The organism is Rhizobium sp. Leaf453, from assembly GCF_001425605.1.
Lineage (GTDB): Bacteria > Pseudomonadota > Alphaproteobacteria > Rhizobiales > Rhizobiaceae > Pararhizobium.
Genome location: NZ_LMRG01000013.1, coordinates 1 through 45,481 on the forward strand (window position 1 = coordinate 1; position 45,481 = coordinate 45,481).

The 45,481-nt window shown below is 56.6% G+C and carries 48 protein-coding genes and 4 pseudogenes; 22 read left to right on the forward strand and 30 right to left on the reverse strand.

Going from position 1 to position 45,481, the window contains the following annotated elements:
- Together ASG68_RS32055 and ASG68_RS17080 are read left to right on the forward strand one after the other, a co-directional pair.
- Positions 1 to 201, forward strand: a pseudogene (locus ASG68_RS32055) (hypothetical protein); the annotation flags it as partial.
- A 263-nt stretch (positions 202 to 464) separates the two neighbouring features.
- Positions 465 to 2,930, forward strand: a complete 2,466-nt coding sequence (locus tag ASG68_RS17080; protein ID WP_162243543.1) for a PAS domain-containing protein — start codon at positions 465 to 467, stop codon at positions 2,928 to 2,930.
- A gap of 334 nt (positions 2,931 to 3,264) precedes the next feature.
- Here ASG68_RS17080 and ASG68_RS17085 read toward each other — a convergent pair whose 3' ends face one another.
- From ASG68_RS17085 to ASG68_RS17095, 3 genes are all read right to left on the reverse strand, one after another.
- A complete protein-coding gene (locus ASG68_RS17085) occupies positions 3,265 to 3,690 on the reverse strand; it encodes a response regulator (protein WP_062581651.1) in 426 nt (141 codons plus the stop codon).
- Positions 3,687 to 4,814 carry a PAS domain-containing protein gene (locus ASG68_RS17090; RefSeq protein ID WP_062581653.1) on the reverse strand — a complete coding sequence of 376 codons (1,128 nt, stop codon included), beginning with the start codon at positions 4,812 to 4,814 and terminating at the stop codon, positions 3,687 to 3,689. The genes ASG68_RS17085 and ASG68_RS17090 overlap by 4 nt, the downstream gene beginning before the upstream one ends.
- A gap of 62 nt (positions 4,815 to 4,876) precedes the next feature.
- Positions 4,877 to 6,688 carry a PAS domain S-box protein gene (locus ASG68_RS17095; protein WP_062601929.1) on the reverse strand — a complete coding sequence of 604 codons (1,812 nt, stop codon included), beginning with the start codon at positions 6,686 to 6,688 and terminating at the stop codon, positions 4,877 to 4,879.
- 204 nt (positions 6,689 to 6,892) lie between these two features.
- On the opposite strand from ASG68_RS17095, the gene ASG68_RS17100 reads away from it, so the two are divergent.
- Positions 6,893 to 7,129, forward strand: coding sequence for a hypothetical protein (locus ASG68_RS17100; protein WP_062581657.1), 237 nt, complete (start codon positions 6,893 to 6,895; stop codon positions 7,127 to 7,129).
- Positions 7,130 to 7,368: 239 nt separating this feature from the next.
- Here ASG68_RS17100 and ASG68_RS17105 read toward each other — a convergent pair whose 3' ends face one another.
- From ASG68_RS17105 to ASG68_RS17130, 6 genes are all read right to left on the reverse strand, one after another.
- The gene (locus ASG68_RS17105; RefSeq protein ID WP_062581659.1) at positions 7,369 to 8,967 is read right to left on the reverse strand and encodes an MFS transporter; all 1,599 of its coding nucleotides are present in this window, start codon (positions 8,965 to 8,967) and stop codon (positions 7,369 to 7,371) included.
- The gene (locus ASG68_RS17110; RefSeq protein ID WP_062581661.1) at positions 8,964 to 9,404 is read right to left on the reverse strand and encodes a DoxX family protein; all 441 of its coding nucleotides are present in this window, start codon (positions 9,402 to 9,404) and stop codon (positions 8,964 to 8,966) included. Before ASG68_RS17110 ends, ASG68_RS17105 begins: the two co-directional genes overlap by 4 nt.
- A 214-nt stretch (positions 9,405 to 9,618) precedes the next feature.
- Positions 9,619 to 11,601 carry an amidohydrolase gene (locus ASG68_RS17115; RefSeq protein ID WP_062601932.1) on the reverse strand — a complete coding sequence of 661 codons (1,983 nt, stop codon included), beginning with the start codon at positions 11,599 to 11,601 and terminating at the stop codon, positions 9,619 to 9,621.
- Complete coding sequence (locus ASG68_RS17120; protein WP_062581664.1) at positions 11,601 to 11,888, reverse strand: XapX domain-containing protein; 288 nt, start codon at positions 11,886 to 11,888, stop codon at positions 11,601 to 11,603. Before ASG68_RS17120 ends, ASG68_RS17115 begins: the two co-directional genes overlap by 1 nt.
- Positions 11,889 to 11,959: 71 nt before the next feature.
- Positions 11,960 to 12,649 carry a hydrolase gene (locus ASG68_RS17125; RefSeq protein ID WP_062601934.1) on the reverse strand — a complete coding sequence of 230 codons (690 nt, stop codon included), beginning with the start codon at positions 12,647 to 12,649 and terminating at the stop codon, positions 11,960 to 11,962.
- 141 nt (positions 12,650 to 12,790) lie between these two features.
- Positions 12,791 to 13,723: a VOC family protein gene (locus tag ASG68_RS17130; RefSeq protein ID WP_062581667.1), complete on the reverse strand. Its 933-nt coding sequence runs from the start codon at positions 13,721 to 13,723 to the stop codon at positions 12,791 to 12,793.
- Positions 13,724 to 13,843: 120 nt separating this feature from the next.
- On the opposite strand from ASG68_RS17130, the gene ASG68_RS17135 reads away from it, so the two are divergent.
- Positions 13,844 to 14,743: a LysR family transcriptional regulator gene (locus tag ASG68_RS17135; protein ID WP_062581669.1), complete on the forward strand. Its 900-nt coding sequence runs from the start codon at positions 13,844 to 13,846 to the stop codon at positions 14,741 to 14,743.
- 206 nt (positions 14,744 to 14,949) lie between these two features.
- Here ASG68_RS17135 and ASG68_RS17140 read toward each other — a convergent pair whose 3' ends face one another.
- The 4 genes from ASG68_RS17140 to ASG68_RS17155 form a co-directional block, all read right to left on the reverse strand.
- Positions 14,950 to 15,423 carry a DUF1348 family protein gene (locus ASG68_RS17140; RefSeq protein ID WP_062601938.1) on the reverse strand — a complete coding sequence of 158 codons (474 nt, stop codon included), beginning with the start codon at positions 15,421 to 15,423 and terminating at the stop codon, positions 14,950 to 14,952.
- Positions 15,420 to 16,043 (reverse strand): pyridoxamine 5'-phosphate oxidase family protein, encoded by a 624-nt coding sequence (locus ASG68_RS17145; RefSeq protein WP_062601939.1) that lies wholly within the window; start codon positions 16,041 to 16,043, stop codon positions 15,420 to 15,422. Before ASG68_RS17145 ends, ASG68_RS17140 begins: the two co-directional genes overlap by 4 nt.
- A gap of 88 nt (positions 16,044 to 16,131) precedes the next feature.
- On the reverse strand, positions 16,132 to 17,118 hold the full coding sequence (locus tag ASG68_RS17150; protein ID WP_062581674.1) for an MBL fold metallo-hydrolase: 987 nt from the start codon (positions 17,116 to 17,118) through the stop codon (positions 16,132 to 16,134).
- A gap of 120 nt (positions 17,119 to 17,238) precedes the next feature.
- Positions 17,239 to 17,958: an alpha/beta hydrolase gene (locus ASG68_RS17155; protein ID WP_062581675.1), complete on the reverse strand. Its 720-nt coding sequence runs from the start codon at positions 17,956 to 17,958 to the stop codon at positions 17,239 to 17,241.
- A gap of 299 nt (positions 17,959 to 18,257) precedes the next feature.
- Here ASG68_RS17155 and ASG68_RS17160 point away from each other — a divergent pair, with 299 nt between their 5' ends.
- Together ASG68_RS17160 and ASG68_RS17165 are read left to right on the forward strand one after the other, a co-directional pair.
- Entirely contained in the window at positions 18,258 to 20,156 is a 1,899-nt protein-coding gene (locus ASG68_RS17160; protein WP_082477956.1) for a PAS domain-containing sensor histidine kinase, read from the forward strand.
- On the forward strand, positions 20,149 to 20,769 hold the full coding sequence (locus ASG68_RS17165; protein WP_062581679.1) for a response regulator transcription factor: 621 nt from the start codon (positions 20,149 to 20,151) through the stop codon (positions 20,767 to 20,769). The genes ASG68_RS17160 and ASG68_RS17165 overlap by 8 nt, the downstream gene beginning before the upstream one ends.
- Positions 20,770 to 21,032: 263 nt before the next feature.
- Here the strand turns inward: ASG68_RS17165 and ASG68_RS32780 are convergent, their stop codons facing one another.
- From ASG68_RS32780 to ASG68_RS17205, 8 genes and pseudogenes are all read right to left on the reverse strand, one after another.
- The gene (locus ASG68_RS32780) at positions 21,033 to 21,569 is read right to left on the reverse strand and encodes an integrase core domain-containing protein (protein ID WP_274534224.1); all 537 of its coding nucleotides are present in this window, start codon (positions 21,567 to 21,569) and stop codon (positions 21,033 to 21,035) included.
- Between the two features lie 174 nt (positions 21,570 to 21,743).
- Complete coding sequence (locus ASG68_RS32785; RefSeq protein ID WP_274534225.1) at positions 21,744 to 22,271, reverse strand: transposase; 528 nt, start codon at positions 22,269 to 22,271, stop codon at positions 21,744 to 21,746.
- Positions 22,272 to 22,318: 47 nt separating this feature from the next.
- On the reverse strand, positions 22,319 to 24,517 hold the full coding sequence (gene paoC / locus ASG68_RS17180) for an aldehyde oxidoreductase molybdenum-binding subunit PaoC (RefSeq protein ID WP_062581680.1): 2,199 nt from the start codon (positions 24,515 to 24,517) through the stop codon (positions 22,319 to 22,321).
- A gap of 3 nt (positions 24,518 to 24,520) precedes the next feature.
- Positions 24,521 to 25,471: an FAD binding domain-containing protein gene (locus tag ASG68_RS17185; protein ID WP_062601941.1), complete on the reverse strand. Its 951-nt coding sequence runs from the start codon at positions 25,469 to 25,471 to the stop codon at positions 24,521 to 24,523.
- Entirely contained in the window at positions 25,468 to 26,106 is a 639-nt protein-coding gene (paoA, locus tag ASG68_RS17190; RefSeq protein WP_062609926.1) for an aldehyde dehydrogenase iron-sulfur subunit PaoA, read from the reverse strand. The genes ASG68_RS17185 and paoA overlap by 4 nt, the downstream gene beginning before the upstream one ends.
- A gap of 352 nt (positions 26,107 to 26,458) precedes the next feature.
- Positions 26,459 to 26,602 (reverse strand): hypothetical protein, encoded by a 144-nt coding sequence (locus ASG68_RS31455; RefSeq protein ID WP_156373642.1) that lies wholly within the window; start codon positions 26,600 to 26,602, stop codon positions 26,459 to 26,461.
- A gap of 601 nt (positions 26,603 to 27,203) precedes the next feature.
- Positions 27,204 to 27,608: pseudogene (locus tag ASG68_RS17200) on the reverse strand (transaldolase family protein); the annotation flags it as partial.
- An 86-nt stretch (positions 27,609 to 27,694) separates the two neighbouring features.
- The gene (locus ASG68_RS17205; RefSeq protein ID WP_062581688.1) at positions 27,695 to 29,074 is read right to left on the reverse strand and encodes an enoyl-acyl carrier protein reductase FabMG; all 1,380 of its coding nucleotides are present in this window, start codon (positions 29,072 to 29,074) and stop codon (positions 27,695 to 27,697) included.
- A gap of 820 nt (positions 29,075 to 29,894) precedes the next feature.
- Here ASG68_RS17205 and ASG68_RS17210 point away from each other — a divergent pair.
- Positions 29,895 to 30,119 (forward strand): hypothetical protein, encoded by a 225-nt coding sequence (locus tag ASG68_RS17210; protein WP_062581689.1) that lies wholly within the window; start codon positions 29,895 to 29,897, stop codon positions 30,117 to 30,119.
- Between the two features lie 113 nt (positions 30,120 to 30,232).
- On the opposite strand, the gene ASG68_RS17215 is transcribed toward ASG68_RS17210, so the two are convergent.
- The 7 genes from ASG68_RS17215 to ASG68_RS17245 all read right to left on the reverse strand — a co-directional run bounded on the left by ASG68_RS17215 (position 30,233) and on the right by ASG68_RS17245 (position 34,086).
- Positions 30,233 to 30,712: a hypothetical protein gene (locus ASG68_RS17215; RefSeq protein WP_062581690.1), complete on the reverse strand. Its 480-nt coding sequence runs from the start codon at positions 30,710 to 30,712 to the stop codon at positions 30,233 to 30,235.
- Positions 30,713 to 30,805: 93 nt separating this feature from the next.
- Complete coding sequence (locus ASG68_RS17220) at positions 30,806 to 31,156, reverse strand: hypothetical protein (RefSeq protein ID WP_244484265.1); 351 nt, start codon at positions 31,154 to 31,156, stop codon at positions 30,806 to 30,808.
- A gap of 597 nt (positions 31,157 to 31,753) precedes the next feature.
- Positions 31,754 to 32,044, reverse strand: a complete 291-nt coding sequence (locus tag ASG68_RS31750; RefSeq protein WP_062581692.1) for a GcrA family cell cycle regulator — start codon at positions 32,042 to 32,044, stop codon at positions 31,754 to 31,756.
- 323 nt (positions 32,045 to 32,367) lie between these two features.
- Complete coding sequence (locus ASG68_RS30715) at positions 32,368 to 32,595, reverse strand: hypothetical protein (protein ID WP_082477959.1); 228 nt, start codon at positions 32,593 to 32,595, stop codon at positions 32,368 to 32,370.
- Positions 32,596 to 32,633: 38 nt separating this feature from the next.
- Positions 32,634 to 33,074 carry a hypothetical protein gene (locus tag ASG68_RS17235; protein ID WP_320416522.1) on the reverse strand — a complete coding sequence of 147 codons (441 nt, stop codon included), beginning with the start codon at positions 33,072 to 33,074 and terminating at the stop codon, positions 32,634 to 32,636.
- A gap of 485 nt (positions 33,075 to 33,559) precedes the next feature.
- On the reverse strand, positions 33,560 to 33,781 hold the full coding sequence (locus ASG68_RS17240) for a hypothetical protein (protein ID WP_062581698.1): 222 nt from the start codon (positions 33,779 to 33,781) through the stop codon (positions 33,560 to 33,562).
- A gap of 41 nt (positions 33,782 to 33,822) precedes the next feature.
- Complete coding sequence (locus ASG68_RS17245) at positions 33,823 to 34,086, reverse strand: DUF1488 domain-containing protein (RefSeq protein ID WP_062581700.1); 264 nt, start codon at positions 34,084 to 34,086, stop codon at positions 33,823 to 33,825.
- Positions 34,087 to 36,019: 1,933 nt separating this feature from the next.
- Between ASG68_RS17245 and ASG68_RS32885 the strand changes: the two are divergent.
- The 4 genes and pseudogenes from ASG68_RS32885 to ASG68_RS31460 form a co-directional block, all read left to right on the forward strand.
- A pseudogene (locus ASG68_RS32885) lies at positions 36,020 to 36,301 on the forward strand (SOS response-associated peptidase family protein); the annotation flags it as partial.
- A gap of 345 nt (positions 36,302 to 36,646) precedes the next feature.
- Entirely contained in the window at positions 36,647 to 37,345 is a 699-nt protein-coding gene (locus ASG68_RS32475) for a M10 family metallopeptidase C-terminal domain-containing protein (RefSeq protein ID WP_244484266.1), read from the forward strand.
- 99 nt (positions 37,346 to 37,444) lie between these two features.
- Positions 37,445 to 37,705 carry a DUF982 domain-containing protein gene (locus ASG68_RS17275; RefSeq protein ID WP_062577127.1) on the forward strand — a complete coding sequence of 87 codons (261 nt, stop codon included), beginning with the start codon at positions 37,445 to 37,447 and terminating at the stop codon, positions 37,703 to 37,705.
- 146 nt (positions 37,706 to 37,851) lie between these two features.
- The gene (locus ASG68_RS31460; RefSeq protein ID WP_156373643.1) at positions 37,852 to 38,382 is read left to right on the forward strand and encodes a hypothetical protein; all 531 of its coding nucleotides are present in this window, start codon (positions 37,852 to 37,854) and stop codon (positions 38,380 to 38,382) included.
- Positions 38,383 to 38,495: 113 nt separating this feature from the next.
- Here ASG68_RS31460 and ASG68_RS17290 read toward each other — a convergent pair whose 3' ends face one another.
- The gene (locus ASG68_RS17290; protein ID WP_062577134.1) at positions 38,496 to 38,720 is read right to left on the reverse strand and encodes a hypothetical protein; all 225 of its coding nucleotides are present in this window, start codon (positions 38,718 to 38,720) and stop codon (positions 38,496 to 38,498) included.
- 531 nt (positions 38,721 to 39,251) lie between these two features.
- Here ASG68_RS17290 and ASG68_RS17300 point away from each other — a divergent pair.
- The 7 genes from ASG68_RS17300 (at position 39,252) to ASG68_RS17335 (ending at position 43,201) form a co-directional block, all read left to right on the forward strand.
- The gene (locus tag ASG68_RS17300; RefSeq protein ID WP_062601945.1) at positions 39,252 to 39,575 is read left to right on the forward strand and encodes a hypothetical protein; all 324 of its coding nucleotides are present in this window, start codon (positions 39,252 to 39,254) and stop codon (positions 39,573 to 39,575) included.
- 1,132 nt (positions 39,576 to 40,707) lie between these two features.
- On the forward strand, positions 40,708 to 40,935 hold the full coding sequence (locus ASG68_RS17310; RefSeq protein WP_062577142.1) for a DUF6894 family protein: 228 nt from the start codon (positions 40,708 to 40,710) through the stop codon (positions 40,933 to 40,935).
- Between the two features lie 175 nt (positions 40,936 to 41,110).
- Positions 41,111 to 41,527 carry a response regulator gene (locus tag ASG68_RS17315; protein ID WP_062577143.1) on the forward strand — a complete coding sequence of 139 codons (417 nt, stop codon included), beginning with the start codon at positions 41,111 to 41,113 and terminating at the stop codon, positions 41,525 to 41,527.
- Positions 41,524 to 41,703: a hypothetical protein gene (locus tag ASG68_RS31465; RefSeq protein ID WP_062577145.1), complete on the forward strand. Its 180-nt coding sequence runs from the start codon at positions 41,524 to 41,526 to the stop codon at positions 41,701 to 41,703. The genes ASG68_RS17315 and ASG68_RS31465 overlap by 4 nt, the downstream gene beginning before the upstream one ends.
- A 521-nt stretch (positions 41,704 to 42,224) precedes the next feature.
- Positions 42,225 to 42,524, forward strand: a complete 300-nt coding sequence (locus tag ASG68_RS17325; protein WP_062577149.1) for a hypothetical protein — start codon at positions 42,225 to 42,227, stop codon at positions 42,522 to 42,524.
- Positions 42,525 to 42,658: 134 nt separating this feature from the next.
- Complete coding sequence (locus ASG68_RS17330) at positions 42,659 to 42,901, forward strand: hypothetical protein (RefSeq protein ID WP_062577151.1); 243 nt, start codon at positions 42,659 to 42,661, stop codon at positions 42,899 to 42,901.
- A 39-nt stretch (positions 42,902 to 42,940) separates the two neighbouring features.
- Entirely contained in the window at positions 42,941 to 43,201 is a 261-nt protein-coding gene (locus ASG68_RS17335; protein ID WP_062577153.1) for a hypothetical protein, read from the forward strand.
- Positions 43,202 to 43,397: 196 nt separating this feature from the next.
- On the opposite strand, the gene ASG68_RS31930 is transcribed toward ASG68_RS17335, so the two are convergent.
- Entirely contained in the window at positions 43,398 to 43,553 is a 156-nt protein-coding gene (locus ASG68_RS31930) for a hypothetical protein (RefSeq protein WP_164491889.1), read from the reverse strand.
- 247 nt (positions 43,554 to 43,800) lie between these two features.
- On the opposite strand from ASG68_RS31930, the gene ASG68_RS17340 reads away from it, so the two are divergent.
- The 4 genes and pseudogenes from ASG68_RS17340 to ASG68_RS30725 all read left to right on the forward strand — a co-directional run.
- Complete coding sequence (locus ASG68_RS17340) at positions 43,801 to 44,100, forward strand: hypothetical protein (protein WP_062577154.1); 300 nt, start codon at positions 43,801 to 43,803, stop codon at positions 44,098 to 44,100.
- Between the two features lie 138 nt (positions 44,101 to 44,238).
- On the forward strand, positions 44,239 to 44,541 hold the full coding sequence (locus tag ASG68_RS17345; protein ID WP_062577444.1) for a DUF982 domain-containing protein: 303 nt from the start codon (positions 44,239 to 44,241) through the stop codon (positions 44,539 to 44,541).
- Positions 44,542 to 44,614: 73 nt separating this feature from the next.
- Positions 44,615 to 44,839: a hypothetical protein gene (locus ASG68_RS17350; RefSeq protein ID WP_156373644.1), complete on the forward strand. Its 225-nt coding sequence runs from the start codon at positions 44,615 to 44,617 to the stop codon at positions 44,837 to 44,839.
- Between the two features lie 315 nt (positions 44,840 to 45,154).
- Positions 45,155 to 45,481 (forward strand): annotated as a pseudogene (locus ASG68_RS30725) (ATP-dependent DNA ligase); the annotation flags it as partial.

The following is a 45,481-nucleotide window of genomic DNA, read 5'->3' on the forward strand; positions in this document are numbered from 1 at the left end:
CGCAGGAAGATGCGCGTCTGTGTGCTGGCGCAGGAAGATGCGCGTCTGTGTGCTGGCGTCGTCAAGGAGATCGCTCGAGCAAAAGGTCTCGTGAACGACCCGGGCGCGATCGGAAGCCTGACAGCATTAGTCGCCAGGCTTTACAACAGAGGCATGCGCGATCGCGACCAACTCCTGACGGAAAGTCTCACCTCGGACTAGGCTTATCCATTCCTGCCTCTTAGCACCAAACAGGAGGCTCCGCTGGAATGCGGGAGCAATATACTCAAGGATTAGTGACGACACCATTGCAGCAGTGGTATGCAGAGGTGGAACAGACGCGCCCTTTTTTCGCTTTATAATTTCCTGATTTTACGGCTATCCTCGTCAAATGTGGTCGAGCGCCGCTGGTGCCCCTATCACCAAAAGCCTGCATTATTTATAGAAGAATGCGCTATTGCGCGAACGATATTAGAGGCCCTTACATGATGCACGCGCTTTCGGCCGCAGATGGAGAAATGGCCGAGCGAATTCGTATGTTCGACTGGCGGGGATCAAATCTTGATCCGATCGCCGATTGGCCACTCGAGTTGCAGACAACACTTGCGCTTTGCCTGAGCACCGACCTTCCCACCGCAATTTATTGGGGCAAAGATTTCCGGCTGCTTTATAACGACGCTTGGGCACCGATCGCCGGAGAGAAGCATCCTTGGGCTCTCGGACGGCCTGCCTCGGAAGTGTGGTCGGATATCTGGCACATCATTGAGCCTCAGCTGAACTCGGTGATCGAGCGTCGCAAAGGCTTTCGGGTGGCTGACCAGATGTTGCCGATGCTCCGCGGAGGACGGGTTCAGAATACGCACTGGGATTACAGCTTTGCTCCTATCTTCGCAGCAGGCGGGCGCGTTGTCGGGATTTTCAATCAGGGCACCGAGACGACCGCGCGGCTTTCCGCGGAGCGGGCTCTCCGAGCAAGTGAGGAGCGGCTGGAATATGCGCTCGGCGCCTCCGAGACGGTCGGCACCTGGGATTGGGACATCCCGAATGATCGCTTGGTTGCGGATGCTCGCTTCGCAAGGATTTACGGCGTTGAGAGAGAAGTGGCAGCCGGCGGCGCCCCGATCGCGCAGTACTTTACTTTGGTTCATCCTGATGATTTGGCTCGATTGAAAGCTACTATTGCTGAAGCGCTCGAAACTGGAGCCCCATTTTCCCAGGAATACCGTCTGATTAACCGCGATGGATCGATCCGTTGGGTTTCGGCGCAAGGGCGGGTGACGCGTGCACCGGACGCGACGCCACTCCGATTCCCTGGTGTTTCGTTTGACGTGACCGACAGGCGTGTGGCGGAAAATGCGTTGCGCGAAAGCGAAGAACGTTTCCGCGCGATTACAAATTCGATCGACCAGATGATCTGGTCAACGCGTCCCGATGGACATCACGATTACTACAATCAGCGCTGGTACGATTTTACCGGTGTACCGCCTGGGTCCACGGATGGAGAAGCGTGGAATGGCATGTTCCATCCAGAGGATCAGGATCGCGCTTGGACAACCTGGCTGCACTGCCTCTCGACGGGCGACACTTACCATATCGAATACCGCCTCCGTCATCGCAGTGGCGACTACCGCTGGGTTCTTGGACGGGCTCAGCCGGTCAGGAATGAAGCTGGCGAAATCACCCGTTGGTTCGGCACCTGTACCGACATCCAGGAAATCGTAGACGCACGCGAGGTCCTAGCAAAATCGCGCGAGGAGCTGACAAGAGAGATCGAAAAACGTACGGCCAAGCTCGTCGAGGCTCAGGATCAGCTAAGGCAGGCACAGAAGATGGAAGCAGTCGGACAGCTGACCGGAGGTATCGCCCACGACTTCAACAATATGCTCGCAGTGATCATTGGTTCGGTCAACCTTCTGGAAAAGAGGTTGGCTCGCGGCGAAACAGATCTGGCGCGCTTTATCGAGGCAGCGAAGGATGGCGCCAATCGCGCCGCTTCTCTGACACAACGCCTGCTTGCTTTTTCAAGACGGCAGCCACTCCAGCCGGAGGTGATTGACGCAAATCGGATGATTGCCGGAATGTCGGAGCTGCTGACGCGCACACTCGGCGAGCTCGTTTCCGTGGAAACGGTTCTCGCCACCGGCCTTTGGAAAGTCCATGCCGATAACAGTCAGCTTGAAAATGCCATCCTCAACCTCGCGGTAAACGGCCGCGACGCCATGCCGGTCGGCGGTAAGCTGACTGTAGAGACTGCCAACTCGTACCTGTCGGAGGAATACGCCTACGACAATGCGGTTGCGGCCGGCCAGTATGTGATGATCGCGGTATCCGACACTGGCACAGGTATGACCCCAGAGGTTATGGCGAAGGCGTTCGATCCCTTCTTCACGACAAAGGAGGTTGGCAAGGGGTCGGGCCTCGGACTCAGCCAGATTTTCGGTTTTGTTCGTCAGTCTAACGGACACGTCAAGATTTATTCGGAGGAAGGAGTTGGATCTTCCGTCAGAATTTATCTTCCACGATATGATGGCGAAATCGGACCCAAAGATAATCATGTGGTCTTAGTGTCGTCAGGTCGTGGCAGCCTTTCCGAAACCATACTCGTCGTCGAAGATGACCAGAGAGTTCGCGCTTTCTCAACAGAAGCGCTTCGAGAATTGGGGTACACCGTCGTTGAAGCCGGCTCCGGTGCCCAAGCGCTCGCTTTGGTAAATGCAGGGCTTAAGCCAGACCTTTTGTTCACCGATATCGTTATGCCTGGAATGACGGGCCGTGAGCTTGCCGATGCCGTAACGGGGCTGTTACCTACTGTGAAGGTCCTATATACGACCGGCTATACCCGAAATGCCGTCGTCCACAACGGAGTTCTCGGCAGAGAGACACAGCTTCTTCAAAAGCCGTTCAGCCTTGATCAGCTTGGTGAGAAGGTGCGGAGAGTATTGGACCTCTGATCAGCACCAATCTAAACCCCCGCTACGACGTCGCCTGTCGCTTCTATTCCACCAACCGAAAAAGCCCATCTGTTTCGCACTAGACATTACATTCATGCGAGAAGCTGCGGATTTTTAAAAGCACGTGCTCTTGCTGATACCGCGTTGGCCCATACGACGACGGAAAATGCAACTTAGGTGGGACCTACCGGGCTTTGGTCGCCGGCGGCCGATCGTTCAAGGGCTCGTCGATCAACGCGTGCAGCCTCGGTTTGACCTCTTTCAGAACATTTTGGTTGTCACTCATCGATTCCTGCATTTCTGCTGAAGTTAGGCCGACGCTCCTCCTTGCGTCTTAGCCAAACCGCTTCGCGACATGCGCATCTTCCGCCAGAACCAGACTTGCGGGCGGCGACCCACTCTCGTCGCCTTCGACGATTGCGCAAATGTAAGTCAGGGCATTTTTCATTCCATTCATCGTGTAAGGCTTTTCAATTGCACCAAGGGCGCCGGCAAAGCCTTCGGGGATCCTTTTAATATTACCGCTCACGAAGATATAGGGAATGCCCGCCGCTGCTAGTTCACGACCCACGTCGATCCCGGTTGGGCCATCCATGAGGTGGATGTCGACGAATGCGAAATCCGGCTTGGACGCGTTGATCTGCTTAAGCGCCTGGCTGCTGCTCATGGCTATGCCTGTGACCTGATGGCCCGCCATCTCCACCTCAGCCTCGAGCTCCATGGCGAGCAGCATTTCGTCTTCGACGATCATAACTTTCAATGTGTATTCTCCTGATGGTCGCCGACAAGCAGCACCACATCGACAACCGTCTTTCGGCCATCCTGTTTACGTTCGATTTCAGCGCCGAGCTGCAAAGCAGACGCCTCGATCAACATGCGTCCAAGCTCGGTGCTTTCAATATCAGGCTCAACTGGTTCGGATGTGTCCTCGACACGGATCAGAAAATGACCGTTGAGGCGTTTGACCAGCACGTGGATGTCGCCGCCGCCGTCCATGAGGCCCCGTCGAACTGCATCGCCGACCAACTCATTGACGATCAGGGACAAAGGCGTGGCTTTGACAGCGGGCACGAGCAGCGGCGAAAGATCCAAAGACAGACGGATGTCGTTTCGGCCAGTGGCATCGACAAGATCTGTCACCAATTCCTTTGTGAACTCTGAGACATCGAACTTCGACACGTCGTCGAGCGTGAACAGCTTTCGCTGAACCGTGCTGAGGGCCTCTATTCGGTTGAGGACCGACATGAGTGTCTGCCTTTGCCGGTAATCGGCGGTGATGCGTACCTGCATTTTTACGATGGAAGCCATCGTCAGCAGGTTATTTTTCACCCGATGGTCCACCTCGTGGACCAGCAGCGTGCGCGCCTCCAGTGCTGCCTTAAGGTTGGCGGTGTTTTTTGCCACCTCCGCCTCTGCCTCATGGCGCGCAGCCGCCAGGTCTGCTTCCCGGCTTTTGACCGTTGTGAAATCGAGCTGTGACGCAAAGAAATAGATGATTGTCCCGGCCTCGTCCCGGACGGGGCTGATGAATACCGCGTTCCAAAACGTGGTGCCGTCTTTCCGGTAATTAAGGATATCGACAGCAACATCGTGGCCGGCCGCGATGCCCTCTCGGATCTTCGCGATCGTTGCTTTGTCAGTCTCTGGACCCTGCAGGAAACGGCAATTGCGCCCGATTATCTCGTCATCTCTGTAGCCCGTGAGCCTTCGGAAGGCTTCGTTGCAGAAGATGATCGGATTGTCGGACTGGTTCGGATCGGTGACGATCATTGGCATCCGGGTCGCCTTGAACGCGGCCGCAAATGGATCCTCGCTTACATGTCCGGCGACGAGACGGTCGCCGGCGTTGCGGGCATCGGTCCGATATTGATCCTTTTCTTGCATGGGGGTCCTAATCGTATTGTCCGCAACAAATGCCGCGGCTGGGGAATTGGTTCCGGTTTTTGTCAGGGCAAAGACGTTGTCGTCGCTTCAATCTCGCAAATCACACCGGACGGATCATACGTGATTGTCGATTTGCCGTTCAGCTCCGCGGCCAACAAGCGTTCGACGAGGCGGGACCCGAAGCCCTTGCGGGTCGGAGGGCGAACCTCCGGTCCGCCCATCTCCCTCCAAACGAGGCGAAGATCTCCGGTCTCTTTAGCGAAGCTCCAGCTGATGGCAATTCTGCCTGTCGCATTGAAGAGTGCACCATATTTGGCAGCATTTGTGCCGAGTTCATGGAGAGCAAGCGAGAGTGACGCAACGACCTTTTGCGGCAGCAAGACGAGATCACCAGAAACATCAAACCGCTCTGAAGGATATGGAGCGATAGCCTGCTCTACCACAGCCTTGAGATCGGCACTCTGCCAATGCCCCTCTGCAAGAAGGTCGTGGGCATGTGCCATGGCCGAAAGGCGAGCCTCGAAGGCGGTAACAGCACCGCTGGCCCCACCATCTTTTGCCAGGGTCTGACGGGCAATCGCCATGACCGTCGCAAAGACATTCTTCACCCGGTGGTGCAACTCGCCGATTAGCACTGCCTGAAGCCGATCCGCTTCCTTTTTCGCAGAAATATCGTGAGCGATCTTGGATGCGCCGATAATTCCGCCGGCACTGTCGTAGATTGGCGAGACGCTGAGGAGAACATCGACGAGTTGGCCATCTTTGTGACGGCGTCTGGTTTCGTAAGGCTCCACCGTCGATCCGGCCCTGACGCGGCTCAACAGCGTCGGCTCCTCGTCGATCCGATCAGCAGGGACAAGGGTCAGTACGGACTGACCGATGATCTCCTCCGCCTTATAACCGTATAGCCTCTCCGCCGAGGCGTTCCAAGACGTGATAGTCATATCGAGATCGATGCCTAGGATGGCATCATTGGAAGATGCGATGATTGACGCCAGCTGGCGCTCGACCTCCTGCCCTTTTTTGCGTTCGCTGATATCGATCGAGATGACCGCAACCTGGCGAATCCTGCCGCTATAGTCTCGAAGCGGTGAGACGGTATTGTTCACCCAGACGGGACTGCCATCTTTTCGGACATATCGCTTTTCGAGATCGAAGCTCTCGCCGGTCTGTGCAAGGCGCTGGTACAATCGGGTCTGCTCGGGCATATCGTCGGCATAGGTAATGTCGCGGATGTTCTTGCCGAGCAGCTCCTGTTCCTCATAGCCGACAATCTCGCAAAACCGCTTGTTGACGTGCAGGATCTCGCCATTGAGGCTTGCTTGGCCGATCCCGGCCGCGGACTGCGATATTACAGCGCGCAGCCGTTCTTCGCTTGCCTGGAGCGCCCGATCGGCGCGAACGCGATCCGTCGTCTCGTTAACAATGCAGAAGACGCCGCGAACGGTGCCGTTTTCATCGCGGATCGGGGAATAAGAAATGTCAAAATACACAGTTTCCGGGTAGCCGTGCCGCTCGATATAAAATGGGCGGTCCTTGGCGGCGACCGTCTCGCCTTTGTCCAAGACTTGACGCAGGAGCGGTTCGAGGTCGTCCCATAGCTCGCTCCAGTTTTCTCGTGCCGGGCGACCGAACGCCTTCGGGTGCCGTTGTCCGATCGAAGGTGCATAGGGTGCGTTGTACACGGCGACGAAGTCCGGCCCCCAGAACAAAACGATCTGCGCCATGGAAGGCAGCATAATGTCGATAGCAGATCTCAGGCACGGAGGCCACAGCAACGGCGGGCCAAGCATGGACTGGTCCCAGTCTCCGCGCTCAATCATCCGAGAAATTTCGTCCTGCCCTGAGAACATTGTCCCCGTTTCGTTCGGCATCGGCGCCCACTCTAAATCGTTGCGATGTCGCAAACGTTCGTCCCAGTGCTCAATGTATAGCGTGAAATGGTCGCAGCAAGGTCTTTTCGCAATGAAATCAGCGTCAAGTCCGACAGGCCGCCAATAATTTCTCGCTAACCAAAGCAGCTGACTTGACCCCTTCTGGCTGATTTCCCATATGTGCGCCGCGAGAAGGGAGAGGGTATGCGCGCATTTTTGGAAACGTCATTCGGTCCGAACGAATTGTCGGTTATCGACCAATCATTCAAAGACTGGCTGGAAACTCACCACTTGACCAAGAACAGCGCAGAGGCTGAGCTTGCCGCTGCGATCATCATAAACCTGTATCGCGAGGGACATAACACCAGGCAGGAATTGGACACTGCCATGTCCCTACATTGCGGTCTTGCCGATCTTGGCGAGTTGGCATTGCGCTCTTGAAGAGATTTCGAACCGTCCATGTTTCTGTTCATTTCCATAATCAACTGAAAACACTGAACTATAGGGAGGGGCGGTACGCCGAAACACAATTGGCGGCGTTGATATCGAAATGCTTCAATTCCATCCGACTACACCATGGTCGGTGGAAACGCTCGACACAACAATGGCGTTTACATTTTCGAACCAATTGCCACAAATGAAACGATGGGCGACCGTAGAGGCCGCCCATCGGCGTTTGATCACGCTACGCCCGGTCTGTTGATCGTCACGAAGTGGTGAACGACAGGCTTTTCTGGGCCTGAGTGATAGGCGAGCACTTTGCCCTGCAGGTCGGCATCCGCATGGGAGACACGCTTGTGCTGGCGAAGATGCTCGGCCCAAGATTCCACCATGAACCATTCGACCATCTTTTCAGGATCTGCTGCGTCTTCCGTCACGCCCCAGCCATAGGCACCATCGCGGCGACGCTCCTGGGAGAGCGTACCCAGCGCATGCAAGAAGGCTTCGCGGTGCTGCTTTTCGACATGGTACTCGATCAGGATGAGGACCGGACCGCGGTCATGGGCGACCGGTTCGGCGACGAGGGGTTCCGGCCAGTGGTTCGAAGGTACCATATCCTCGTCGCCGGCGGGCAGTTTCAGGCGATGCATGATGAAGCCTGCAACCAGCAGTCCGGCCATGCCGATCAGCAATGCACCCGGCACACCCACGGCTTCGCCGATTGCGCCCCAGCCAAGGCTACCGGCTGTCATCGCACCGTTGAAGACGGTGAGGTAGACGGCCAGGCCGCGGCCACGCACCCAGTTCGGAAGGACAGCCTGCGCCGCGCCGTTCAGCGTCGTCAACGCGGTGATCCAGGCGCCGCCAAGGAAGAGCAGCACGATGATGGCAACGAACTTCGGCGGAGCGAGCGAAAGGACGCCCATGACGCCTGCCGTGATGATCGCGGCACCCAGCAGAAGACCGTCGGCGCTCAAGCGGTCACGCAGCTTCGGCATGACAAGCGCACCACCGATCGCGCCAGCGCCAACCGCACCAAGCAGGATGCCGTAAAAGCTGGCGTCACCACCGAGAAGCTGGCGGGCGACGAGCGGCAGAAGAGCCCAGACAGCGCTCGCAAAGGCGAAGAAGATTGCAGCGCGCAGCAGGACGACATGCAACGGCTGGCTGGCGCGGGTGTAACGGAGACCAGCACGGAAGGCACCGAAGAAGTTCTCCTGAAGCACATCATTGGCATTCTTGGCGCGCGGCCACCAAACCAGCGCGGCGATGACGATGATGTAGCTGGCGACGTCTGCGCCGTAGGTGAGGCCCGCGCCGAAGGCTGCGAGCAGCAGGCCGCCAGCGGCCGGGCCGATCGAACGGGCGATATTGATACCGAGTGAGTTGAGTGCCACTGCGCTTTTGACATCCTCGCGCTTGACGAGTTCAGGCACGATTGCCTGCCAGGTCGGCCCCATAAGGGCAGCGCCGATGCCACCGAGGAATGTCAGCCCGATCAACGCACTCACAGACAACATTCCGGTGTGGGCGAGCGCCATCAGGCTGATGCTGACGGAGGCAAGCAGAAGCTGGACGGCGATCAGGAATTTGCGGCGGTCCAGAATGTCGGTCAGCACGCCGGCCGGGATGGCAAGCAGGAAGATCGGCAGGGTGCCGGCCGCCTGAACCATGGCAACGGCGGCTGGAGACGCGGAAAGATCCGTCATCAGCCAGGAGCTTGCGACGTCGCGCATGAAGCTGCCGGTATTACCGAGAACGGTTGCCCCCCAAAGAACGGCGAAAACGGGTTGGGCGAGCGGAGCAAAACTGCTCCCCGTGGATTTTGCGGCGCTCATTTTTTGGCTCCCTTGGTGATATCGAGGATGGCGACGAGGACAAAGGCGCCTGCGAGACCGAGATGTTCGAAGAAGGCATTTGTCGCCATCATCCGCTCCATTCCGTCAGGTAGTTCCCAGAAGCGAAGCGCGATGAAGGTGGCGAGGATAGTGAAGCCCGCAAGAGCAGAGGCGCCTACCCAGCGCAGGAAGCCGGAGACCACCATGGCGGAGGCCGTGAGTTCGAAGGCGATGACGGCGATAGCGAAAGCAGGGGCCGGGTGAAGGCCGAAGTGGTTCATCTCGGCGATCGCGCCGTCGAAGTCGACGATCTTGGTGAGCGGCCCCTGAATATAGGCCGCGCAGAGCGCGAGAAGTGCGACCGTCCGTGTCGCGGGTGCGGCAGCGACCTCAAGGAGAAACCCGCGACGGGCTGTTGAACGTGGGTGAGTGGTCATTGGTGCTCCTTCGATCTGGGCCGTTTTGTACGAGCGGCACTGCGTCGTTCGATGGAGCGATATTGACCGGAACCATTGACTCCAACAATTGCATCAATGGTTTCGATTTAATTGCATAATTTGCAATTATCTATCGACGCCCAGGCGACGCCGAAAAGGAGGGCGGGCGGCGGTCAGCGCCACCCGCCCCTCACTGTCATGTGATTGTCGGCTCTCAGGCGGCCCAGCAGGAGCAGCCGAGCGCGCCGAAGAAGCCCTTGAGGTCGGCGATCGGCAGCTTCGAGGTCCAGGCGCCGGCGTGGTCATGGCCGTGGACTCCACAATCGCTGGCGCAGCCGCAGGTGGAGATCGCCGTGCGGCGCAGCGAGCGGGCGCCGGCGCCATCAGGCTCGCCCCAGGCGGCGTAACCGCCGAACGTGCGAACAGGCGACCAGTCCGGCATGGCCGGCGGAATGTCGCTCTCGTCAAACCTGGCGAAATCACCAGAACCGTAAACGATCTTGCCGCCAACCATGGTGAGATCGGAGGTGAGGAAGGAGATCTCGTCCTCGGCACATGCAAAGAAGTCCTTGCTCGGCACCACGAGATCGGCGAACTGCCCCTTCTCGATCCGGCCCTTCTTGCCTTCCTCATTGGAAAACCACGTGACCTTCTCCGTCCACATGCGAAGGGCAGTCTCGCGATCGAGGCAATTGGCGCGCGGATAGAGTTGCATGCCGCCCACGGTCTTGCCTGTCACCATCCAGGAGAGTGATACCCAAGGATTGTAGGAGGCAACGCGGGTGGCGTCGGTGCCGGCAGATACGTTCACGCCCTTGTCCAGCATGCGCTTGATTGGCGGCGTCGCCTCCGCCACGCCATGGCCGTAGCGCTCCACGAAATATTCGCCCTGATAGGCCATGCGATGCTGCGTGGCGATACCGCCGCCAAGCGCCGCGATGCGGTCGATCGAGCGCTCGGAAATGGTCTCGGCATGGTCGAAGAACCAGTTGAGGCCTTCGAGCGGAATATCCTTGTTGACCTTCTCGAAGACGTCGAGCGCTCGCGAGATCGTTTCGTCATAGGTGGCGTGCAGGCGCCAGGGCCAGCGGTTTTCAGCGAGAACGCGCACAACTTCCTCGAGTTCGCCTTCCATCTCCGGCGCCATCTCCGGGCGCGGCTGGCGGAAATCCTCGAAATCGGCGGCGGAGAAGACCAGCATCTCGCCGGCGCCGTTGTGGCGGAAGTAATCGGTGCCCTGCTTGTATTTGACCGAAGACGTCCAGTTGATGAAATCCTCCTTTTCCTGCTTCGGCTTCTGGGTGAAGAGGTTATAGGCCAGACGCACGGTCATCTGGTTTTCGTCGGAGAGCTTCTGGATGACCTGGTAATCGTCGGGATAGTTCTGGAAGCCGCCGCCGGCATCGATGACACCGGTCACGCCCAGGCGGTTCAGTTCGCGCATGAAATGCCGCGTAGAGTTGACCTGATAGTCGAGCGGCAGCTTCGGGCCCTTGGCCAACGTCGAATAGAGAATGCCGGCGTTCGGCTTGGCCAGCAGCATGCCCGTCGGGTTGCCATTGCCATCGCGAGTGATCTCGCCGCCGGGCGGGTTGGGCGTATCGCGCGTATAGCCGACAGCACGAAGGGCGGCACCATTGAGCAGCGCGCGGTCATAGAGATGCAGCAGGAAGACCGGGGTATCAGGAGCGATCGCGTTGATCTCCTCGATGGTTGGCAGGCGCTTTTCGGCGAACTGGTGTTCGGTAAAGCCGCCGACGACGCGCACCCATTGCGGCGCCGGTGTAATCGCCACTTGGCGCTTGAGCATATCCATGGCATCGGCGAGCGAGCGCACGCCATCCCAGCGCAGTTCCATGTTGAAGTTCAACCCGCCGCGCACGACGTGGGTGTGGTTGTCGATCAGGCCGGGTAATACGCGCTTGCCTTTGAGGTCGATGATCTTCGTTTCCGGTCCAGCCAGCGCCATGATCTCGGCATCGGTGCCTACTTCGAGAAAGGCGCCATCCTTGATCGCGACAGCGCTTGCCGTCGGATTGCTGCGGTCAAGCGTGGTGATGAGACCGTTGTGAAGGATCAGGTCGGGATGCACGTGGTCTACTCCGGTCTGGTTGGGCTCAGCGGCTTTTGCCGTTGAAAAGAGGTTTGAAAGCGCCACGCTCGACGCTCCTCCAAGGAAGGTTCGGCGCGTGGTCATCAGCCGTGCTCCTCTACATGCGGTTGCTGGTGACGGACAACATCCACACCCTCACGACCCTTCGGCATGTGGCCGAACATGTGCGGCTTGATCTGATGAATCCAGGAAATCGCGGCGGGCTCCTTGCTCCACAAGGTTTTTGCGAATGGAACGATCTGCTCGCCGACGAGAATGCCGAAGAGACCGACCAAAGCTATGACCGGCGGAGCCGGCGAGCGAACATTGAGAAGACTGTAGACGATGCCGACCAGCAGTCCGGCACACAACGACATGAGATAGAGCTTCATGGGGTTATCCTCGATTAATGGAGACGCCGCTCTGGAAAAACTGTCGTCTCAGAGCGGCTTTGCCGTTTGCCTTACTTGGCCGGGTTCGGGCCGATGCGCTTGCCGTGCTTGACGCGCTCTGCACCACCATGAACATGCGTGACTGCGTAATCGATGCCCATGCCGTAGGCACCGGAGTGCTCCTTCACCAGCGAGGTGACGGCGTCGTAGGTTTCCTTGCGCGCCCAGTCGCGCTGCCATTCAAGCAGAACCTGCTGCCAGGTGACCGGGATGACGCCGGCCTGAACCATACGGTCCATGGCATATTTGTGAGCGTCCGATGAGGTGCCGCCGGAGGCATCGGCAACCATATAAATCTCATAATCCGGCACGTCGTGGAGAGCCGAAAGCGCGAAGGTGGTGTTGCAGACTTCGGTCCAAAGCCCGGAGACGACAATCTTCTTGCGGCCACCCGTCGAATTCCTGGCCAGCGCATCACGAACGTTCTGGTCGTCCCAGGAGTTCATGGACGTGCGCTCGAGAATGTCGTTTTCCGGAAATACGGCAAGCAGTTCGGGGAAAGTGTTGCCGGAGAAGGATTCGGTTTCGACCGTGGTAATCGTTGTCGGAATGTTGAAGATCCTGGCTGCCTTGGCAAGGCCGACGACGTTATTCTTCAACGCTTGGCGGTCAATCGACTGAACGCCGAAAGCCATCTGCGGCTGCTGGTCGATGAAAATGAGCTGGCTGTTTGCAGGGGTGAGGACTTCGAGCTTCGACATTTTCGTTCTCCGTTTTTGATGTTGAATGCCGTTTCACGGCAGTTGGAATTCCGGAAGTTTTCTTGAATCGCCTGCCCGGTTCGGACAGCCAACTCCATTCGGCAAGATTGTTTCAGTCAGTCGATCGAATTCAGCCTGCGGCTACGCAGCAAGCGGAACCAGATTTGCTTCGATCCGGTCGCGGAAGTTTTCGTAGCGACCCGGCAGTTTCAGTGCTTCTCCGAGATGAGCAGTATCCTCATCACGATTGAAGCCAGGCGCGTTGGTGGCAATCTCGAACAGGATGCCGCCAGGAGTTCGAAAGTAGATCGCCCAGAAGTAATCCCGGTCAATGACTGGCGTGACCTGATAACCGGTCTCCATCAGCGCCCTGCGCACTTCGAGCTGTTTTTCCCGGTTCTCGACTGCAAAGGCGATGTGGTGCACCGAACCGGCACCCTGGCGGGCAAAGGGCGTTTTCGGGAGCGAAACCAGATCGATCGTGTCTGCTCCATTGCCGCCGTGAATAACTAGCCGGGTGACGTCGCCTTCCACTTCGGCGCGCTCATATCCCATGAACAGAAGAAGTTCCTCGGTTGCGGCCGTGTCGTGAAGGTTGAAGCGCGCTCCCGAGAAGCCCCGGATCGCAACATCGTCCGATACGCCCTCCCCGGCCCATGCGGCGCGCCCATCGTCGGCAGTCTCTATCAGGGCGAAACCATCGCCATCCGGGCCGATAAAGCGCAGGCGATTGACACCGAAGACTGTATGTGTCTCGACACCGCCCACGCCCTGGGCGGCGAAACGGTCCGCCCAGAAGGACAACGCACCTTTCGGAACAGAAAACTGGGTTTCTCCGACTTCGCCCACGCCGGGACGACCAAGCATCATGTTGGGAAATGGGAAGTACGTCATGACCGTACCGGGGGTACCGTTTTCGTCGCCGTAATAGAGGTGATAGACACTCGGATCATCAAAGTTGACGGTCTTCTTCACGCGCCGCAAACCGAGCGTGTCGGTGAAGAACCTGTTGATTTGCCGTGCATCCGATGCCATCGAGGTGATGTGATGCAATCCCTTGATATCCTTGATCATGGCCCGTGCCTTTCTGCGCTGGCTTTGTCCGTTCCGTTTAAAACAGATTTAACCAGGTTGATTGCCATGCGGAATTGCAATATTCCTCTCGAATGAATTGCGATTTTTGAAATAATCGAGATGAATGACTACAAAGCCCTGAAAACCTTCCTGCTGGCCGCGGAGAAGCGGAATTTCGCGCAAGTGGCGCGTGAACTCGACATGACGCCGGCGGCCGTGACCCGTTCGATCGCCGCGCTGGAGGATGATCTTGGTGTGCAATTGTTCGTGCGCACCACGCGTCAGGTGTCGCTGACGACCGACGGTGCGGTCTTCGCGGCCCAGATCCAGCCAGCGGTTCAGGCCCTTGAGACAGCGCGAAAGGATGTTCGAAACGCCCATAAAGCCGACCAGGGTCGCTTGCGCATAAGCGCGCCGACCTGGTTTGGCAAGGCGGTGCTGCCGCCGATCCTGTCCGGATTTCGAGAGCTTTACCCGAAGATGAGTTTCGAGATTTCGCTGTCGGATGGACTCGTGAATATCGTCGATGACGATTACGATCTGGCAATCCGCATTTCGGCCCAGCCATCGGACAAGTTCACGATCTGGCGCAAGATTCGTGTTGTTCCGCGCGTTCTCGTGGCGGCCCCCGGAAGCCGTTTCACGCAGATGCAGCATCCGGGCGAATTGACGTCCGACGATTGCCTGGCCTACAGCGGCGAAAGCCGGCGGGAGAACTGGGTACTCTCGGATGGAGGATCGACGATAACGATCTCGGCCGGTCGCGCGTTCAGCGCCAATAACGGCGAAGTGCTCGCCGATATGGCCGCCGACGGGGCAGGCGTTGCCATGCTGCCTGGTTTTCATATTTCGGAACATTTGAGAACGGGACGCTTGGTTCATGTGCTGCAGGGATGGGCGCCGCCTGATCTGTGGCTGACGCTCTATTATCCGCCGTATCAGGCGCTTCCGCCAAGGATTGCGTCGTTTTCGAAGTTTTTCGAAGAGCAGGTGGCGGCCCATATGGTGATGCTGGGATGAAGGAGACAGCATCGCGCAGAAGGTTGATTGGCAGGCATTCAGAGAATGCCCTTCGGCCTTGATTGTTGCCGGTGAGGCATTGTACGGATCGACAGTGGCTTAGACCTCGGTAGTCTCCTCTTCTACTGGAGATAAGCGTTGCGAAACGTGCGAATTCAAAACGGCCTGCCGCGGTCTTTGACTGATGAAGATAGAAACGAGGTTGATCAGAAATCGAGAGCGCTGAGCCCCGGGTGGTCGTCGGGCCGACGACCGAGCGGCCAGTGAAAGCGACGGTCGTCGACGCAGATCGGCAGGTCGTTGATGCAGGCGTATCTTTTATGCATCAGGCCACCATCATTGAACTCCCAGTTCTCGTTGCCAAAAGATCGAAACCAATTGCCGCTGTCGTCATGCCACTCATATGCAAACCTGACGGCAATCCTGTCGCCGCTGAACGCCCAAAGCTCCTTGATCAGACGGTAGTCGAGCTCTTGCTGCCATTTTCTGGTGAGAAAAGCGACAATAGCCTCCCGGCGGTTAACGAACTCGGCGCGGTTACGCCACTGACTATCAACCGTGTAAGCTAACGCGACCTTGCTCGGATCCCGGCTGTTCCAGGCATTTTCGGCAAGCTGCACCTTTTCGGCAGCAGTTTCTTGTGTAAACGGCGGCAGAGGCTGTCTTTGAGCGTCGTTCATAGGGATCTTCCTTCTAATCGTGCCCGCAATGCTGCATTGTCGGCTTCCAGCTGCTGCAGCCTCTGATGGAGCGGAGCAACTGCTTGCTCGACCTGCTGTTCGGTGTAGCGGGGGATGATGTGCTGGGGACAATTCCAGTCGTATGCTTCGAGCCGGAGCTTAAATATTCGCTCTGCGCGGCCCCTATACGTCGGATCGGATACAAGGTCCGTAAGCGATTGGTCGGCGTCGAGAGTCAGTCGTTCGACGTGTGCATAGACTTTGAGTCGGGTCCGTCGGACATAGTCCATTAGGAACAGACAGGCGCGGTCGTTGGATGCGAAATTCCCTGCGCTGATGTACTGGCGGTTTCCACGATAGTCGGCAAATGCCATCGTTTGACGATCAACAACCTTGAGGAATCCGATTTCCCCCCCACGATGTTGAACATACGGCCAACCTGTTTCTGAGGCGGAAGCGATATAGAAGCTGTCGCGGGTCGCGATAAAATTGATCTCGTTATCCGTTAAAGTATCCGCAGGACGATCGTGCTCGCCCATCCATATCTGGTCCACCCCCATGTCCGCCTGCGCGGCTCGGACACTTGGCGTCACTGCGACTTCCAGAAAGTGGTACGGCATACCGAGTTTCCATACTCGAGCTGGCCCGCATCAGGGACAACGCGGGCCTTGATCTATCTTCAAGTGGCCGAATACTTCGGCTGAAGCATCAGTCCTGCAAGGCCCAGTCGGCGACCTGCCAGCGCATCTGGCCACGATCGGAAACCACTCGTCCAAGACCTGGAAACGGCATGTGTGTCGCAGCGATCAGGGCACCTTCCGAGGCAGCTTGTGGGAAGAAGCGATCGCGCATCGCCTTCGCGGCAGCCTGATCCTGTTCGAACAGAAAAAAAACATCCGTTGCCGAAGGATGGACGACCGGGAAGATCATGTCGGAAACCATGATCATGCTCTTGCCGCCATCCTCGATGCGGACGCCGATATGACCTGGTGTATGGCCGGTCAGGTCGACAATCGAGACGCCGGGAACGATTTCACGCTCTCCGTCGATCGCCTGCAGTTTCGGATAGAGACGCACCACCTCTTCGGCCATCTTGAAGCTCGGCTGCAGGAAGTCAGGCGCGCCATTTCGCTTTGCTCGGTCGGTCCAATGCTTGACGTCGCGACGGTCTATAAAGACCTCGGCATGCGGGTAATTGTTCTTACCGCCGAGAACCAAACCGCCCATGTGGTCCTGGTGCATGTGGGTCACGATAACGGCATCGATCTGGCTCGGCTCAAGACCGAGGGTAGAAAGCGCCTGCGGGAGATGCCCGGTTTCCCCGATAGAACCTGCAGCGCCGGCATCGATCAGGATGCGTTGCTTGCCGTCTTCAACGAGGTATTGATTAAACAGAAAACGAACGCCGCTTGGTCTGGACGTAAACTGAGCGTTTGCAGCCTTTTCCACTTCGGGGGCCGAGCGTCCCGGAAAGTAGTTGTAGGGCATATCAGCATACCCGTCCGTCAGCGCCGTTACCGTAAAACGGCCGACATGTATCTGGGCAAACGGCGTTGTTGCGACCGGTGTGTCGGCAGCCTTGGATGTTGCAGCCTGGGCGGTGAGGTCGCCGAGCAGACTTCCGCCGAAAAGAGTTCCTCCAACAAGGCCAAGAGGTAGAGCGCTTGTGAAAGCGCGGCGTGAGAGCTGGGGCATGCAATTTTCCTCGGGTTTAGTGAGTGCTATTTGTGGCGCCTTTAAACGTGTCGGCATAAGAACGTTGCGCATGGTATCCCCCTGTCGGTGATTGATTTGGGCAGCACCTGACGCCCTGCATCAGTTTCGCTGGTACGGCTCTGCTGCTGTTCTGATAAGCGCCGCGACTTCGTCAGGGTGCGCCAGCATTACCGCATGGCTGCTGCTGACCTCAACCACCGCGGCTCCTGCGCGCGCCGCCATCGCGGTTTGCGCTTGAACGGGTATCATTCGATCTTCCGTTGCGAGCAGGTAGAAAGACGGCTTGGCTTTCCATGCTGCCGAGGTGATTTTGCCCTGGAGAGCTTCAACGCCCCACGGCCTCTGGGCGGCAGCCATGAACTGCGCTTCGGCCGGATTTATGTCGGCCGAGAATGCTGCCGCGAACTTCTGCGGATCGATCTTGATGAAGCCATCCTTCGGCGCAAGGAGTGGAGCTTTCTCCGCACCAGGGACCTCTTGCGAGGCCAGGTCGAAAACGGATTCCCCGACGTCGGGAACGAAAGCTGCCAGATAAACGAGACTGAGGATATTCTCTTCGCTCCCGGCTTCCGTAATCACTGCGCCACCATACGAATGTCCGACGAGCACAACAGGATGTTTCGCCTGGGCGATGACGCTTTTGGTGCGCGCAACATCCTGATGGAAGCCTACAGCAGAGTTCTGAACAACGAGAACCTCAAAGCCTTCCTCCGACAGGGTGTCATAAACCTTTCGCCAACCTGAGGCATCCACAAACGCACCGTGCACGAGCACAACTGAAACGGGCTCGGATAAAGGACGAGAAGTAGCTAAGGTCATTCCGCAAGCTCCCGGTTTGACTGATCTGCCCGGGAAAGCTCAATAGCGTTGAGTTTTTTGGCGCACATCCGTCCTTTTGAAGAGTGTGATGATGCGCTGCCAAGGCAGGCTCACCCCACTTCCTTGGTAGACATGTGTAGGGGTGATAAGGCTAGCTCTCAATTGAGACATTGGTCCTCTCCGACTAGACGAAGGGACTGCAAAAATAGACCAAGGTCTATCAATCTCAGCTAACGCAGCGGGGCGGAACAGCGTATTTTCAGCCCTGCATAACCGTTACCTGCTGCCGAGGGATCGACTTGGAACACCCAACACACACAGACGAGATCATTGACATGATCCCGGCAATGGCTTGGTCTACTACATCGGACGGAATGCTGGATTTCGCCAATCAGCATTTCCTCGAATATGTCGGCTTGTCGCTTGCTGACATTGCCGGCGAGAATTTTTACCGTCTCTTCCACTCTGACGATCTCAAGCATCTCGCCAATGAATGGCGAAACATCATGACTTCCAAGACTGCCAAGGAAGTCGAAGGGCGAATCAAGCGTGCGGATGGCGTGTTTCGGTGGTGCAGTCTTCGGCAAAAGCCGCGGCACGACCTGCAAGGAAATGTCGTCAGATGGTACGGCGTGGTCCTCGACATAGAGGACCGCAAGCAAGCTGAGGATGCTCTCAGAGAAACTGAGGCCGCGCTTGCAGCGAGCGAGCAGAATCTCCGGCTCATCATTGACTCACTTCCAGTTCTCGTCTGGTCGGCACGACCAGACGGAAGCGCGGACTTCGTCAACAAAAGCTGGCTGGATTATGCTGGGCTACCGGCTGAGCGGATCCTAGAGTGGGGCTTCTTGAACCTCTACCACCCCGATGACGTCCCTGAAATGGTCGATATCTGGAAGAGGGATCTAGAGATTTCGGACCATACACAGCTGAAGGGTCGCATCCGCGGTGAAGATGGCAAGTACCGCTGGTTTTATTTCTCGGGCCGGAAGCTCACTGACGCGAGAGGCGAAGAGCGCTGGTTCGGGGTAAATATCGACATTGAGGACCTTCAATTAGCAGAGAACGCGCTTCGAGAAGGTGAAGCTGCCTTGCGGGAAAGCGAAAGGCGGCTCAACCTAGTGCTGAATACGATACCGGCGATGGCTTGGTCTTGCACACCTGACGGCCGTCTTGACTACTTCAATCGCAATCTTACCGATTACGTCGGCCTGCCATTCGAAGAACTTGTCGGCTTCGGTTTCTATAAGATGTTCCACGAAGACGACACAGAAAGAATGCGGGAGACGTGGGACGAGATCATCGTTACGAAACAACCTCGCCCTGTAGACGCACGCATCAGAAGCTTCAATGGCGAATACCGGTGGTTCAACCTGCAGCAAAATCCGCTTCTGGATGCGGATGGGAATGTAGTGCGGTGGTATGGCGTTGTTGTAGACATCGAGGATCGAAAACGAGCTGAAGAATCCCTTCATCGGAGCCAGAGCGACCTCGCTCACGTCACCCGGTTAACCACAATCGGCGAATTGGCTGTCTCGATCGCCCATGAGATCAATCAGCCCCTTATGGCAATCGTGACCAATGCGGCGACCTGCCTTCGCTGGCTGCAGGACGGGCATACAGACCTTAGACACGCCCAATCAGCCGCGGAGCGAGTTGTTCACGACGGGCACCGCGCCGGCGAGATTGTCGCCAGCATTCGCGCCATGGCTCAACGATCTCCAGTGCGGATGGAGAGAACCGACGTTAACAAGGTGCTGCATGATGTCTTGTTCCTATTGCGGAAGGAGTTGCATTCACGAGGCTTGCAGGTCGCTACGGAAACGTCTCCCGATGCCCTCTTCGTTCTGGGTGATCGCACCCAGCTACAACAGGTGCTTCTCAATCTCATAATGAATAGTGCTGAAGCCATGCACTCTGACGAAGCGGCGACCGTTACTGTCAGCTGTAAGCGCAGTCAGGATCGCAATATCGAAATCAGTGTCTCCGACACGGGACGAGGGATAGCGCCAGATCAGCTCGATCATGTATTCGAAGCGTTTTACACGACGAAAGTGGATGGAATAGGGATGGGGCTTTCTATTTGCCGATCGATCGTCGAAGCGCATGGCGGTCAAATCCGGGCTACTAACAACCACGCCAAGGGCGCGTCATTTATCTTCACGTTGTCCAGCTTCGAGGAGACAGCCGTTGATTGACGACAGAAAGAACAGGCGCCCCACGGTTATAGTCATCGATGATGATCACAGTGTCCGCGAAGCTCTGAAGGGACTGTTTGAGTCTGTTGGACTGAGCGCCGAGACACACGGCTCCGTCAAGGAGTTCATCGCCGCAGACGATCCTGAAAAGGCGGGATGCATCGTCCTCGACATCCGCCTTCCCGGGCAAAGCGGACTTGAGTTCCAGGAAGCCTTGGCTCAAAGCGAACTACAAAGGTCCGTTGTCCTAATAAGCGCTCACGTCGATGTGCCCATGGCCGTGCGGGCAATGAAGGCTGGTGCCATTGACGTACTGACGAAACCAGTCCGTGAGCAGGATCTGCTGGAGGCCGTTAACCGGGCAATTGCCAATGATGCCGCTCGCCGCGAGGAAAGAACCTCAAAAGCCGCGATTCAGTTAAGATATATATCGCTCACTGCACGTGAACGTCAGATCTTGACCCACGTCGTCGCTGGCAAGCTAAACAAGCAGATTGCGGCTGAGCTAGAACTCGCGGAGCCAACGGTGAAACTTCATAGGGGTCACATGATGCGTAAGATGAAGGCGACGTCAGTCGCTGATCTGGTCAAGATCATTGGTGATCTATCTTAATGCGCTGACTCAGCCGAATTCGAGTTAAGGCGTTGGCAAGGCGCTCTTAGCGCTAAGCGATTTGGCTGTGTCCAAGGGTTTTGAGGAGATGCGAACTTGCGAGCCATGCTCGTCCAAAACAGGTAAGACCTTCGGTCTTTAAGCCGGCGGCATAGCCCCTGACCTTGCCCCTAAGTTTTATCCAGTTTTGAGTTGCTCCAGCGGTTTTTTGAAGTGCTCCCCGATTTTGGGCCAGCGGGAGCCGGAATCTTCCGGGTTAAGTCTCAGTCCGGCGGGGCTGCCGATGAGCCGTTGATGAGCGAAATCGACACCTTGTTGCTGATCGCGCTGCGTGGCCGGAACTCATTATAGTCTCTACGCCAATCCATCTTCAAGCGCGCGTCGTCAAGGCTTATGAACCACTGGGCGTTCAGGCACTCAGCCCGGATTTGCCTTTGAAACTCTCGATGTAGCTGTTGTCGGTTGGCTTGCCAGCCCGCGAGAAGTCGAGCACCACGTCCTTGTGGTAGGCCAGCCCTTAGGTCGAGGTCGCGCGAGATGAATTTGCTGCCGTTTTCGACACGGATCGACGCTGGATATCCGACTTGGCGGCATACCCGCTCAAGCGTCTGCACCCCGCCTCTTCGCCTTTGTAGCTGAAGCGGGTGTCGACTGCCGGCGAGAAGCGCGAGAAAGTATCGACGACTGTCAAAACCCTGATGTTGCGGCCTGTAGCCAACTGGTTGTGAACGAAATCCATCGCCCAGCAGCTTCGCTTTGACCCGTCGTTTGGGAACCTTGTTGCCGAGCTGGAGGTCCATCTCCTTGTAAAGGCGACAGATTCGCTTCGGATTGACAGGCCATCCGTCCCGTCTAGAAGGACATAAACAAGGCGATAGCCGTAGCGCACCCGCGTCTGGCAGATGTCCCCGATCTTCAGCCAACTCGCCCTGCTCGCCACGCCTGGACTTGTAGACATAAAGCGAAGCGACTGGTCAATCTTCAACACCGAACATCCGCGCCGGATCGAGACCTTCCAGTCCGCCTTGACCGTGTCGACAAGCTTGCGCTTGCCGGCGGGCCCAGAGCTTTTTTGACAGCACGTCCTGGAGCATGGCCTTGTCCAATGACAGGTCCGCGAGGATCCGCTTCACCTTGGCATTCTCCTCTTCGAGCTGCCGCAGACGTTTCATCTCCCAGGGCATCAGCTCCGCATATTTTTTGCGCCAGTTGTAGAAGGTCGCGTCCGAAATTCCTGCCTCGCGGCAGACTTCACCGATCGGCGTTCCGTCCTCTGCCTGTTTCAAAGCGAACGCGATCTGCGCTTCTGAAAACTTCGAGGCCTTTATGGAATTCTCCTCTTCTTCCCAACCGGAATCATAAGTGGAAATTCCAGTCCCAAGTGGCCAAATTTGACGGGGGCACGTCACCACAATAATCGAACGAACCCGCCCTGGTCCCTGCTGCAAGATGAGAGTCAGGGTGTGCGACGTAAACCGGATCGCGTGCAATTGGTTCAGCATCTATATTTGGGAACCAAGGCGGCAACCGTTTATGGCCACCACCGTGATCAGGCTACGTCGGGCAATTCGCCGATGAGCTTGTCGAGTGTGATCGGGTAGTGCCGAACGCGCACGCCAGTTGCATTGTAGATCGCGTTGGCGATCGCCGCTGAGACTCCGCAAAGGCCGAGTTCGCCCACGCCCTTCGCCTTCATAGGTGATGAGTACGGATCCGTCTCGTCCATGAAGATGACTTCTTGATGCGGTATATCGGCGTGGACGGGCACCTCGTAGCCAGCAAGATCGTGATTGACGAAGAAGCCATGACGGGTGTCGACAGCAAGCTCTTCCGAGAGAGCACCACCGACGCCCATTGTCATCGCACCGATCACCTGACTGCGGGCGGTGATCGGATTGAGGATGCGTCCGGCGGCACAGACGGCGAGCATGCGGCGGATGCGCGTCTCACCGGTTGCGATATCAACGCCAACCTCGACGAAATGTCCGCCAAAGGTGGACTGCTGGTGGGTCTTGGTGAGATCCCCCCACTCCATCGTGTCCTCTCCGACAAGACCATCGGGTCCGGCGGCTACCGCCAGACCAACGGCGCGGTTGCCCGAGCGGACTTCTTCGTTCTCGAAAATCACATCCTTTGAGTTAAAGCCGAGCTTGCTGGCCACGGCTTCACGCAGCTTGACGCAAGCCGCATAAACGCCCGAGGTGGCGGAGTTGGCGCCAAACTGACCGCCGGAGCCTGCTGAGACAGGAAAGCGAGAGTCACCGAGTTGGACAGCGACTTTATCGATACCGACGCCCATCATTTCGGCCGTGGTCTGGGCGACGATCGTGTAGCTGCCGGTCCCTATATCGGTCATATCGGTCTCAACGGTAACAATCCCCTCCTTGTCGAGTTTGACACGCGCGCCCGACGGCATAACGAGATTGTTTCGAAAGGCTGCAGCAACGCCCATGCCGATCATCAATTTGCCTTCACGACGCGAGCCTGCGCTGGCGCGTTTATCCCACCCAAACTTCTCAGCACCAAGTTTCAGACAACCGACAAGATCGCGGTGGGAGAACGGACGCTCGGGGTTCTCGGGATCGACCTGGGTGTCGTTCTTGATGCGGAACTCGATCGGGTCCATACCAAGCTTTTCCGCTATCTCATCGACCGCGATCTCAAGCGCCATCAAACCCGGAGCTTCACCGGGTGCCCGCATGGCATTGCCTTCCGGCAGATCGAGCGTCGCAAGCTTCATTGCGGTCATCCGGTTCTCACCGGCATAGAGAAGACGCGTCTGCATCACTGCTGTCTCAGGCCCTCCACCCGCCAGATCGCCCGACCAGCTTTCGTGGCCAATAGCGGTGATCCTGCCATCCCGGTCTGCACCGATCCGGATGCGCTGTATCGTAGCCGGGCGATGAGTCGTATTGTTGGAAATCATCGTGCGGGGAAGCGCCACCTTGACCGGTCGCCCGACGGTCTTGGCGGCGAATGCCGCAAGCACCGCATCAGCGCGCAGAAACAGCTTGCCGCCAAAGCCGCCACCGATGAACGGCGACATCAGATGCACCTTCTCCTTGTCGACGCCGAGCGTAGTTGCCAGATCGGTACGCCACCAGTCGATCATCTGGCTGGATGTCCAAATTGTGACCTCTTCGCCGTTCCAAGCTGCGATCGATGCATGGGGCTCCATCATCGCATGCGACTGATCAGGCGTCGTGTATTCGGCATCCAGCGTCACCTCGGCCGTTGAAAAAGCCGCCTGGAAATCTCCGGACGAGCTGTCCGGTTCTGTCGAGGGGTCGGGCGACTGGGCGGTTGCTAACTCGGCCCTGAGATCGAACGCACCCTTTTGTGGCGCGTAATCGACCTTGATCATTGCAGCGGCGGCGCGCGCCTGCTCAAACGTCTCGGCGACCACAACAGCAACGGCCTGATGATAGTGCTGGATCTCGCTACCGCCGAATAACTTGGCGGTGTTCAGCTTGCCTTTTTGCAGGTTTCCCACGTCGAGCGTGGTCACAACGGCGAGAACGCCGGGTGCTTTTTTTGCCGCCGCGCTATCGATCGCCGTGATCTGCCCTTTGGCGATGGCAGAGCCGACCGGATAGCCATAGGCATAGCGCGTGTTGGGATCGCGCCACTCATAGGCATACATGGCACGGCCCGTGGTTTTCAGCTCGCCGTCGATCCGGTGAATGGGCTTACCGACGACTTTGAGCTGGTCGATCGGATTGGTCGTTGCTGGAGTATCGAACTGCATGGCTTATCCCCTCGCCTCTGATAGGATGGCGCCAAGCGTGCGCTCCGTCAGGCTGATCTTGAACTTGTTCTGCTCGGTCGGTCGGGCATCGGCCAGGAGCGCCAGTGCCATGGCGCGAGCGCCCTTCGACAATTCCGCTTCCGCGGCTTCAACACGCCACGGCTTGGGAGCGACCCCGCCAACGGCTATCTGTCCACTGCCGTCGGGCCGGATCACGGCCGCGACAGACACCAGTGCAAATGCATAGGATGCACGGTCACGAACCTTGCGATAGATTTGCTTCCCGCCGACCGGCGCCGGCAAGACGACGCTTGTTATGAACTCACCATGTTCCAGCGCCGTCTCGATATGCGGCGTATCTCCCGGTAGACGATGAAAGTCGGCGATCGGAATTGCCCGCTTTTCGCCGTCGGGTTTAACGGTTTCCACTACTGCATCCAGTGTCCGCAACGCCACAGCCATGTCGCTCGGGTGGGTAGCGATACAGGCGTCGCTGACACCGACAACGCCAAGCTGACGAGTGAAACCGCCAATGGCGGAACAGCCACTGCCCGGCTGCCGCTTGTTGCAGCGTTGGTTCGTATCGTAGAAGTACGGACAGCGTGTCCGCTGCAGGAGATTGCCCGCGGTCGTCGCCTTGTTGCGCAACTGTCCAGATGCGCCTGCTACCAGCGCGCGCGAGAGGAGCCCGTAGTCCCGCCGAACCATTTCATCTGCCGCGAGGTCGGTGTTGCGCACCAGTGCTCCAATGCGGATGCCGCCTTCAGCTGTCTTCTCGACCGTGTCAAAACCGAGGCCATTCACATCGATCAGATGCGACGGCCGTTCGATCTCGAGCTTCATCAAGTCGAGAAGATTGGTACCGCCAGCAATGAATTTTGCCTCCGGATTCCGGGCCGCCGCTTTTGCCGCAGCCTCTACAGTGGCTGCCTTTTCATAGAAAAACGCTCTCATGCCGGAACTCCCGCGACTTCGTGGATGGCATCCAGAATGTTGGAGTAGGCCCCGCATCGACAGATGTTGCCGCTCATGCGCTCGCGAATTTCTTCCGCGGTAACGGTGGCCTGCTGCATGAGATTTTCGGTGACGTGGCTCGGGATGTTTGCCGTGATCTCCTCGAGTACCGCCACCGAGGAACAGATTTGTCCCGGCGTACAGTAGCCGCACTGAAATCCATCATGCTTAATAAAGGCGGCCTGCATCGGGTGAAGATTGCCAGGCTGCCCCAGCCCTTCGATTGTGGTGATTTTGTTGCCGTCGTGCATCACAGCAAGGGACAGACACGAGTTGATGCGGCGGCCGTCCACGATGACGGTACATGCCCCACACTGTCCGTGATCGCAGCCCTTCTTCGTCCCCGTCAAATGCAAGTGCTCGCGTAGCGCGTCGAGCAATGTGGTACGGTTATCCAGCGTCAAGCGCTGCGGGTCGCCATTGACCTTGAAAGTGACTTCCGTTGTATTTTGCAATTCTTTCCCTCTTGCGCCTGCCGCCCGGACTTCTTTTGCGACCCCTGCGACCGCTACCGTTGTGGCCGACGACGCAAGTAGTTCTCGTCGCGAAAGTTCCATCTGGATTAGCGTTGGCATCTCGATCTCCTGGCTAATAACTGGCCACGCGAGGCGCGGAGCCCCGATGTCGCCTTTCTAATTGGAGCCGCGGGTGAGCAGTATTACCCGTTCCAATCCGTATGCGCAGTTTGCAGAGCACATGAATGACCTTTGTCGTGCGGCTTATTCAACAAAAGCTTTGAGCCGCCAGCTTGTTCCAGCTGATCAGTGCATCTGCGCCAAATGAGGTTTATCCTGCACGGGCACCACAGCTAAGCAGCCAGCTGTCACGTAAGCCCGTAATGTCCCTTGTCTACCTCTGCATACGGAAGGAACTCTGAAATCTTGTCTTGATGCATGAACGCGCATGCTCTTGAGCGGATACGAACCTTCAACCTGCAAAGTCAAACCAATAAGCTGTTGAGTTGGCAATAAATCCGACTAGCTCCCGATGCCCGGCAATTCCGAACAACACTGCTTCGTCTGCCGCAGCAATCTGCACACGGTTTAGCAGCAGGTCGGCAAAAAAATCCATTTCCGTATCTCAATTTCCCACAACGATGTCGGCGCGGGCGGAGCGAGTGAGAACGCGGTCAACATTTTGCATGTCATTGTCGGTCACCCGTTGCCTCGCCTTGGCAACGTCAGTATCGAGGTAAACCCACCGCGCCACAGTCTCCTCTGCAGTTCGTCTGAACTCACATCGAGGAGCATCCTGTCATCAAAAACGTTGAACAGTTAAGACCAAGGCTCTTCACCTAAAAGAAGATAATTCCCTTCGACGATGACGAATTTCGCCGTTTCCGCGATCGTAGCGGCGCCTGCTCGCGCAAGATCGAGAGACCGGTCGAAAATCGGCACAGTCACGGCGCCGTTTCCAGATTGAATGCCCCTTAGCATTATCTTAAAGCCCGCAAGATCGAACGTTTCGGGCGATCCTTTTCGACTTCGCAAATGCAAGGCATCCCATCTGGAAGACAGCGGCATCGCCCATGGGTAAAGCTGCGCAAAGTGCCTGCGAGAACGTGGACTTGCCGGCCCCGGGTGGGCCGGCGACGGCCACCAGATAGCGCTGTTTCAAAGTACCTCTGAGAAGGAGGTCAGAGGCGATATATTCTATTCCGGTCATAGGGTCCTCAGGCGATCTTCTGGCCGGTCTTCGCCCAATCGGCGAGGAAGGTGGCGAGGTCGGCATCGGTCAGCGGGTGCTTGACGAGCGCCTTCAGCGTGGCCGGCGGGGCGGTGACGACGTCGGCGCCGATCAGGGCTGCTTCCTTGATGTGGTTGACCGTGCGGGCCGAAGCCGCCAGGATTTCGGTCTCGAAGCCGTAATTGTCGAAGATCTGGCGAATGTCGCGGATCAGGTCCATGCCGTTGATGGCGATATCGTCGAGGCGGCCGATGAAGGGCGAGACGAAGGTCGCGCCGGCCTTGGCGGCGAGCAGGGCCTGGTTGGCCGAGAAGCACAGCGTCACATTGGTCTTGTGGCCGTCCGAGGTCAGGTTCTTGCAGGCCTTGAGGCCATCGAGCGTCAGCGGCACCCAATAATGCGCTTTAATGCACGCTTACGACATGATCTTCGGCGCATGTCCAGCGCACAAAGCTTCGACGATTAGCTGGCAAGCTGTTACGCCATTTCATGGCGCGATGGCTCCGTCCCCTGCCGGATCGCCGACGCGGGAACGTAAGAACGCGGGTGGGATGCATTCAGTTGCCGAGCAACGATATCATGGTTGAGCCACTGCACCGGACCGGAAGGATCGGAGGTCTCGCCGAATATAATCTGCCCAGTCGCCTCTACAACAAGCCCGCTCAGGAGATCGCTGATCATCACCTTGTTGTCCCTGTGCATCTGGGTGATTTCGTTTGATGTTCCGATCGTCAGATCGGCTTGGGCCTGGCTGTTCGCCATTGGCCAGGCCGAGAAGTCGTAGAACGGACGCATGACTTCGCTGGCCTGCATGTCGGTGATCTTGCGCAACACATCCGTCATCGTCAGGCCATCTGCCAGCAGTGCCTGACAAGCCTGCCACTGCTCGTCTGCCCATTGGCCACCGTTTTCCTTCTTCAACGCGAGCAGAAGCGGGATCAGGGGCAGCTCTATGCCCGTGAACACGTCGGAAGAATTGGTCCGGATCTCAGGGCAATTGTATACGGTTGCCTTTACGCCCGCAGCCCAAGCCTGCTCAGCGATCCTCTCAAGCCGCATCTTGGCAAAACCCTGGGTGTAGTTGGTGTAGGTCTGCCAACGGTAGCCTCCATCAATCAGGATTGCCGACCCATGGTAGCCATAGGCCGTGTAACGGACCTGACCGCCCGACGCTTCAACCCGCTCACGAATCGCCGCGCTGAAATGGAGGAGATGACCGAAGGTGTTCGCCGAGACGTCATCAAAGTTCTGCAGGATGAGCTTGCCCATGTCGCTGTCGAGCAGTGTTTGCGACGACATGTGGCGGGTTCCGGTTCCCTTGTATATCCGATTGGCGACGACCAGGAATACCTTGGCCTTCGCAATCCCCCCGGCCATTGTGTGGGCAAAGAAAACATTGCGACCGGCGGGGATCATTCGGTCGAGAATGGCCATGACCTGCGAAAGGGCTTCTGAAAAACGCGCTGTGGCGATGGCACGGCATTGCTCGATGTAGCCCCAGTCGAGCCTGTCGTGTTGCCAGCTTTCAAGCGTCATCTTTGCCAAGAGATCTGTTGGAGTGGGACCTCCCGCAGGCGCATCGAGATCGAAACCGGCCATGAGGGGAATATTGATGATCCTGCCGCCAAGCCGATCTTCGGCGGCAGCCAGTTCGTCGGCATTCAGCGGCCGCAAGACATTACCTTCATCGCGCCGTCCCACGGTGATACCTACGATCTCCATTCCGACGCGTCTGGCCTCGTCGAGGAGGCCGGTGGCATATCCGCGACCGAACAATTCGCCGAAGAGAACGAATACGTCCCCCTTGCGGAAGATCGTGTTCTCGGAAAGGCGTTTCAGAGGAATCGGATTTTCCATGGTGCCAGCTCTTGATTCGCGACCTCGAGCGATGGCTCGGATGTGCTTTGACCATGACATGCCCGCACTTGCACACAATGGGAACTCATTTTCGGTGACGGATCATGTCAAAGCGTGAAGTCGCTTTCTCGGGATTCAAGCTTTTCGGATACGGTGCGGATGACTTATTACTATGCCTCAATCGACGATTTGCCGATCTAGACGGAAAATTGGACGTCTCGTTGGCCGGTGGCCGCGGCACTGACGACCACCCCTTATTAGGCAAGTAGCCATTTTGGGGTTCCTTGATGAGATCACAGCCGAAGGGCTCTCGTGGGAACGTCGGTAGCCCTCTCACGCAAGGAGTGCCATAATTGATTGTCGAAAGTTCAAAAATAATAATATCGGACCGTAGTAACATTATCACCATAACCACAAGTCAGCATGCTATCATTCATCGGGTAGTCGAAAATAATATTTGCTGCGTCGCCGGAGAAAAATACTCAAAAAGACCGATAGGCACTTGATCATGATAACTGATCTCGCTCAAATCTGTTTCTTTCTAAAATCTAATCATATCATTTCAATATTCGGAAAATATCATCTCTTTCCGATCACGTCTAAAGGCGCACGGAATTTCCGGACACGAAGCCACGGAGCAAAAAATGATCAGATTTCGTCCTAAGACCGAAGAAGAGCTTAAGGAGGCACTAGCCGCGCCACCCTGCACTCCAGCACCAACGGCGGCTGCAGAAACCAAGAAGGTTTCAAGCAGCTCGAAACCATAATGGGCTTTTCGCAACCGAACTTGCCGACCGCTGCAACTCAAGAGGAAAAATCAATGAACATTGACTTCGATATCTCAGGTCGCTTTGTACGAGAGATCAAGGCTGTCCTTCATTCAGTCGGGATCAATGAAGGCGACGCTTACGACGCCGTTCCATTCAGCCCTGCAAGCCGCGCCAGCGGACATCATACCTTTGCGTTTCACAATAAGCAGGCAGCGCTGGATGCAACAGCAGCGTGGCAGGCGCACGTCAAGCAGCGAACCCTCGCGCATCGCTAAGGCATGAGAGTAGTAAGTTGGGGCGGCAAGTCGACAGGGTTTGGCTTTGTGCTGGAAATGGCGGCCACCGTTGGCCGCCCATGACCCGGTCAAGGAGCCTTGGCCAGGATTTCCTATTTTGGAAAATCTCTGGTGAAAGCGTCGAGTACGTCGATGAGCACCTCGTTCACCTTTTCCAAGGTGAAGTCATTCAGACCAATCACGTTGTGTCCAACCGAAACACTTTGTGCAGACGAAAGCCGATAGTGTTGGAACTGAATGTGATCGTCGGTCAGGCTCACCGCGCTTCGGATCGACCGCCCGGAAACCTCGCTTGCGAGTTCCATTTCAACCCTTGCCGATGTCCCCGGCGCCGGCTCGGTCAGGCGCATTTTCGGCATGTCGGCCATCTGAAGCTTTTGATTGAGAGTCTCGATCGCGCTCTCGATCTTTGGCCGGAAGGTGTTGATCCAGCTCGTCTCCACCCACTGCCTTCTCTCCGCCTTTTTAGACTTGGTTACGTCAGCCTCATGCTGCTTCCGCTTTGCTTCGCCCTCAATACGGCACCCCAAAGCAAGAAGCTTGTTGAGGCGTTCATCAATTGATTTTGACACAGATCATCCTTTGACATGACGCTTAAGCGCGGTGCGCGCTCGTCGGTGCGGCCCTGCGGCAACGGCCGGGAGACGGCCGCCGCCGCTTCCGCGTCAAAGTGTTTTGCCTATTTCCAATTGGCACGATTTTGCCAGTTCAATATTCGGTTTGTCAGCTCCGAGAGGCGTCGCCCAGCCGGCCTTTTCAACGATCCCACTTCGGGCATAGTTGCCGGCCGCTTTGAATTCGGTCAGCACCGCGGCGGCCAGCGGATCCGCCTTGGATTTTTCAAGGCAGTAGGGCGTCAATGCCGTCGCGACACCGAGGGATGTCTCGAATGCCGAATTCTTACGCGAAGTGCCGCTAGTGACCCAGCCACCCCAAGTAAAACCGACCACTGCCATTGCAAGTGCACCGACGACCGCACCGTTCAGTGCAGGTTTCGTCCAGATGGGAATATTCAAGGGTCTATCCAATTCAAGGATGGCGGTCTTGGCAAGGTTGCCTACCGGAGGTTCATTAGTATCATAACAGCACGATTTCCTCGCATGAATTCGCGCGCCTCCAGACATTTGCATATGCAATCTGGAACGACGTGGAAATTGACCACCAGGAAATGGTTGTGAGATGCAAAAGGCACCGTACTACGGCCCTGCGTTTGAACGCGGGATGGTCTGCCCTCACACTGTGGGCTCGCTGTTCGCGCTTCCGGACTTGCCGCTGAATTGAATAACCACCGACCCGGTCATTGTGGTCTTCCCAGCGTCGAGCAACCGATGGATTTATGAGTCTAGCCTGGGTCTCATCCCCGTGGGTGATGAGAATTCCCTCCAGTTGCGTGCTACGATTGAGCAAGTTCGCCCGCAGTGAATCCGGGGGACGGACCAATGCATCGGGCACTGCTTTTTGGCTGCAATGGTTTTACAGTCATGGTTGAGACGTCGCGGACTTTCCAATGTCCCCACATCGCTGGTGATGGCAGCGGACGGGTCAGCAGGTATCAGCGACGAGGAATACGAATGCCACGACGATTACTGCGTTCAAGGACCCCTGTATCTCCCTTAACCCCGTGCCAACCCCGGACGGCGATACGCGTTTTTCGACGGGGTCGCTACAGCCTTCTGGTGATGGTGGGCGCAATAGGACGACGTTTCATCCACCGGCAGGCAACAAAACAGAAAGTGGCCGATTTGCGCGCGATCCTCGGAGACGGGCCATTTGCACTGATGCGGGCGCATTTGGGTCAGCGAACGCAGCCGATTCTTGTTCTGGGTCGGCTCGTCCATCTGTGCGCGGCCCTTGTCCCTTACTGCCGCCTCGTACGTACGCGCTGTTGCAGCATATTTGAGCATTGACTGAACTCCTATCGAGCTAATGGAGGACGCTTCCGCCCATCTGGGCACACATCTGGCGAAATATCGCTGCCACGTGGGCGCGCAGGACGCAAAAAATGCAGCGGACGGCAGGCCGGACGGCTCGCCATTTGCCGCGCGGCCCCTCGTGCGTAGCAGTTGGCTCATCGATATCGTCGTCGCCCTGGCACATGAGCGGTCACTGTGGCTCAGACAGGAAGCGCGCCAAGACTTCCTTTTCTCCCGCAGTTCCAAGATCGTAAGGCAGAACTTGCTGATACCAACAAGTTTTCCGTGCCGTAACCAGTGCGTCAAACCGCAAACTATGGCTGACCGAATGCGTGCCTGGGTCTCGGCCCCGGTGGGTTGATACCATCCGCCGCCTGTATAACGCCATTCATGAAACGGCTGAGGATGGAGATGGATTGGCCGGCTAAGGGGCCGCTTAACGGCACCATTCTGCCGGTGACATAACCGGCTCGGCGCAGCATCTGATTGAGGATTCGGTTGCTGGCAGGGTTGAACTCGGTATTTCTAACGATATAGGACATGGGCTCTCCTCATTGACCATTGGACGTTGGCGCCCAGTTCAAGTAATTGTCGGCTTGTCACAATGTGCAGAGAGATTTGCCAGTTCACCGTCTCGCTCCAGCGCGTGGGTAATTTCCTCATGCGAAACTTGAAGTAATTGCCGCTTCCCAGTTGTGACCGTGACCGCTGGAATTTCGATGTACGTAGCAACTCTCCTGTATGCTGCGAAGCTCAAGCCATCGATAGGCTCCTCATCCACGACCACTCGATAGGTTCCTGCCTTTTGCTGTACCATCAGCGATTCCAAGGTGAACGGTTGGATGAAGGTAATTTCAGACTCGCTTGTTCTCATCGGAAAATACCTCGAGAGTGTTTCGCTCACTTTTTGATCGGCCAGCTGGCGGGAAATGTCGTTGCAGGTCGCAGCCGACGTCGCGGTACAATAGAATGCTTTTCGCACTCTCGCGGACATCCAGTTACGCAAGGTAAGGTTCACCATACCAAACCCTGCATCATGATGTACGAAACCATGGCCACTCCCGTGACCACGGCGCATTGGAAGCCGAGCGTGCACAAATAGTTTCGATTGTGTCGGTGATAAGAAAGCGAGGACATTGTGTCCTCCTTCGGTTTTGGGGCCAGGGTAGCAAGCCCTCAAACAGCAGCGCCCGTTACGTAGGCTGCCGAAGATTTCATCGTGCGCGTTCAGCCACCCTTTAGCAAGAAATCAATTAAGGTCATTTCGAGCATGCTGCGCATTAAATACCTGGTTCCATTCCACATTCTACGATTCAGGTGCGATCCTTGCAGTTTCGCGCTGCCCAAGTTTGACAACGGAGATCCCCCGGTCTGTCGGTCAGGAACAGACCGGGGCAAACATCATAAAATACGGCCTTAAAAGCAGTTGCATTCAAAATGCGGGACCTTTGAATGTCTCTTCATTATCACGCTTATGCTCGGAATCTTAATCGAGTCGCGTTACGGTCAAGATCGAAAGATTTTGTCGATCGCGAAGATAATTCTGTCGCCGTCTCTCAACTCAAAGCTCTTGTTTTCATGGGCACCAGCCATGATTATTCCAGCACGTTGATGATCGTAGTCACACGCGGTCATCAACGCTTCGTTCAAATCCAGTTCAGTCAAGGCTGCGGTGCTTACTGCCTTTCCGTTTTCGAATCTTGTCAGACGGAAATTTGCGGGCAGCATGCAAACTCTCCCATGGGAAATGCCGAACCAATACCCTTAGATCAGAAGTCCGAACGGCCTATCGTGATGGATGCTCGCGCGTTCTTTTTGTACAGGCGTGCTGCCACGACGTGGATTTTGTCGAGCATCCGATCGAATGCCACCAGAAGCTCGCGCTCATCGGTGACCTGATGTGGTAACCCGCGAATGATCACGTCGGCGTCGACGAAGAATTTGACCTCGAACATGCCGTCGTGGCCGAGGAAGCGGATGCGGCTTTTCGCATCGTCATAGCTTCGAGCTGCATTCGGAAACATCAAACTCATATGCTCCGCCCTCACATCAAAGTAAGAAAGGCGCAGAGGATAAGCACAGCAGGAACACCCTGAAGCAGCAGGAAAGAAATTGCCTTGTTTAGGATAATAGCGGAAGACATAACGTCCTCCTTTTATTGAGGCTAGGGTGTTAAACCCTCAAGCGGCAGCGCCCGCATCCAATGCTGCCGAAGCATTCTTCTTGCGCCTTTCTCCGTGGATACGCAAGTCAGAATCGGAGAAACAGTTTCAGTTGGGTTGAGAGGCAGCGGAACGCGTCTTGGAATAGCAGCGCTCATTGGCTCGGATTGCGTCGTCTGCCCCCTCTATGCGGAAATTACTTCCGCCGAGAGGGGTGCCAAGGGCATCTCATCCGCGAAACGTGTAGACGTTTAGTTGAGAGTATCACTAGGGCTACAAGCCCGCCCCAGACCCTGCGAGATCGATTGCCAGTAGTCTTTGGGTGCGAAGACGCCGTTCGTGCTTTCGATCTCAAGCGCCGGGTTTGGCACAGTCAGCTTTCGGATTACGACGTTGAGGTCGTTGAACATTATATGCGCGTTCTGGACGTGTACATAATCAGGCTTGATCTCGGCGCGCTTCGCCAACCTCAACCCAGCTCAGGTCTATGTGGCCCGGCTGTGGCGAGTATCGAGCGATATCACAGGAAGTTATCACACTCACCTTCCGACGTTAGTCGATCGGCTTACCACTGCGGCCTTGGTGCGGGCGCCGGCCCAACCCCGGTAGGATCGGCTTGGTTCGGTTCGCGACTGGACCTCTCGAATGAATTCCTGTGGGCGCGTGAAAAAACTGTGTCCTTCGGAACAGCGACTTCGAGTTGGCGGCTTTTCAGTGCCCTCTCACGTCGATCCCGACGTCGCGCAACCGCTGAAACTGATCCTCCTTATGATGATCAGGTCGGACGTGATAAGCTCGCTGGCCACAATTGATACCGTCACAGACGATCAATGGAAGCAAAGTGTCGTATTCTTCAGCCGCGGAGTTGAAGAACGCACAGACATGCCGATCCTCTCGCAGCATAGTTCCGGCGAACGGAATGGGCTGTGTGGTCGATTTCATCTTGGTCTCCCCGATTTATCTTCCATTGAAATGCGGCTTAGGAGCAGATCCTTAATTGTTCCAAGCTGTCAGCGATCTGGGCGAAATCCCTTAATCTACCGACCTGATTATCTCCCTAATGCTGACAGACGTCAGTGCAGCCCTGAATTTCAGTGGTATGCAACAAGGCTCATGTCCTTCACGTTGTGGCGATAGTGTGTGAAGATCTCTTTCCGGGTCCGGCCCGAAACGGCAACCCGACAGCACGTGTCGCGACATGCGTTGATCAGTCGAGCCTTCTCGAAAACACCATGCAGGGATCGAGCGCGCTCGGCGTGATCCGTACGGCTCTTTGGCCGCGCCGGAAGAATCGTCCGATGTGTCGGACCGGCCACAGGGTACCGGTTGTCCTAGATCGAGTGTCAGCGTGCGGAGAAGCAGCGTCGCCTGCTGACGGCGGACGTCGAAGTTGCCAAACACGACTGAGCGTCAGCACAGTTTTGCCCGATTCTCACGGAGATACTCCGTGAAGAATCCTAAATGATCAGGTTTGACGATGTGCAGCGAATACGAACAACGCATCTGCTATGCCGAATACAGCAATGTAATGCTAGATCTGGCGCTTGGGATCCCGACACAACAATCGGAACTGGACTTGGCGCCGCATGCCTTAATTAAGATTGGCGATATGGCTCCCGTAATACGCTGTGTGGGCGACAATACTGTCGAGCTAGCACAGATGAAGTTCGGCTTTCCGCCGGCCAGAAAGCACGGTCCGGTATTTAACATTCGATCGCAAGGAAAAAGTTTCAGCGATTGTCACCGGTGTCTCGTTCCGGCTAGCGCATTCTTGTAGTCTACCGGAAGAAAGCATTCGAAGGGCAAATATCGCTTTGAGCTCGTTGACGCGCCATTTATGGCGATCGCCGCGATCTGGCGGCGCGGCCGGAAAAGCCAGCCTTCGGCGTTCGCGATGTTAACTACATACCCCGGGTTTGATGTGGAGCCTTTCCATAATCGACAAGTCGTGGTCCTGCGACCGAGTGATTGGAAGGCATGGCTTGATCTTGAAAGGTCCCCGGCTGAGTTATTGCAACCGTTGCCGCGGGGCGCGCTGAAGGCGGAGGAAGCCAGGCCGTCCGAGTTTGGGATGGGACGGAGGTAGCTGCTTGTGCGAAAAGCGATAGCTGACGCCCCGGATCGCCTTGATGGCGCAAGTCGCGACGTCGAGTTCTGCAAGCCTGCCGGGTAACCGGCTGAGTGTCGGGTCGGACGTGGGTGCCGTTCGACCTGGAAATCCTGCGTTCCAAAATAATGTTTTATCATCGAGGGCATATTGCCAACCAGTGGACTGTGCACGCCCACTGATTGTAAGTAACTACTCTTGAACAATAGCACTCATAGTCACCAATGCGGCGGCTGTTATCCCAACAAACGCGTACACCTTCTGCCCGAATGTTAAGACGATACGCTTGACGTTGACTTGCTTTCCCTGCCAATAAAATCCGCCGTGCTTGTCGATGCCCAGGCAATCCAGTTCATCAATCCCGATTTTTCGGACGCCCTTAGGCCAATCGTTGACGTCCGGCCGTTGCCGGGACACTTCTTCCATTCCGTGTCGTTCGTGGACGAGCCCTCCTACATGGGTACCTTCTCCAGCGCCCGACGACATGTCACCCATAGCATTCGCGACGACGCAGAGTGCGATGATGAAGAAGCGGGCTGCCCGCTACATGATCAGCAGCGCCTGTCCGCTGTGCGAGGGCAAGCGGCTGCGCGAGGAGTCGCTATCGGTGACGTTCGAGGGCCTCGACCATGCCGAAATGAACAGACTGCCGATGGCGAAGTTCTCCGACATCTTCGCGCTGGCCACGACTCTTTTAATGGCGGCGCGGGATTAGACACGTTCACATATCGTAGTATCTCGGATTCGACTTACTCGTCTACAGGGTGCGATACGATCTACGACTTCTCCAGCCAAGACAAAATCGATCTTGCACACATCGACGCCAATCAAAAGGTCAGCGCCAATCAGGCCTTCACCTATATCGGCAAGGCGGCCTTCCACCGCGCCGCCGGCGAGCTTCGTTTCGAAAAGCAGGCATCGGATACCGACATCTACGGCGATGTGAATGGCGACAAGAAAGCCGACTTCGCCATCCACCTCGACGATGCAGTGGATATCTACAAGGCGTTCTTCATACTTTAGCGCACGGCCGCCGTGCGTATCTCCGGCCGGCGGGTTTTCTCATGGAACAAAATCTCGCTTGGTTAGTTCCTTGCGCGCATCAGGGAGGAGATTCGCGCAATGCATCCAAATGAACGTCCGAAATGTAGCGAGATCAAATGGTCACCCGTCATCGTTAACCGCGGCCCGCTTGACCAGCGCCGCGTTGAGACACCATTAGAGGCGATCAGCCTTATGAGGGCGATCTGGCCGCAGCCGTCGAACCTACAAGCGCACGCTACCAAGCTGTGTATTGAAGCGGTAGAGCGCAAGCAGACACCCGCACAGGCTCGCGCAGCGTTTCTCGCTGCCCTGATGGATGACAATCTGTCGGTCCACTGATTTTCGGCCAACCAGCACTGAGGCCGTCGTGTTGAAGAGCGCGGCGGTTTTTTTATTGGCTTTCATGAAGGGTGCGGCACTCTCGTTGCAACGCGAGGATCCCGCCATGACCGACGCAGAACGCGTTGAACAACTCGAAGTTAAAATTGGCCAAGCGTATCAGGTCATCGGCGCTCTTCTTGCTCGGCCTGATGGAGAACATCCTGACTTTGATTCACCGGGCGGCCAGCGTACGCTTTATTCGTTCGCCCACGAGCGATACGACGATGACTTCCTTCCGTTGGAGCATCCCCGCAAATGGCTACCGGCTACCTAATCTCAACCCTCGCCATCGTCTCGGGCGGCTTGGCCTTCTTGCGGCCGACCGTGTGGGCGTGCCTTGCTGCATTCGCGATGAACGCCACGGCTGTCTGGTGGTGTTGGCCGGTTTTGATAGCGGCGATGCGGCGCCCTTGATCGACAGTTGCCCGCTGGCGCTCCTTTTCTATCCAATGTCGAAAGACGGCCACACCGAAAGCCAAAAAACGCCGCGACCAAGCGGTTGCGGCGCGAGCGAGACATGTGTTCGGGATAAAATCCGCAGTAAATTTCTCAATAGGAACGGAGGAAATCAAGGCCGTCTCCGAAACAACGCTACAAAAAATGAAGTCAAAGACTGCCGAAGCGGGTATATCTGAAAACGGGCCGGTAAAGTTGCACTTTTGAGCTACTTTGGCGGTTGCGGGCGGCACCGTATGCGCGGAAACATTTCGGTGCCGCTTGCCTTGGCGCGGTGCCGGGCCACGCGGTCTTATTTCGAAAGCGGACTTAGCGGCTGCTCGCCCGTATGATGTACGGGATTATCCGGCCCACCGGCCTCAACCGGGTCTTTCTTTTTCTCGGACTGGCCGGTTCTTGCAGGCGGCACGTCCTGCTCGCCTGTTCCGGCAACATCCGGTAGAGGAATTGGCTCAAGGTCCATTTCCGGAGGCCGAGGCGCAAGATTTTCCGTGTCTGCGATTTCAGGATCCGACATGTGTTTCTCCCTTGCGGCTGCCAAAGAGGGATAGCAGTCCGGCCAAGGGCCTAGCCGAATGCCGCGACGCCTCCTCAAAAAATGGAGCGCTCTTCATCAACGCTGTGCGTCGAGCGCTCAAATCGAATGCCAATTCTGCCTCCAGAAGGAGGTCGTCGTTTTCTCTGTTGAAGTTGTAAGCCTGGCCCATGTGAACCCCCGTTGATGTGATGCGGGATGAACGATGAGAACACAGATTGGTTCCGATCACTTTCGCGGCAGCCTGAGAATCTGTCTGGCCGCAGACCCTGCCTTGTCAGGGGAAGGAGAACCTATGCCTACGATCGGCAAAGCCGCACATAACATCCAGTATTGCGGAACGGTCGACGAGGTCGCGGCGGCTATTGCTTGGCATGATGGTAATGTTCGAGCGACCATTCGCACACTGTTGAGTGACTGCCGCCACCTTAACGAACAACTGGCATTGGCCGGAGGTAACATGGGTATAGGCTATACGCGGGGCTGGCGACCGGTCTCGGAAAGTGTGCAATAATGGATGGCTTCGCAGACGACAAACAATGGAAAGCGCGTGCAGTTGCTGCCGAACTGGTGTCACAGGCAATCGAGGTACTGAAGTCCAGCGGTTTCGATGACCACTGCGCGTTGTCGGCGCTTGAAGATGCTTTGGAGACCCGCCGATTGGCATTCCAGCAGTCGCTCGACCGATTAAGCGTCACGACGAAACCAAAGCTGCTGTTGCCGACCTACTGGGCGCCTTTGGCACCGAGCCGCGGAGCCTTTACGACGTGGGCGTGCCTTTGGTCAGCGGCGGGTACGATCAGAACACTATCGTCAACGCCCTGTTCGATCTGGTGAGCGACGGTGCAATCAAATTGCTACCAGAGAACTCATTACGGGTGGTGCCCGGCAAGCTGCGACTGCCAGTTGGTGATCAGCGGTAAGGATCCCCTCCCCTTGCCTTTGGCACACTGGGGGCCATATCCCCATTTGAATGGAGAGAAAATGAACAAGAAATCAGCCCTCAGTTTATTTACAGTTGGACTTTCCACCATCATCATTTCCGGTTGTGTCGGCGACGGTGGTTCGTATGAACCTCGCTCTGCGGTGGCATATCGGGAGCGTGTGATTATCGAGACTGACGATGACCGCCGCCCGCATCGCCGCCAAGGCTTCGATCGGGAAGATCGGGACATTAGGATGGGTCACGAACGGGATCGACGTCACACTCGTGAGACCGTACGCAATGACCGCGATGGTGATCGCGATCGACCGGACAACCGCCGTTGCAGAGGACCTCGCTGCCCGGATGACGAAAATGAAAATCGACAGTTCCGTCCTCGGTTCTAACATCAAGGACACTCCGTCGCTCGGACAAATCGCATATAATCTTGGCTCCGGATCCAACCCAAGTATACGATCCGGCCTCCGATAGTCCCCAGATGGAGTAGGACGCTCGCGGTTTAGAACGTAAGCGTTGCGCGATACTGACGGCTCTTTGCCGCAATCAGGTATTGAAGACGCCCCGGTCCCTCCCAGCGACCGGGGTTTTCATTTGGCAGATGATCGATTGAACCGGCTTGGCCAACCGGAGGATAAGTCTGGGCGAGATGTTGCCTCGGTCTCAGAGCGAAAAGGCTGAAAGTTCTCTGTGCTCGCGGCATGCTGTGATGATGTTCGTGGACGATCAAAGTACCAGGACACAAGGACACAGCAAGGGCGACGCCCTGGCCCGCCTTTGATAAGTATAGGCGGCTTCTCGCTTTGCCTGGTTAAATTCCGGGACAATTCTTCACCGTTGAGAAGCAGCAGTCCGACCACGGCTCGTTCACTTAAACAGATGGGGAAGTGTTCGCTGCATGGCCACGTGGCAAAGTGACACGGTAGTTGAAGGGCGCTAACACATTGCGCTTGCGTCGATTTAATTCCAGCTCTGCGGAACACGAGGCAACCGAAGAGGTTTGGGAAGATCAAACCTGGGATAAGTCTCATGCCACATTTCTACTTTCACATGTCGACGAATGGAAACGTCGAGCGGGACGTAGAGGGGATAGAATTCAAAACTTTGGAAGAGGCAAGAGTTGATGCCGAGGCCAGTCTGTTCGAGATGGCCTCGGAAGCACTCGCTCGCGGAAAGAAACCTGACGCGCTTTCGATCGATATCTGTGATGAGGCGGGCAAGCTTGTAGCGAAAGTCAATTTCGAACAGAAGCCATAAGATCATCCTCCCGGACAGGGTTGTATTTTAGAATTTCGATTTTAAATTAGTTTATATCTATTGTGCTGCGGAGGTGTACAATCGGTGCACCAGTCCCACTGCACCTATCCTTTTCCTCGGCTGCGACTGTTTGAGAGACCAATCTGCTCTTGCCCAACTTTGATGGAGCAGAGCTATGTCTCTTCCCTTTTCGTTTTCCGAAACTTCACCCGAAACAAACGTTGTTCTTTTGGTGGAGGACGAACCCTTTATCGCGATCGATATGGCGGAAACGCTGTCGGCTGCCGGATATCCAGTAGAAACGCGATCGTCAAGATCGGACGCAACGCGCTGGCTCGCTTCGAATAGTCCGTCGGTCGCAATTTTAGATGTTCATTTGAAGGATGGAGACGGCACGGAGATAGCCTTGATCCTGCAGGATCGAGGTGTGCCCATCATCTTTTGCTCAGGGGGAAGCCCAGCAGATCTCCCCGCAGATTTTCAAGCTGCAGCCTGGGTCCGCAAGCCGTTCACCGAGGGCGAGTTACTACGCGCCATCCGGGGCGCTCTTGATGCGCGCGACTTTCATCAGCAGATGGAGGCGAGCGCATGACGGAAGTTAAGCCCGAAAAGCGCCGGCGTCGTGGCGCATCACCGCGCGGCGAGTTCGAAGCAGCAAAGAGTTTTGCAACCGCCAGTGAAGACGCACGTGTCGCCGCTGATAAACGCAAGTCAGAGGCATTGCGAATGGCGCGCCTCCAGCGTGAACAGGAAAATTCCCGGGCGTAATTTCGGTCGTAGTACCCCCGTCCGGCGGATGTCGGAACTATTTGAACATGTGATGGTTGTCGCAGTGGACTGTCGTGATTTCTCCTTGTTATCGTTGGCAGTTGGCTAAGGAAAGCCCGGCTCAAAACCGGGCTTTTTCTGTTTCGATGCGGTTGGTCAAAGCATCGCGACGTAGCCGGAGCGTGGCGCCCCGGAGCTTGTTGCTTCGCGCCAGCATCATCGTGATGGTCCGGTTCCTTTCTGCCAGAAGTGCCCTTGCGATCACGAGCGCGCAATGGTCATCGAAATACTCGTCGGTGACCCCAGCACGCGCCGCTACCGCCGCTTGCCATATATCCTCGGGAAAATCACTTATTACGCCCATGTGCCGACCTCAATAATCGCCCTGCTGTGCGGCGGGAAACGGTTGAACTTCGCGAAAGTTCTAAGGCAACCCCATAATTGTCTGTTGTTGCGCCCAAGGTTAACAGTCAGGAACATTCCTGAGTTCCTAATGTTATAGACCAAAATCGGAGATCTGGATGATACGCGCACCATCACACGTCGTCGGCGACAAACATCGCCCGCTAGAGCTCGAAGAGATGTTGGACGAGCCGTTTCGCAACCTCGTTGATGAGGCGGCAACAGCGGGATGGGATACCGCCGAAGCGCTAAACGCCTTGGACGCACTGGTTCGCAACTATCGCATAACTTATGAAATCGATCCTCATCCGGCCGACGACCCTGCCGTAAAAGATTCCGGTGACAGCAACGACTTCGGTGAATTCCCGTCTGCCGAGGGCCTGGTGAAAGCGTTCATCCATGGCCGGGAAAAGCCATGACAGGGCGAGTCACGCTGCTTCTAATCATTGCCTGTTCTTCGTTGTCGCGTCGCTTCTGATCTACGGTGTCAATTATCAGCCTGGCTCCGACAGCGGCGTAGGGCTGCCGGCGGTCGAGATTCAGTGAGGCAGAAATGGCGTTCTACGCTTGGACTATCCGAGTACCGAACCGCCAGCCGATCATGCGCGTTACTGAAATCGAGCAGCTTCACACCGTGATGGGCGTGCTGGATCTACCGGGCCTGCAATATGCTCAGGATATTACCGTCAGCGTTTATGGCGGGGTCGCTGACAGCGGCAAGTTTCGGCATGTCGATGTTGAGGATGGGTTCGACTGGTCTATGACGTGGACGAAGGTGACTGGCGCGACCGTCTAAAACGTACTACGGGAACAGTTTACAAATGGACGCGACGAAATGACAAATCTGGATTTGCGAGTCCAAGGACTGTTGACGATGGTAGCCGACAGGAAATTCATCGTGATCGACGGTTCCGAATGCGAAAATTTTTTTAATCGTTACCCTGTGCACGAGGCAATTCGCACGCGTCTTCTAGAAGAAACGCCGGAGGCTGGCGACCGCTTACGGTTCAACCTGACAACCAAGGGATGGGAGGCGGCTGGCTTGCCGCCCAACCTGTCTGTGATCCAAAGAATCAAATCTTGGTTTGCTCAATAGCCAGCCGGGGCTGTGGCGTTGGAGACAGGTCTTGCGACCGATAGACACGAAAAAGCCAGCTGCCTTGGGGGAAGGCGGCAGGCTCTCGAAATCGGCGCCAAATGCGGCACTGGCACCGATACACGAGCGAGAGTGGCCCGCACTCATGATTATTTTAGCTGCACCAGACCGAGAGGTACGGTGTGGCGTCAAACTATTAGGCAGCGATCCTGCGAGCAGCCTTGTCAGCAGCCTTGCGGTTGTCACCGTGCTCTTCGAGTATCTTCCGTGCGTCTTCGATGTCGATCCGGTGCTTCTTCGCAAACACCGTGGCCTCCGCCAGCGGCGTTGCCGCATGGACCTTGTCTGTCATAGCATCTCTCCTGATTTCGGCACACGCGGTAAGTCCATGATGGGTGCCTTTGGAGCTTATATGGTGATAGAGTGGCGGGATTACTACCCCGCCTCACCCAACCTTGTGGCCAGCATAACGTCTCCTCAACGATAATTGTCTTGCTTAGTGAGTGGATAACGCGCAGGATTTTAATGTCGATGGCATTTGAAGCGGGCGCCATTGCGTAGAGGTTGAATACCTTCGCCCCAACAAAAGGAGGACTATGATGTCTTCCAACATTCCCCGCGACTTTCTCGAAACGGTGGAAATGCAAATGATCTGGCGCGTGCTCGAGCGCGCCGGCTATTACGGTACGAAGTCTCAGGTCGATGCTGATATTAGTAGGGACGCTGCAAAATTCCTCTTGAAACTGTTTCAAACCGGCATCGACGCTGAAGACGACCTTGTCGCGGCACTCGATGCGCGTGGAAGAAGCAGCGTAGATGGGGGCGACACCCCTCGGCAGGTGCGCCTTGAAGCCGTCGACCGATGGGCCGACGAGGGTGGATCGGTGTTTGAAAGCTAACGCCCGTAGAGTTTGGGGAACGGGGGTCTGCTTGGCCACGTAAAAGCGTATGGTGAAAATTTGGTCAATCAAATCTTGAAACCGTTTGAGCCGCACCAATATCAGATCTACCCCAACACCGTGACAAGGAGGATCGCAATGCTTGCTGACGTGTATTTTTCAGTGCCTTTGAACGTTGCTTTTCCCAACGGGATGACGCGTACGTTCGAGAGCTTGAACGACACGGTCGATTTTCTCGAAAATGAATGGCCGCTTCGACATGGCGAACGGTATAAGCGCGCCTGCGAAAAGTGCCGGGCCGCGCTCGCGAGGCGGACCCCTGTCTCTATCGCCCGTGAGGCCTTCGTGGCAGCCTGCCTTGAAGCCGGCCTGCCAATCCAGGCTGTCTCTCCCGCGTGGCAACGCACTGGATCCAGTTCGTCTGGCCGCATGAGCGCTTAGCAGCCACCTCAGGACCAGCGGACCATTTGTTTAACCCATCCCGCGCATTCCGGCCGGATTCGGGATTTTAGGAATGGGATTAGAGAATGAGGTAGCACAGATGGGAAATGAGTATGTTGATGCGGTTGAAGCGGCGATCGAACGTACGGTGAATGCTCGTCGCAATCTCATGGCAGCAGTTGGCACGCGTGATGGCGGAGACAAGGCTATCGACAACATCATTCGATATCAGAACGCGCTTGAAGCGCTTTATCGTGCCCGCGATAACGAGAAAAGCCTGCTAAGCCCGGACGTATAGTCCGTAGGAACCAACTTATGTGGCGAGCGGCTCACCGCTTGCTTCGCCTGCTACGGGCTTAAGGGTGCTGGAACGGCAAGCAATCCTTAATCCTTCTATGGCGCAATGGGCGGATGGCAAAACGTCCCCCAAAAACCATCGGCCTTCGTACCGAGGCTGACGCGCCACTGAAAAGCCGCGCTCCGGCTGCTCGCGACCCTCGCCAACCCGCCCTGCCCTTCGACCCGATGCCGGACAGGATAGAGCCGTGCCTTGCGCTGCTGACCGGCAAGCCGCCCTCGCGACCCTCGCCAACCCGCCCTGCCCTTCGACCCGATGCCGGACAGGATAGAGCCGTGCCTTGCGCTGCTGACCGGCAAGCCGCCGAAGGGTGACGACTGGGCTTTCGAAATCAAGTGGGATGGATACCGGCTGGCGGTGCACGTCGAGCCGACAAAGGTCCGGATCCTGACACGAGGCGGGCATGACTGGACGTCACGTTTCACCGGTATCGCCAACGCCGCGAGGAATCTTGGCGCGGCAACGATGATCCTCGATGGGGAAGCGGTCGTGCTTGATGACCAAGGCCGACCTGATTTCGGCGCGCTTCAGGCAGCGCTTGGCGGCCGAGGTGGGAAACGCGACGCCAGAGCAGCCATCTTT

What these genes read in the sequence shown, in the direction of transcription:
- ASG68_RS17080 (WP_162243543.1), top strand. Translation starts at nt 465, where the DNA reads ATGATGCACGCGCTTTCGGCCGCAGATGGAGAAATGGCCGAGCGAATT.
- ASG68_RS17090 (WP_062581653.1), bottom strand. Translation starts at nt 4,814, where the DNA reads ATGCAAGAAAAGGATCAATATCGGACCGATGCCCGCAACGCCGGCGAC.
- ASG68_RS17095 (WP_062601929.1), bottom strand. Translation starts at nt 6,688, where the DNA reads ATGCCGAACGAAACGGGGACAATGTTCTCAGGGCAGGACGAAATTTCT.
- ASG68_RS17100 (WP_062581657.1), top strand. Translation starts at nt 6,893, where the DNA reads ATGCGCGCATTTTTGGAAACGTCATTCGGTCCGAACGAATTGTCGGTT.
- ASG68_RS17105 (WP_062581659.1), bottom strand. Translation starts at nt 8,967, where the DNA reads ATGAGCGCCGCAAAATCCACGGGGAGCAGTTTTGCTCCGCTCGCCCAA.
- ASG68_RS17110 (WP_062581661.1), bottom strand. Translation starts at nt 9,404, where the DNA reads ATGACCACTCACCCACGTTCAACAGCCCGTCGCGGGTTTCTCCTTGAG.
- ASG68_RS17115 (WP_062601932.1), bottom strand. Translation starts at nt 11,601, where the DNA reads ATGACCACGCGCCGAACCTTCCTTGGAGGAGCGTCGAGCGTGGCGCTT.
- ASG68_RS17120 (WP_062581664.1), bottom strand. Translation starts at nt 11,888, where the DNA reads ATGAAGCTCTATCTCATGTCGTTGTGTGCCGGACTGCTGGTCGGCATC.
- ASG68_RS17125 (WP_062601934.1), bottom strand. Translation starts at nt 12,649, where the DNA reads ATGTCGAAGCTCGAAGTCCTCACCCCTGCAAACAGCCAGCTCATTTTC.
- ASG68_RS17130 (WP_062581667.1), bottom strand. Translation starts at nt 13,723, where the DNA reads ATGATCAAGGATATCAAGGGATTGCATCACATCACCTCGATGGCATCG.
- ASG68_RS17135 (WP_062581669.1), top strand. Translation starts at nt 13,844, where the DNA reads ATGAATGACTACAAAGCCCTGAAAACCTTCCTGCTGGCCGCGGAGAAG.
- ASG68_RS17140 (WP_062601938.1), bottom strand. Translation starts at nt 15,423, where the DNA reads ATGAACGACGCTCAAAGACAGCCTCTGCCGCCGTTTACACAAGAAACT.
- ASG68_RS17145 (WP_062601939.1), bottom strand. Translation starts at nt 16,043, where the DNA reads ATGCCGTACCACTTTCTGGAAGTCGCAGTGACGCCAAGTGTCCGAGCC.
- ASG68_RS17150 (WP_062581674.1), bottom strand. Translation starts at nt 17,118, where the DNA reads ATGCCCCAGCTCTCACGCCGCGCTTTCACAAGCGCTCTACCTCTTGGC.
- ASG68_RS17155 (WP_062581675.1), bottom strand. Translation starts at nt 17,958, where the DNA reads ATGACCTTAGCTACTTCTCGTCCTTTATCCGAGCCCGTTTCAGTTGTG.
- ASG68_RS32780 (WP_274534224.1), bottom strand. Translation starts at nt 21,569, where the DNA reads ATGGACCTCCAGCTCGGCAACAAGGTTCCCAAACGACGGGTCAAAGCG.
- ASG68_RS32785 (WP_274534225.1), bottom strand. Translation starts at nt 22,271, where the DNA reads ATGCTGAACCAATTGCACGCGATCCGGTTTACGTCGCACACCCTGACT.
- paoC (WP_062581680.1), bottom strand. Translation starts at nt 24,517, where the DNA reads ATGCAGTTCGATACTCCAGCAACGACCAATCCGATCGACCAGCTCAAA.
- ASG68_RS17185 (WP_062601941.1), bottom strand. Translation starts at nt 25,471, where the DNA reads ATGAGAGCGTTTTTCTATGAAAAGGCAGCCACTGTAGAGGCTGCGGCA.
- paoA (WP_062609926.1), bottom strand. Translation starts at nt 26,106, where the DNA reads ATGCCAACGCTAATCCAGATGGAACTTTCGCGACGAGAACTACTTGCG.
- ASG68_RS31455 (WP_156373642.1), bottom strand. Translation starts at nt 26,602, where the DNA reads ATGGATTTTTTTGCCGACCTGCTGCTAAACCGTGTGCAGATTGCTGCG.
- ASG68_RS17205 (WP_062581688.1), bottom strand. Translation starts at nt 29,074, where the DNA reads ATGGAAAATCCGATTCCTCTGAAACGCCTTTCCGAGAACACGATCTTC.
- ASG68_RS17210 (WP_062581689.1), top strand. Translation starts at nt 29,895, where the DNA reads ATGAACATTGACTTCGATATCTCAGGTCGCTTTGTACGAGAGATCAAG.
- ASG68_RS31750 (WP_062581692.1), bottom strand. Translation starts at nt 32,044, where the DNA reads ATGCTCAAATATGCTGCAACAGCGCGTACGTACGAGGCGGCAGTAAGG.
- ASG68_RS30715 (WP_082477959.1), bottom strand. Translation starts at nt 32,595, where the DNA reads ATGTCCTATATCGTTAGAAATACCGAGTTCAACCCTGCCAGCAACCGA.
- ASG68_RS17235 (WP_320416522.1), bottom strand. Translation starts at nt 33,074, where the DNA reads ATGGTGAACCTTACCTTGCGTAACTGGATGTCCGCGAGAGTGCGAAAA.
- ASG68_RS17240 (WP_062581698.1), bottom strand. Translation starts at nt 33,781, where the DNA reads ATGCTGCCCGCAAATTTCCGTCTGACAAGATTCGAAAACGGAAAGGCA.
- ASG68_RS17245 (WP_062581700.1), bottom strand. Translation starts at nt 34,086, where the DNA reads ATGAGTTTGATGTTTCCGAATGCAGCTCGAAGCTATGACGATGCGAAA.
- ASG68_RS17275 (WP_062577127.1), top strand. Translation starts at nt 37,445, where the DNA reads ATGCATCCAAATGAACGTCCGAAATGTAGCGAGATCAAATGGTCACCC.
- ASG68_RS17290 (WP_062577134.1), bottom strand. Translation starts at nt 38,720, where the DNA reads ATGTCGGATCCTGAAATCGCAGACACGGAAAATCTTGCGCCTCGGCCT.
- ASG68_RS17300 (WP_062601945.1), top strand. Translation starts at nt 39,252, where the DNA reads ATGGATGGCTTCGCAGACGACAAACAATGGAAAGCGCGTGCAGTTGCT.
- ASG68_RS17310 (WP_062577142.1), top strand. Translation starts at nt 40,708, where the DNA reads ATGCCACATTTCTACTTTCACATGTCGACGAATGGAAACGTCGAGCGG.
- ASG68_RS17315 (WP_062577143.1), top strand. Translation starts at nt 41,111, where the DNA reads ATGTCTCTTCCCTTTTCGTTTTCCGAAACTTCACCCGAAACAAACGTT.
- ASG68_RS31465 (WP_062577145.1), top strand. Translation starts at nt 41,524, where the DNA reads ATGACGGAAGTTAAGCCCGAAAAGCGCCGGCGTCGTGGCGCATCACCG.
- ASG68_RS17325 (WP_062577149.1), top strand. Translation starts at nt 42,225, where the DNA reads ATGATACGCGCACCATCACACGTCGTCGGCGACAAACATCGCCCGCTA.
- ASG68_RS17330 (WP_062577151.1), top strand. Translation starts at nt 42,659, where the DNA reads ATGGCGTTCTACGCTTGGACTATCCGAGTACCGAACCGCCAGCCGATC.
- ASG68_RS17335 (WP_062577153.1), top strand. Translation starts at nt 42,941, where the DNA reads ATGACAAATCTGGATTTGCGAGTCCAAGGACTGTTGACGATGGTAGCC.
- ASG68_RS31930 (WP_164491889.1), bottom strand. Translation starts at nt 43,553, where the DNA reads ATGACAGACAAGGTCCATGCGGCAACGCCGCTGGCGGAGGCCACGGTG.
- ASG68_RS17340 (WP_062577154.1), top strand. Translation starts at nt 43,801, where the DNA reads ATGTCTTCCAACATTCCCCGCGACTTTCTCGAAACGGTGGAAATGCAA.
- ASG68_RS17345 (WP_062577444.1), top strand. Translation starts at nt 44,239, where the DNA reads ATGCTTGCTGACGTGTATTTTTCAGTGCCTTTGAACGTTGCTTTTCCC.
- ASG68_RS17350 (WP_156373644.1), top strand. Translation starts at nt 44,615, where the DNA reads ATGGGATTAGAGAATGAGGTAGCACAGATGGGAAATGAGTATGTTGAT.